This window comes from Aquimarina sp. EL_43, from assembly GCF_943422735.1.
GTDB lineage: Bacteria > Bacteroidota > Bacteroidia > Flavobacteriales > Flavobacteriaceae > Aquimarina > Aquimarina megaterium.
Map to the genome: position 1 here is coordinate 5,940,161 of NZ_CALSBR010000001.1, position 57,671 is coordinate 5,997,831.

At 33.3% G+C, this 57,671-nt stretch carries 54 protein-coding genes (2 of these 54 running past the window's edge); 15 read left to right on the forward strand and 39 right to left on the reverse strand.

Annotated elements, in window-relative coordinates:
• Window positions 1-1,525: the final stretch of a preprotein translocase subunit SecA gene (gene secA, locus NNL09_RS25340; RefSeq protein WP_025667501.1), read on the forward strand. Its footprint begins 1,832 nt before the window's first position; 1,525 of the gene's 3,357 nt are visible here — the last part of the coding sequence; its start codon lies beyond the left edge, outside the window; the stop codon is at window positions 1,523-1,525.
• Between the two features lie 73 nt (window positions 1,526-1,598).
• Here the strand turns inward: secA and NNL09_RS25345 are convergent, their stop codons facing one another.
• Complete coding sequence (locus tag NNL09_RS25345) at window positions 1,599-2,471, reverse strand: type IV pili methyl-accepting chemotaxis transducer N-terminal domain-containing protein (protein WP_196911244.1); 873 nt, start codon at window positions 2,469-2,471, stop codon at window positions 1,599-1,601.
• A 717-nt stretch (window positions 2,472-3,188) separates the two neighbouring features.
• Between NNL09_RS25345 and NNL09_RS25350 the strand changes: the two genes are divergently transcribed.
• The gene (locus NNL09_RS25350) at window positions 3,189-7,079 is read left to right on the forward strand and encodes a M43 family zinc metalloprotease (protein ID WP_196911245.1); all 3,891 of its coding nucleotides are present in this window, start codon (window positions 3,189-3,191) and stop codon (window positions 7,077-7,079) included.
• A gap of 133 nt (window positions 7,080-7,212) precedes the next feature.
• Here the strand turns inward: NNL09_RS25350 and NNL09_RS25355 are convergent, their stop codons facing one another.
• A complete protein-coding gene (locus NNL09_RS25355) occupies window positions 7,213-7,608 on the reverse strand; it encodes a hypothetical protein (RefSeq protein ID WP_025667744.1) in 396 nt (131 codons plus the stop codon).
• Window positions 7,592-8,179: an RNA polymerase sigma factor gene (locus NNL09_RS25360; protein ID WP_025667743.1), complete on the reverse strand. Its 588-nt coding sequence runs from the start codon at window positions 8,177-8,179 to the stop codon at window positions 7,592-7,594. Before NNL09_RS25360 ends, NNL09_RS25355 begins: the two co-directional genes overlap by 17 nt.
• A 151-nt stretch (window positions 8,180-8,330) precedes the next feature.
• Between NNL09_RS25360 and NNL09_RS25365 the strand changes: the two genes are divergently transcribed.
• A complete protein-coding gene (locus NNL09_RS25365; protein ID WP_025667742.1) occupies window positions 8,331-8,678 on the forward strand; it encodes a DUF6249 domain-containing protein in 348 nt (115 codons plus the stop codon).
• 302 nt (window positions 8,679-8,980) lie between these two features.
• Here NNL09_RS25365 and NNL09_RS25370 read toward each other — a convergent pair whose 3' ends face one another.
• The 4 genes from NNL09_RS25370 to NNL09_RS25385 all read right to left on the reverse strand — a co-directional run bounded on the left by NNL09_RS25370 (window position 8,981) and on the right by NNL09_RS25385 (window position 12,601).
• On the reverse strand, window positions 8,981-9,622 hold the full coding sequence (locus tag NNL09_RS25370; RefSeq protein WP_035096823.1) for a hypothetical protein: 642 nt from the start codon (window positions 9,620-9,622) through the stop codon (window positions 8,981-8,983).
• Between the two features lie 505 nt (window positions 9,623-10,127).
• Window positions 10,128-11,477, reverse strand: coding sequence for a hypothetical protein (locus NNL09_RS25375; RefSeq protein WP_196911246.1), 1,350 nt, complete (start codon window positions 11,475-11,477; stop codon window positions 10,128-10,130).
• Window positions 11,461-12,072: a hypothetical protein gene (locus NNL09_RS25380; RefSeq protein WP_025667739.1), complete on the reverse strand. Its 612-nt coding sequence runs from the start codon at window positions 12,070-12,072 to the stop codon at window positions 11,461-11,463. Before NNL09_RS25380 ends, NNL09_RS25375 begins: the two co-directional genes overlap by 17 nt.
• Window positions 12,056-12,601 (reverse strand): RNA polymerase sigma factor, encoded by a 546-nt coding sequence (locus tag NNL09_RS25385; RefSeq protein ID WP_025667738.1) that lies wholly within the window; start codon window positions 12,599-12,601, stop codon window positions 12,056-12,058. Before NNL09_RS25385 ends, NNL09_RS25380 begins: the two co-directional genes overlap by 17 nt.
• A gap of 318 nt (window positions 12,602-12,919) precedes the next feature.
• On the opposite strand from NNL09_RS25385, the gene NNL09_RS25390 reads away from it, so the two are divergent.
• Window positions 12,920-13,474 carry a DUF2911 domain-containing protein gene (locus NNL09_RS25390; RefSeq protein WP_025667737.1) on the forward strand — a complete coding sequence of 185 codons (555 nt, stop codon included), beginning with the start codon at window positions 12,920-12,922 and terminating at the stop codon, window positions 13,472-13,474.
• Between the two features lie 125 nt (window positions 13,475-13,599).
• On the forward strand, window positions 13,600-14,670 hold the full coding sequence (meaB, locus tag NNL09_RS25395; protein WP_025667736.1) for a methylmalonyl Co-A mutase-associated GTPase MeaB: 1,071 nt from the start codon (window positions 13,600-13,602) through the stop codon (window positions 14,668-14,670).
• 14 nt (window positions 14,671-14,684) lie between these two features.
• On the opposite strand, the gene NNL09_RS25400 is transcribed toward meaB, so the two are convergent.
• From NNL09_RS25400 to hpaH, 12 genes are all read right to left on the reverse strand, one after another.
• A complete protein-coding gene (locus NNL09_RS25400; protein WP_035096821.1) occupies window positions 14,685-15,953 on the reverse strand; it encodes an acyloxyacyl hydrolase in 1,269 nt (422 codons plus the stop codon).
• Window positions 15,954-16,195: 242 nt separating this feature from the next.
• A complete protein-coding gene (locus NNL09_RS25405; RefSeq protein WP_196911247.1) occupies window positions 16,196-17,065 on the reverse strand; it encodes a hypothetical protein in 870 nt (289 codons plus the stop codon).
• A gap of 12 nt (window positions 17,066-17,077) precedes the next feature.
• Window positions 17,078-18,172 (reverse strand): histidinol-phosphate transaminase, encoded by a 1,095-nt coding sequence (gene hisC / locus NNL09_RS25410; protein ID WP_196926500.1) that lies wholly within the window; start codon window positions 18,170-18,172, stop codon window positions 17,078-17,080.
• Window positions 18,173-18,269: 97 nt separating this feature from the next.
• On the reverse strand, window positions 18,270-18,863 hold the full coding sequence (locus NNL09_RS25415) for a metallophosphoesterase (RefSeq protein ID WP_025667732.1): 594 nt from the start codon (window positions 18,861-18,863) through the stop codon (window positions 18,270-18,272).
• 19 nt (window positions 18,864-18,882) lie between these two features.
• Window positions 18,883-20,517: a thiamine pyrophosphate-dependent enzyme gene (locus NNL09_RS25420; protein ID WP_196911249.1), complete on the reverse strand. Its 1,635-nt coding sequence runs from the start codon at window positions 20,515-20,517 to the stop codon at window positions 18,883-18,885.
• Window positions 20,518-20,520: 3 nt separating this feature from the next.
• The gene (locus tag NNL09_RS25425; RefSeq protein ID WP_196911250.1) at window positions 20,521-22,026 is read right to left on the reverse strand and encodes an aldehyde dehydrogenase family protein; all 1,506 of its coding nucleotides are present in this window, start codon (window positions 22,024-22,026) and stop codon (window positions 20,521-20,523) included.
• A complete protein-coding gene (locus tag NNL09_RS25430) occupies window positions 22,027-22,389 on the reverse strand; it encodes a 5-carboxymethyl-2-hydroxymuconate Delta-isomerase (RefSeq protein ID WP_196911251.1) in 363 nt (120 codons plus the stop codon). It abuts the gene before it with no gap.
• Between the two features lies 1 nt (window position 22,390).
• Window positions 22,391-23,371: a 3,4-dihydroxyphenylacetate 2,3-dioxygenase gene (gene hpaD / locus NNL09_RS25435; protein WP_196911252.1), complete on the reverse strand. Its 981-nt coding sequence runs from the start codon at window positions 23,369-23,371 to the stop codon at window positions 22,391-22,393.
• A 22-nt stretch (window positions 23,372-23,393) separates the two neighbouring features.
• On the reverse strand, window positions 23,394-24,908 hold the full coding sequence (gene hpaE / locus NNL09_RS25440; protein WP_196911253.1) for a 5-carboxymethyl-2-hydroxymuconate semialdehyde dehydrogenase: 1,515 nt from the start codon (window positions 24,906-24,908) through the stop codon (window positions 23,394-23,396).
• On the reverse strand, window positions 24,908-25,651 hold the full coding sequence (locus tag NNL09_RS25445; protein WP_025667726.1) for a fumarylacetoacetate hydrolase family protein: 744 nt from the start codon (window positions 25,649-25,651) through the stop codon (window positions 24,908-24,910). The genes hpaE and NNL09_RS25445 overlap by 1 nt, the downstream gene beginning before the upstream one ends.
• Window positions 25,652-25,720: 69 nt before the next feature.
• A complete protein-coding gene (locus NNL09_RS25450; RefSeq protein ID WP_196911254.1) occupies window positions 25,721-26,521 on the reverse strand; it encodes an aldolase/citrate lyase family protein in 801 nt (266 codons plus the stop codon).
• 4 nt (window positions 26,522-26,525) lie between these two features.
• Window positions 26,526-27,329 carry a 2-oxo-hept-4-ene-1,7-dioate hydratase gene (gene hpaH / locus NNL09_RS25455; protein WP_196911255.1) on the reverse strand — a complete coding sequence of 268 codons (804 nt, stop codon included), beginning with the start codon at window positions 27,327-27,329 and terminating at the stop codon, window positions 26,526-26,528.
• Between the two features lie 125 nt (window positions 27,330-27,454).
• On the opposite strand from hpaH, the gene NNL09_RS25460 reads away from it, so the two are divergent.
• The gene (locus NNL09_RS25460; RefSeq protein ID WP_025667723.1) at window positions 27,455-28,366 is read left to right on the forward strand and encodes an AraC family transcriptional regulator; all 912 of its coding nucleotides are present in this window, start codon (window positions 27,455-27,457) and stop codon (window positions 28,364-28,366) included.
• 52 nt (window positions 28,367-28,418) lie between these two features.
• Here the strand turns inward: NNL09_RS25460 and NNL09_RS25465 are convergent, their stop codons facing one another.
• On the reverse strand, window positions 28,419-28,715 hold the full coding sequence (locus NNL09_RS25465) for a hypothetical protein (RefSeq protein WP_025667722.1): 297 nt from the start codon (window positions 28,713-28,715) through the stop codon (window positions 28,419-28,421).
• Window positions 28,716-29,157: 442 nt separating this feature from the next.
• On the opposite strand from NNL09_RS25465, the gene NNL09_RS25470 reads away from it, so the two are divergent.
• A complete protein-coding gene (locus tag NNL09_RS25470) occupies window positions 29,158-31,392 on the forward strand; it encodes a transglycosylase domain-containing protein (protein ID WP_196911256.1) in 2,235 nt (744 codons plus the stop codon).
• A 28-nt stretch (window positions 31,393-31,420) separates the two neighbouring features.
• Here NNL09_RS25470 and NNL09_RS25475 read toward each other — a convergent pair whose 3' ends face one another.
• The 14 genes from NNL09_RS25475 to NNL09_RS25540 all read right to left on the reverse strand — a co-directional run bounded on the left by NNL09_RS25475 (window position 31,421) and on the right by NNL09_RS25540 (window position 45,387).
• Window positions 31,421-31,993, reverse strand: a complete 573-nt coding sequence (locus NNL09_RS25475) for a phosphatase PAP2 family protein (RefSeq protein ID WP_025667721.1) — start codon at window positions 31,991-31,993, stop codon at window positions 31,421-31,423.
• A 22-nt stretch (window positions 31,994-32,015) separates the two neighbouring features.
• Window positions 32,016-32,243 carry a hypothetical protein gene (locus NNL09_RS25480; RefSeq protein ID WP_025667720.1) on the reverse strand — a complete coding sequence of 76 codons (228 nt, stop codon included), beginning with the start codon at window positions 32,241-32,243 and terminating at the stop codon, window positions 32,016-32,018.
• Window positions 32,244-32,317: 74 nt separating this feature from the next.
• Window positions 32,318-33,403: an OmpA family protein gene (locus tag NNL09_RS25485; protein ID WP_196926498.1), complete on the reverse strand. Its 1,086-nt coding sequence runs from the start codon at window positions 33,401-33,403 to the stop codon at window positions 32,318-32,320.
• A gap of 150 nt (window positions 33,404-33,553) precedes the next feature.
• Window positions 33,554-34,924, reverse strand: coding sequence for an MATE family efflux transporter (locus NNL09_RS25490; protein WP_196911257.1), 1,371 nt, complete (start codon window positions 34,922-34,924; stop codon window positions 33,554-33,556).
• A 192-nt stretch (window positions 34,925-35,116) separates the two neighbouring features.
• The gene (locus NNL09_RS25495; protein ID WP_025667717.1) at window positions 35,117-36,505 is read right to left on the reverse strand and encodes a M20/M25/M40 family metallo-hydrolase; all 1,389 of its coding nucleotides are present in this window, start codon (window positions 36,503-36,505) and stop codon (window positions 35,117-35,119) included.
• Between the two features lie 19 nt (window positions 36,506-36,524).
• Entirely contained in the window at window positions 36,525-37,403 is an 879-nt protein-coding gene (locus tag NNL09_RS25500) for a PPK2 family polyphosphate kinase (protein ID WP_025667716.1), read from the reverse strand.
• A gap of 136 nt (window positions 37,404-37,539) precedes the next feature.
• Window positions 37,540-38,061, reverse strand: a complete 522-nt coding sequence (locus NNL09_RS25505; RefSeq protein ID WP_196911258.1) for a hypothetical protein — start codon at window positions 38,059-38,061, stop codon at window positions 37,540-37,542.
• A 116-nt stretch (window positions 38,062-38,177) separates the two neighbouring features.
• Window positions 38,178-39,341 (reverse strand): sigma-54 dependent transcriptional regulator, encoded by a 1,164-nt coding sequence (locus NNL09_RS25510; protein WP_025667714.1) that lies wholly within the window; start codon window positions 39,339-39,341, stop codon window positions 38,178-38,180.
• On the reverse strand, window positions 39,341-40,240 hold the full coding sequence (locus NNL09_RS25515; RefSeq protein ID WP_025667713.1) for a hypothetical protein: 900 nt from the start codon (window positions 40,238-40,240) through the stop codon (window positions 39,341-39,343). The genes NNL09_RS25510 and NNL09_RS25515 overlap by 1 nt, the downstream gene beginning before the upstream one ends.
• A 39-nt stretch (window positions 40,241-40,279) precedes the next feature.
• Window positions 40,280-41,182, reverse strand: a complete 903-nt coding sequence (locus NNL09_RS25520) for a mechanosensitive ion channel family protein (protein ID WP_370540762.1) — start codon at window positions 41,180-41,182, stop codon at window positions 40,280-40,282.
• 4 nt (window positions 41,183-41,186) lie between these two features.
• A complete protein-coding gene (locus tag NNL09_RS25525) occupies window positions 41,187-42,485 on the reverse strand; it encodes an ABC transporter permease (RefSeq protein WP_025667711.1) in 1,299 nt (432 codons plus the stop codon).
• Window positions 42,478-43,407 carry an ABC transporter ATP-binding protein gene (locus tag NNL09_RS25530; protein WP_025667710.1) on the reverse strand — a complete coding sequence of 310 codons (930 nt, stop codon included), beginning with the start codon at window positions 43,405-43,407 and terminating at the stop codon, window positions 42,478-42,480. Before NNL09_RS25530 ends, NNL09_RS25525 begins: the two co-directional genes overlap by 8 nt.
• A 318-nt stretch (window positions 43,408-43,725) precedes the next feature.
• A complete protein-coding gene (gene dnaJ, locus NNL09_RS25535; protein ID WP_025667709.1) occupies window positions 43,726-44,835 on the reverse strand; it encodes a molecular chaperone DnaJ in 1,110 nt (369 codons plus the stop codon).
• Between the two features lie 6 nt (window positions 44,836-44,841).
• On the reverse strand, window positions 44,842-45,387 hold the full coding sequence (locus tag NNL09_RS25540) for a nucleotide exchange factor GrpE (RefSeq protein WP_025667708.1): 546 nt from the start codon (window positions 45,385-45,387) through the stop codon (window positions 44,842-44,844).
• A 160-nt stretch (window positions 45,388-45,547) separates the two neighbouring features.
• On the opposite strand from NNL09_RS25540, the gene NNL09_RS25545 reads away from it, so the two are divergent.
• Window positions 45,548-46,219, forward strand: a complete 672-nt coding sequence (locus NNL09_RS25545) for a YceI family protein (RefSeq protein WP_196911259.1) — start codon at window positions 45,548-45,550, stop codon at window positions 46,217-46,219.
• A gap of 53 nt (window positions 46,220-46,272) precedes the next feature.
• On the opposite strand, the gene NNL09_RS25550 is transcribed toward NNL09_RS25545, so the two are convergent.
• The 3 genes from NNL09_RS25550 to NNL09_RS25560 all read right to left on the reverse strand — a co-directional run bounded on the left by NNL09_RS25550 (window position 46,273) and on the right by NNL09_RS25560 (window position 48,521).
• On the reverse strand, window positions 46,273-47,190 hold the full coding sequence (locus tag NNL09_RS25550) for a TIGR01777 family oxidoreductase (RefSeq protein WP_196911260.1): 918 nt from the start codon (window positions 47,188-47,190) through the stop codon (window positions 46,273-46,275).
• A gap of 132 nt (window positions 47,191-47,322) precedes the next feature.
• Window positions 47,323-48,003 (reverse strand): tRNA (5-methylaminomethyl-2-thiouridine)(34)-methyltransferase MnmD, encoded by a 681-nt coding sequence (gene mnmD, locus NNL09_RS25555; RefSeq protein WP_196911288.1) that lies wholly within the window; start codon window positions 48,001-48,003, stop codon window positions 47,323-47,325.
• A gap of 11 nt (window positions 48,004-48,014) precedes the next feature.
• Window positions 48,015-48,521 carry a DUF4920 domain-containing protein gene (locus NNL09_RS25560; protein ID WP_025667704.1) on the reverse strand — a complete coding sequence of 169 codons (507 nt, stop codon included), beginning with the start codon at window positions 48,519-48,521 and terminating at the stop codon, window positions 48,015-48,017.
• A gap of 322 nt (window positions 48,522-48,843) precedes the next feature.
• Between NNL09_RS25560 and NNL09_RS25565 the strand changes: the two genes are divergently transcribed.
• On the forward strand, window positions 48,844-49,911 hold the full coding sequence (locus NNL09_RS25565; RefSeq protein ID WP_025667703.1) for a branched-chain amino acid aminotransferase: 1,068 nt from the start codon (window positions 48,844-48,846) through the stop codon (window positions 49,909-49,911).
• A gap of 80 nt (window positions 49,912-49,991) precedes the next feature.
• On the opposite strand, the gene NNL09_RS25570 is transcribed toward NNL09_RS25565, so the two are convergent.
• Window positions 49,992-50,378, reverse strand: a complete 387-nt coding sequence (locus NNL09_RS25570) for a nucleoside triphosphate pyrophosphohydrolase family protein (RefSeq protein ID WP_025667702.1) — start codon at window positions 50,376-50,378, stop codon at window positions 49,992-49,994.
• 415 nt (window positions 50,379-50,793) lie between these two features.
• Here NNL09_RS25570 and NNL09_RS25580 point away from each other — a divergent pair, with 415 nt between their 5' ends.
• The 6 genes from NNL09_RS25580 (at window position 50,794) to NNL09_RS25605 (ending at window position 56,528) form a co-directional block, all read left to right on the forward strand.
• On the forward strand, window positions 50,794-51,414 hold the full coding sequence (locus NNL09_RS25580; protein WP_196911261.1) for a hypothetical protein: 621 nt from the start codon (window positions 50,794-50,796) through the stop codon (window positions 51,412-51,414).
• Window positions 51,415-51,534: 120 nt separating this feature from the next.
• Window positions 51,535-52,194, forward strand: coding sequence for a hypothetical protein (locus NNL09_RS25585; protein ID WP_196911262.1), 660 nt, complete (start codon window positions 51,535-51,537; stop codon window positions 52,192-52,194).
• A gap of 84 nt (window positions 52,195-52,278) precedes the next feature.
• Window positions 52,279-54,093 (forward strand): sensor histidine kinase, encoded by a 1,815-nt coding sequence (locus tag NNL09_RS25590; RefSeq protein WP_196911263.1) that lies wholly within the window; start codon window positions 52,279-52,281, stop codon window positions 54,091-54,093.
• Window positions 54,090-54,716, forward strand: a complete 627-nt coding sequence (locus tag NNL09_RS25595; RefSeq protein ID WP_196911264.1) for a response regulator transcription factor — start codon at window positions 54,090-54,092, stop codon at window positions 54,714-54,716. The genes NNL09_RS25590 and NNL09_RS25595 overlap by 4 nt, the downstream gene beginning before the upstream one ends.
• Before the next feature lie 86 nt (window positions 54,717-54,802).
• Window positions 54,803-55,969: a S8 family peptidase gene (locus NNL09_RS25600; protein WP_196911265.1), complete on the forward strand. Its 1,167-nt coding sequence runs from the start codon at window positions 54,803-54,805 to the stop codon at window positions 55,967-55,969.
• 124 nt (window positions 55,970-56,093) lie between these two features.
• Window positions 56,094-56,528, forward strand: a complete 435-nt coding sequence (locus NNL09_RS25605) for a hypothetical protein (RefSeq protein WP_196911266.1) — start codon at window positions 56,094-56,096, stop codon at window positions 56,526-56,528.
• Window positions 56,529-56,580: 52 nt separating this feature from the next.
• On the opposite strand, the gene NNL09_RS25610 is transcribed toward NNL09_RS25605, so the two are convergent.
• Window positions 56,581-57,671 carry the 3' portion of a dihydrofolate reductase gene (locus tag NNL09_RS25610; RefSeq protein WP_196911267.1) on the reverse strand. Its footprint extends 961 nt past the window's final position, so the window shows 1,091 of its 2,052 coding nt (coding positions 962-2,052); its start codon lies beyond the right edge, outside the window; the stop codon is at window positions 56,581-56,583.

Genomic DNA, 57,671 nt, shown 5'->3' on the forward strand with positions numbered 1-57,671 from the left:
ACGCGAAAAATACAATGCCGTTATCGAAGAAGTTACCGAACTATCTCGTGCAGGAAGACCTGTACTAATTGGTACTACTTCTGTAGAAATTTCGGAATTATTAGGGCGAATGCTTACGATTCGTAAAGTCCCACATAATGTATTGAATGCGAAACTTCATAAGAAAGAAGCCGATATTGTTGCTGAAGCTGGTAATGCAGGTGTAGTAACTATCGCGACCAATATGGCTGGTCGTGGTACAGATATTAAATTATCTGATGAAGTAAAGGCTGCAGGTGGACTTGCAATTGTTGGTACAGAGCGTCATGATTCTCGACGTGTAGACAGACAGTTGCGTGGTCGTGCCGGTCGACAAGGAGATCCAGGTAGTTCTCAGTTCTATGTATCGTTAGAAGACAACCTAATGCGTTTATTTGGTTCTGAGCGTATTGCCAAAATGATGGATAGAATGGGATTAAAAGAAGGTGAAGTAATTCAACATTCTATGATCTCTAAATCTATCGAAAGAGCTCAGAAAAAAGTAGAAGAAAATAACTTTGGTGTTCGTAAACGATTATTAGAATATGATGATGTAATGAATGCACAGCGTGAAGTTGTATATAAACGTCGTTATCATGCTTTGTTTGGAGAGCGTTTGCGTGTTGATATTGCCAATATGATCTATGATACTGTAGAAGTAATCACAGAAGGGAATAAAGCTGCCCAGGACTTTAAAAATTTCGAATTCGAATTGATCCGATATTTCTCTATGAGTAGTCCGATTTCTGCAGAAGAATTCGAAAAAATGGATGCTTTAAAGATTTCGGGAGAAATTTATAAAATTGCATATGAGCATTACCAAGATAAAATGAAACGTAATGCAGATGCCGCTTACCCCGTTATTAAACAAGTATATGAAGATCCTTCCAGTAAGTATGAAAGAATCTTAGTACCATTTACAGATGGAGTAAAAAGTATTAATGTTGCTACCGATTTGCAAAAAGCATATGAGTCTGAAGGAAAACAACTCATTACCGATTTCGAGAAAAATATTACACTTGCCATTATTGATGATGCCTGGAAAACACATCTTCGTAAAATGGATGAGTTAAAGCAAAGTGTACAGCTAGCTGTTCATGAGCAAAAAGATCCTTTATTAATATACAAGTTTGAAGCTTTTGAGTTGTTTAAAGCTATGATCGAAGAGGTAAATAAAGATGTGATTTCATTCTTATTTAAAGGAGAATTACCTACTGGTAATACTCAGGATATTTCTGAAGCTCGCCAGGTGCGAAGAAAAGAGAAGTTAGAAACTTCTAAAGAAGAAATCCCTAATATGGATGAACGTGCAGCACAAAATAGAGCTGCGGGACAAACACAAGGTAAACCTCAAGTCACTGAAACTATCGTGCGAGAACAACCAAAAATAGGACGTAATGATAGAGTAACTATCAAACATGTGATGAGTGGAGAAAATAAAACCGTAAAATACAAACAAGCTATCCCACTAATCGAAAAAGGAGAATGGGTACTTGTAAATGAATAAACCCTTTATTATGTAATACAAAAGCCGGAAGTTTATTCTTCCGGCTTTTGCGTTTATAACTTTAGATGCTCTATCATATTTTTATTTTCTCGTACAAATATGTCATGTCATTAAATAATCGAGTAAGCTCGTTACTCATTTTATAGATTTCTTCATCCGTAAATTCTTGATTATTTAATTTATTTCTATTTTTTTTGATCACGTTCCATTGAGAAAAAGTCAATCCTATTTTTTCATCAATTTCTGGAGTATTAAACTTGCAAATCAAAAATTTGTTAATCGCTCCATCTAGTTCATGAAAAGCATTATTAAGCATCTGATAAGAGTTCTTATTTTTCAATTCCATTTGATTTGCATAATAATAAAATGCTAATCGTTGAGAAAGCATTCGCTGTCTTCCTGATATATTTATGATGCCTTCTAACTCTAATCTATCTTCAATTAAATGAGAATCACTTATATTATCCTTAATGCTTTGAAGAGAGTTTTTAGATTCTAAAATAATAGAAGACACCACTGCATCTGCAGCTTTAAGAAGATCTGTATTTGTTTCTATTACTTTCTTTGCATTCTCATAACTTGGTTGTGCTTCAATAAGTACTTTAAATTCTTTCCATAATTCATTAACCTTGGTTAATTTTTCAATAGTTCCCTTAAACTGGGTATTTTGTAAAAGAACACGGTTTTGTTCTTCAAAAATAATCTTACTCGACAGTAAATCTCTCTTCACCTTCGCATCATTAGCATTATTAAGTAAGTATAAATACGCTTTAGACATTTTTTGAGTAAGCATACGTTGTTTACCCGAAACATTTATAGCATTGTTAAATGATAATGATCCGTATTTATCGTTTAATTGTGCATGAAGGCTTAATGAACTGGCATATACTAATCCTATCACAAATAAAATTAGTATTGATTTGGGGGCTTTTCTTTCGTTATTCATTTATATTGGCTTTATGGTTCTGTTATTTAGTTTATAATTCTCAAACAAATCATAAGAGATTAATTTATCTTCATATTTTTTGGGGTTTTCTTATTGATTTGCAGCGCAAAAATATTTCAGACTATGTTTCGTAAATATGATTTTTGTCAGTCTATAAGTGCCCTTAAATAGGTATGTCGATACTTATCTTACTGTTTACCAGTACTAATTTTGATTTTTATTATGATTTTTTATTGAAAAAAAATAAAATCCTTCGATAAGTAGTTTCAAAAACCTGTAAGCGTAAAGAAAATAGAGTGCAGATTTTTTTTGTTAAACCGAAATAAGTAACTACCCACCTATAGCAATATGAATATATCTGTTCTTCTTATGCTCAAAATTTACTAAAACAGTTTCTACCAATTCAAAAGAATCTCATATACTATATAAAGAAGTAAATACAAAAATTAAAATACAATTAATTGTATTCTAAATAAATTCTTCGTTACCTGTTAACCATGATTGATCTCACATAAACCTAGTACAATCATCTAAAAATCAATTGATTTTTTATTGAAGTCAAAAAACACAACATTCACAATCTTACTAGTGAACCGTAAAAAACATGCGTTTTTACCTTATAAAATACTGGTAGGTACTAGTTTGACAATCACCATCATAACTATACATTTAACCAAAATTTAATAATTTATTAACAAGCACAAATTTTAACTAATCATGAAAACACAAACTCATTTCAAAAGAAACTATCTAAGCATAAGACATTTGATCTTATGGTCTTTATTACTCTCCTGTTTACATATCAATGCTCAAAATACAGAGCCTAACATGTGTAAAATGGAAGAACAAATGCAAAAACTATATGAGGCCGATCCATATGCAAAAACAGAAATTAAAGCATTGAGGCAAAGTGCCTCACGAATGAAAAGTAGTCAAAACCCAAAATCATATGTAATACCTGTCGTATTTCATGTATTTGGTACCGAGTTTAATAGTGGAAGTACTGTTACCAAAGCGATTATTGAAGATGCTCTACAAAAAACCAATGAGGATTTTCAGGGACTTAATGCAGATTATAGCACTATTGATGCTCCTTTCGATGCTATCAAACAACCTCTGGATGTGACATTTAAACTCGCACAACTTGACCCTAACGGCAATCCTACCACAGGAGTTATATTCTATGATAAAGCTTCGGGAATGGGGAACTACAGCTCTCCTGTTGTAGCCAAAGTAGCCTGGGACAATTACAAATATTGTAACATATACATTACCAGAGATTTATACGACGATGGAGATTTCTACAATTCGGGGGTAGCATGGTATCCAAATACTACTATGTCTGCTGCTAATATTGCTCGGATAGTATACAATGGAAGCTATTTGGGAAATAATACTAATGAGAATTTCAGATCAGTATTAACGCACGAATTTGGGCATTATTTTGATTTACCTCATACTTTTGATAAAGGAGTATGTAATAACGATCCTAATGATGGAGATGGTGTTGCCGATACTCCTTCTCACAAAAAAAGTTCTTCAAGAACCAATTGTACAGTGCTAAAAAATTGTCTGAATCAGGAAATCAATAGTGAGAATTTCATGGACTATACAGATTGTTACAAAATGTTTACACAAGGACAAGTTTCCCGAATGGTCAATGCTTTGGACAATTCATCGACTAGGAATACATTATGGACAAACACCAATCTAACCGCTACTGGATTGGCTTCTGATTTAGGTGCTCGTATCGCTACCTCTGGAGCAATATTTGAAGAACGTTATCTTAATGATGGGATTATAGAAAGTACTATTGATATCACTTGTGAGGACTGTACGTTTACAAAGAACTCTGGAAATATGGTGCTTAATACCGATTATACAGTAGCCAATCTACCCGCAGGTTTAACCCCCAGAATTGTAATAAACAGTAACACTTCTGCGACTATACACCTGGATAATACAGCTTCTAATCATAATCTAGCCAACTCTGTAACGAATCTTTCTTTTACTTTCTTAGATCCTATAGTAACTGGTGGAGTAACTCAATTATATAAAAAGAGTTTAGATAACTTAAAAGTAAACTTTAATGATGTATATACAGAATACTGTAATGTAAATATATCATACGCAGTCTATACCCACATTACTAATGTCGAATTTGATGGTAGAACAAATCCATCTGGATACGACGGAATCTCTAATTATACAAAAAGCCTTAAATACCCAGCTAAACAAGGAAAAACTTACCCTCTAACGATTACAACTAACAAAGGTAATGGTGGTGCTGGCGATAATTTAAGAATACAAGGGTGGTTCGACTGGAATAATAATTTTATTTATGAGGATAATGAACTAATAATATCTCACGCATATGCCAATAGTAGTGTTGATGCTAATGGAGATTACAAATATACTACCAATATCACTATTCCCGCAGATGCTGTTTTAGGAAATACAGCTTTTAGAATTCTGGCGCACTATGTACAAAATAATGCTGGTGATACAGCATGTAGTCGAATTGATAGTGGTGAATCTGAAGATTATGGGTTAAATATCATAGATCAAAATGCTACTTTTTCTATGGAATTTTCGGGAACTCCTACCACTGTTAATTTCTCACAAGGTGTGGCATTTTCTGATCTTACTATAACCGATAACGGAGATTCTATTACCTCGTGGTTATGGTCATTTGAAGGAGGGCAACCTGCTACTTCTACCAATAAAAGTCCTTCTAATATCATATTTCCTGAAGGAGGAACTTATGATGTTACTCTAAAAGTGACAACAGCCAATGGAATAAATAAAACGCTTACAAAAACAGACTACATTACTTCGGCATTAAACTACTGTGATAGTGAACCAAAATTCGGAGGTTATTTTAATGTAAATCATGTTACCTTAAGCACAATAGACCATGCTCCTCTTAAAAGTAGAGCGGGTGATTACTATGATACCGTATTTACAACTCTAGAGACCGGAAAATCCTATCCTATTACCATTAAAACAGAACGTGGCAATGGCGGGACTAGTGATGTAAATAGAGTGCGTGTATGGGCAGATTGGAACTTTGATAGTGTGTTTTCTGATAATGAACTGGTAGCTACCCAAGTTGTAAATTATGCTGATTACACAAACGATGAATATTCTTTTACAGCCAATATTACAGTACCCGATAATGCTGCTGTAGGTAAAAAAGTAGGATTAAGGGTTATTGGTCACTTTGTAGATGGAACCGATGGAGATGCTGCTTGCGGTTCATATGATAGCGGAAATACAGCCGATTATGGGATTATAATTTCTGGAACAATATCGACCTGTAATGATGGTATCCAAAATGGAGATGAAACAGGCGTAGATTGCGGTGGTTCATGTGCGCCTTGTAATACTAATGATACGTATTGTGCAGCATCAAATCAAGATGATCGAGTTCATATCACTCGAGTTGCTTTTGGTGATATAAATAATAACTCTACACATAGTCCATATTCTGATTACACAAATTTATCAGCTAATTTTACCGTGGGAGATCAATTATCATTAACTATAAATACCGTTAATGAGCATTGGACATATAATGCATTAGGAGCCTGGGTAGATTGGAATAATGATAAAGATTTTGATGATCCCGGAGAGAAGATTCTTCACATTTACAAAGCTGGCCCTTACAACAGTACGGTTACTGTTCCTGCATCTGCAGTAACGGGAACTGCCTTAAGAATGCGTGTGCGAATGGGATATGGATCAGAATCTAAAATAACACCCTGCGGAGATGATACCTATTTTGGGGAGGTAGAAGATTACACCATAGTTATAAAAGCAGCACCAACCTGTACAGATGGTATTCAGAACGGAGATGAAACCGGAGTAGACTGTGGTGGATCGTGTACTCCTTGTGCTAGCAATGATGGAGTTGTCTATGTAAATAATGAAGATATCACAGTAAGTTCTTCAAGTACCTGGGATTTCTTTAGAATAGAAGTTGGAGACAACAGCGATTATGGAGCATGGTACACCAATAATTCGGTACGATTGGTTACTTATAATAAAGATGTTGTATGCGAAGGTAGTAGCAAAAATGTAACCATACTTGGTGAAGGAGTAGAAGTTGGAGCTTCTAGTAATTTTGTTGCAGAATCTCATAGTTACATAGTAAGTTCTTCTTCATATACGAATTGGAATGGTAAATCTGGTTATATAGGATTTACCTTTAAAATTAGTGGTAATACACATTACGGATGGTTTTATGCTACTGTAGCAAACGATGGATTATCGTATACTATATTGGATTATGCATATAACACTAATGCAGGTCAGGGATTGTTGACCAAAAGACCAGCAGCAGCAGGTCCAGAAAAAGCAGAGAATCTGGTTAAAGTATATCCTAACTCATTTACCGAAATGACCAATATTGACCTAACCAAATTAGGAAAAGAAAGGTTTACTATGAGTGTATATGATCTGTTAGGAAGACGTATTTATCACAAAAACTATAATAGAAACCCTGGAGTACTTCCTTTCGGAAGAACAATAACCGAAAAAGGAAACTATTTCGTGAAAATAACATCCAAAGGAGCTTCAGAAATACATACCATTGTAAAGAAATAACCTAATAAACCTGGTTATTTTATACCAACTACCTAAAAAATGTATTATAGAGCACGTCTTGCTTTAGTTCATTTTTTAGGTAGTTTTTTGTATTTAAAATTTTATTCTTCGAGAGTAAAATCTACTCAAACAATTATAGGGAGAATCGCCTATCGATCCTTCGTTTTAAAATAGTTATTTGTATAAGAAACAAAAGAGCAAGAAATAATATACCGTATATGGTAGTTTTATGAAATGTAAATTCAGAAAATGGATTTTTAAAACTTATTTTATTAAAAAAAGAAAAGTCAATAGTACTTAAAATCGATTCTTTACTCTCTGATAAAAAAGGTATGGTGCACAGCAACACAGCAACAGCAACTCCAACGACAAACCAAACTTTCTTAGAAATCAAAGGTTTGTATACCGGTGACACCTCAATAGCCGAAAGCTCTACCTGGTCCATAACATTCTTCAAAAAGTTTACTGAAGGAGTCTCTAATCCAGCTTCTTTGACTAAGCCCTTAATGTCTTTATATTGCTCTTCCATTTTTACTACTAATTTCTGGAGAAATGTGATACTTCAATATCGAGTATAGTTTTTTTCTACTGCGATATAACTTTATTTTCACATTATCTGCTGTTAAATTTACAATTTCTACAATTTCTTTTACACTTTTTTCCTCAAAATAGTATAGTGTAACAATCGCAGCCTCATCTTCAGGAAGCTTCATGATACTATCTGATATAATTTTTTTTCTTTCTTTTGTTTGCAAATAGTTTAATGCATCACCAACCAGTTCCATTTCTCCTTCACTTACCTCTTCTATAAGTTCAGAAGTAATCATTCTTTTACTTGCTTTAATTGCATCTAAGCTTTTTCGATAGGCAATAGTGTATAACCAAGTAGAAAACTTGGCATCACCTCTATAGTTACTTAAGGATTTATATGCCTTGATAAAAGAATCCTGAGCAACTTCTTCTGCCTGTTCTTTATTCTTAATCATACGATACACTACTGTGTATACTAAACCCTGGTAACGTTCTACCAGAACCGAAAAAGCATTCACCTGCCCTTCTAGCACTTGATTAATATAATATTGATCTGATTGATGGTTCATTTTCTCATATGACGACACTATATAATTATTGGTTACATAATTTCTATTAAAAAGTACAAAATATTTTTTTTATCTTTTTTGTAACCGCTTCGAGTTACTCTTCGTCTTAATTAGAAAACGAACAGTATTAATCTTTTAAACTAAAAACATGATGGGATCAGAAGTAATTATAATGCCCGCAATCTTAGGAGTATTTTTTGGAATTATTTATTTATTTATTTCAGCTAGAAATAAAGAGCGTATGGCGCTTATAGAAAAAGGAGCAGATGCTTCTATATTTTATAGTAGTAAAGAAAAAAGAGTGACTCCTATATGGAAAGTACTTATTCTAAATTTATCTTTATTATTAATGGGTATTGGAGTTGGAATTTTCATAGCTGGAATTCTACATTTATCTGTAGGTGTAGATGAAGATATTGCATATCCTGGTACGATTTTCTTAATGGCAGGAATTGGTTTATTCACTGGCTTCACTATGACGAAGAACCTCGATAAATAAACAAGAATATTACTTAACAAAAAAATATCCTGATGTGATCATCAGGATATTTTTTTGTTTACGTCTTTGACTATCCTACTAAAGGATAGAGAACCTTATCCTGAATTTACAGAAGTATATAATCAAATTTAGGCATGGTATCCTATTAACATTAGGTCATATATGAGGATTATATAAACAGATCTATAAAACGCTCTAAGAGTTTCTTAAATCCTTTTCTAATTACCTTAAGGTTTTATATGGGTTAAATAAAAAAAGCCCTCCAAGTTTGGAAGGCTCTTATATAGTATAAAAATTCTTTATTACATATCTGCTACAAGAACGTCGTTATCTACATATTTTTCAACAACAACAGATTCTCCTCTATTATTCTCCAAAACATAAACTCCAACCGGTAATTGACTAAGGTCTACAAAGTTTGTCGTTTTTGATAAAATATGTACTGTGTTTTTTACTTCAAATAATTTGATTTTATCTCCTTCTTCAAAATTAACTACAGTAACAAAATTTCCTTCTCTAGTTATTTCTAAAAGATTTGTTTCAGAATTTTCGTAATAATGTACAAACTCTTCTTCAACATTAACTTCTGAAGGCATGTCTACTCTTTCGCTATCATATTCTACTACAAAATTACTTTCTACATTTTCTATTGCACCTTCAATATTAATATCTTCCTCCATGCGAACAATAACAACAGATTCTCCTTGATTGTTTTCAAGTAAATAAGATCCCATTGGCAATTGACTCAAATCAATTTCTCCATGAGTTTTAGATAAAATATGATCTCCGCTTTCTACTTCGAATAATTTGATTTTATCTCCATCCTGAAAATCTACAACTACCACAACAAGACCTTCCTTCTCTACCTGCAAGGTTTGGTCTAAGTCATTTGCATAACTAGTCAAGAATAAAAATAAGCTAAAAAAACACGCTATTGATTTCATCTTTATAAACTTTATAGTGGGGGTTGTTATTATTTTATTACGGTTTTACCATACAATGATATTACTTAATTATAGTTAAACAAATTAAAAACCAGACTTTTAGATCAAATGTTTTCGATATTCGACAAATGACACAAAAAATGTTAAATTAAGCTTTATTTAATGTTAAAATGCTGATAGTCAAGTATTTATTTTTTAAACATTGTTAAAAAATCAGATTAAAAGCAAAAATTAACAGATTAAAAGACTTATTCTGTAATATACTTACGTTTTTCCCCTTTATCTAATAGAAAAAAATATGGTATGTTAAGCTAAGGTTGATCTAAGGTGAATTTAAAAATCTAATCAATTAGTAAGTGCTATTCTCTTAAAAACTCTTCTTTCTTTTAGGGTAAAGAATTGAATGTATTTAAATTAGGTATAGGATTGTACTACTAAAAAAGCCCTACCAGTCTAAACCGATAGAGCTTTTCTATAATTAACACTACATTACTATGAAAAAACTTTATTTATTATTTAATACAACTTCGCTATATTTAGCATTAATTGTAATTATTTTATCTGTACTACGCGTATTCTGAAACCCATTAACAAACACATTACCAAAATTCTTTCTTGTATTTATTTCTAAAGTCTTAGGTAAAGAAATTATACTTTGCGCCCCGCTATATGACAGATTAAATGCTGTTTTGGGTAAATTTAATTTAAAATCACTGTTTTGAACTGCCAGATCTAAGGTAGAAAAAGATTCTCCAAGATTGGCAATGGTAATTACACCAAAACTTCCCGAGATCGCTCCATTTTCATCAAGCTGTTGGATAAAAACATTACTAGAATCTGCATTAACAAGAAGGTTTTTAGCATTTTGTATTCTACAATTCTTTACATAATTGATCACCAATCTACCATTGTTCCATTGTCGAACAAAAACGGGTGAATAAGAAGCTTTAATAAATGTTTGTTTACCATCTACAACATTAGCAGATAATTTAGTATGAGATAGAGAAGCTTTAATATTATTAGATTTTTCTGCTAATTGCACATCTCCATGGCGAATATTAAGTCTTAGTTTAGCCTCTTTAGGGATACGTACCTTAATGATTTTACTTGTACTATTAGTATTAACTCTACTTGTACTATATCTATAGACTGTAACATTAGCTGTCCCGTTCTGCTGATTACCAATATCTTGTATTAATTGAGATGCCCATGCATCCATTTTTCTTCCATATTGCTCATCCCAGGTTTCTAATTTTATCTTGCTTTTAGGGTCAGCTTCAAATTGTTTAGCCCATTTTTGCTTTTGTTCATCAATAAACTTTTCGCGTATCTGGCTCTCCCACTGCTTAATATATTTTTCATCATTTTCTTTAAAGGTTCCGTTATTATAATTAACGTTAGCTTGGTTTTGAGAAAGCGTACTCGGCATAGGGTTTTTAGCTATGTTTTCCATAAGAGGTCCTAACATATCAGTAATCATAGGACTTAACATCCTTAATTCCTGTAAACTTTTTCTATCCATTGTGATACTAGAAGCAGTGACATTTCTACTCCATAAATTTCCTGCCGTAGAATTAATAGTTACTTTCTGGCTATCTCCTAATACATCTACTTGCCAACTATCAAGAATATGTTTGCTGTTTTCATCAGAAAGATTACCTTCTAAGTAAGCTTCTACCTCGATTGTATTTTTATTCCAGGTTTCAAAAACAATATTAGTATGACTCGTATTAAGAACAACAGTAACATCCTCATTTACTGATAGCTTTTCATTTAATTTGTCTTGTCTGTCTTGTGCAAATAAGCCTGCACAACACAATAAGCCAAGAGTCGCTACATTAAGCCTGTACTTCATTGTAATTTTCGTTTTCAATTCTCTCTAATTCTTTTAGTTTATCTTTTAGTCTATTTAAAAGTGATAACCGTATCGTTAAATTCTCCATCATAGCCTCTACACTTTGAACATTGGGTCCAACTTCTATCAATTCTTTATTAAGTTTCTGATATTCTTTATCAAGATTATCTAATCTGGCCATAAAACTTTCTACCAACTCTCTATTTGTATCATCAATTGTAATCTGTGATAATTGAAATTTTATACTGGTAAGTATACTATTTTCGACTTCTTGATACTCAGGAGATATTTCTGCCAGAGGAGAAGATTGTTTTGCTAATATTACAGAGGAATTTTTTACAGGAGTAGTATTCATATCTACTATATCAGGTCCTTCGGCACTACTATTACCAAGTTGATTATATGTAAGTAAAGAAACTGAAAAGATAACAACAATACTAGCAGCAATATTAAGCCATTTATAGTCAAACCTTCTGGTTTCTTTAGGGAGCTCATTCTCTAACCTGGACATAAACCTTTGTTGGTGTCCTTTTCTTAATTGCTCGGCAGGAATCTGTTTATCCTGCTTTAAAAGTTCTCTAATATCCTGTGCCATGTCTCAAATGTTTTAATTCTTCCTGTAGCTGCTTTTTTCCTCTATGTACCAATGTTCTTGAAGAAACTGGTGTAATATCCAGTACCTCACTAATTTCATTATGATCATACCCTTCTATTAAAAATAGCATGACGGCATATTTATATTTTTCCGGTAATTTTTCAATTGCTTTTTTTACCTCATCTACAGTAACAGAATCAGACACCGACCAATCATTTTGCTCTTCTACGGTAGTCATAACCTGCTCATTAATCGCAACCATATTCATTTTCTTAGCTTTTAGCATATCTATGCTTTTATTTATAACAATTCGTTTAAGCCAAGCTCCAAAAGTGACATCTCCAGTAAATTGATGAAGTCGCGTAAAAGCCTTGATGAAAGATTCTTGCATAGCTTCTTCCGCCTCAAATGGATCTTTAAGGAAACGCAACGCTACATAATACATACCATCACAGTATTTATTATAGAGTTTCATTTGCGCTCTACGATCGTTATTCCTACATTGTTCTATTAGCTCGCTTTGTAACAAACTTTCTTAACTTTATGGTTAGTGATTATTCTTTAAAACTGTTTTAAATCGTACTCATCTATATAGACGAAAACATATATTCTATGTTGCAAAATTATGCATAAAAATCATAGTACACCAACAATATACTGTATATCAAATAATTAAAAAACACAATATATATTTATGATCTCTGTACCTGTTATGACATTTGTAGTATAAATGATGTAAATATTACCCTTTTATTTAGTTACTTACTAAAGCTTTCTTACTTTTATGAATATTTAAACACAGACATAAGTTGTAAAAGAAGTATATTTAGGGTTAAAAAAAATTGTTATGCCAAAACTTTTAAAACGAGCAATACTTATTTTATTAGGATTAGTATTGATTGGATTTGTAGGAATGTACTTCATGAAACAAAGTACCAAAAAACATAGTCCTGAAGAAATCGTTACTCACACAGCAAAAGATGCTACTTTCACTGTTTTTTATAACAGACCATACAAAAAGGGTAGAGAAATTTTTGGTAATCTGGTTCCGTTTAATGAAGTATGGAGAACTGGTGCCAATGAAGCCACTACATTTACAACAGACAAAGATCTTCTCGTTGATGGTACCGTACTTAAGGCAGGGACCTATACCCTATGGACTATCCCAAATCCAAAATCCTGGAAAGTAATTTTTAATAGTAAAGAATATGATTGGGGAGTAGGCATGGATGGTACTGCCAAACGAGATGCCTCGTACGATGTGCTCACTGTAGAAGTCCCCGTACAACCTCTATTAAATATAGTAGAACAATTTTCTATTTATTTTGAAAATGCAAATGATTTTACCATACTATATCTTGCGTGGGATAGAACTGCAATTGCAGTCCCTATAAAAGTATAAATACGTTCTCTTTGATAAACTTGTATCATTTTAAGTACATAGGCAAATACTTAAAATATCAGAAGGTCTATGCATTAATTACAAGTTTCTAAAAGGAATTTATAACTTTGCCATAAAGTCATTCTGTGTCTAAAGATTCTACCAAACATACTAGTCCTCTCTCTAAAACACCTTCTAGCACTAGTAGTCAAGCAATTGATCGATTTAAAAAGTTACAGCAAAAGGAAGTTGTAATTGACCCTATTTTTAAAGCAATCATTGCCCAGGATACTGCTGCTTTAAGTAAAGGAATTACATTAATCGAGAGTACCCAACAAAACCATATTGAAAAAGCACAGCAACTTATCGAGATGTGCCTTCCTTATGCCAATAACTCTATAAGAATAGGTATAACAGGAGTCCCCGGAGTAGGCAAAAGTACCTTTATAGAAGCTTTAGGTAATTTGTTATTACAAAAAGGGAAAAAAGTTGCGGTTTTGGCAGTAGATCCTAGTAGCACAATTTCGCATGGCAGTATTCTGGGAGATAAAACCCGAATGGAATCATTGGTAAGATCCTCTAAAGCTTTTATACGCCCTTCTCCATCAGGAAACTCATTAGGCGGAGTAGCACAAAAAACACGAGAGTCTATTATCCTATGTGAAGCTGCAGGGTATGATGTTATTATTATTGAAACTGTAGGTGTAGGACAAAGTGAAACTGCTGTGCATAGCATGGTAGATTTCTTTTTATTATTAAAATTGGCAGGTGCAGGAGACGAATTACAAGGCATCAAACGAGGGATTATAGAAATGGCAGATGCTCTTGTGATTAATAAGGCAGATGGTGATAACCTAACACGTGCCCGTAAAGCCAAAAATCAATTTAGAAAAGCACTGCACTTATATCCTCTTACCCAAAACAGTTGGTCACCAGAAGTATTAACGTGTAGTGCTATAGAAGGTACTGGTATCGATGATATTTGGAAAATGATCTTAAAATATCTTAAAATCACTTCTGAAAATGGATTTTTTGAGAAAAACCGAATCCAACAAAATAAATTCTGGCTATTACAAACTATTGAAGAACAATTAAAGAACTCTTTTTATAACAACCCTAAAGTTAAAGCTGCTCTAGATTCAAAAATTGAAGCCGTGCAACAACACAAAATTACTCCCTTTGCTGCTGCTAGGTATTTGTTAGGATTAAATAAATAGCACAAAAAAATGTATTAGTTTGAATATGCTTTTTTTCTTTCTTTAAAATTAAAACGATACACATACCCTAAACTAAGTTCAGAAAAGTCAGCCTGTCCTAAATTTGCATTAATATTTGCTCCAAAAAAAATATTATTTTTGGGTGAGTCATGTGTATTAAACAAATAGCATTTCACTCCTAACCTACTAGAAATTGTTCGCTTTATTTCATAATACCAATCCAACTCTCCCAGAGTATATTGATCTCCTCGTGTTTCTCCTTGACTAAGCTGCCATTCAATTTTATAAAATGGCTTATATATATTAAGTCCAAGTTCAAATTCTACACCAATATGTCCTATAAAAACTTCTGTACTAGAAAAAAAACCATAATTGCTTGCATATGCAACAGGTTTTTCTTTAAAAAAAGGAACTTGTTCCTGTATTAGCATTTCATCATTTTTGATATAATCATAATAGTGCTCATAGAATCTACCATAAAAACCGATTCCAATCTTAAAAATCTTGTTAACAACTTTACCCATAGATAATGCAACAGAATACACTTCTTTTTTATCATTAAATTCTTCAGAGAGTACATTTTGACCTATACCACTGCGAAATGAAAAATAGTTCTGTGAGGATTTGACTCGTTCTTTTCTCAACACTGTAACATCTTCCTCAAGAATAGTTTGAGGTTCTCCAAAAGATGAAGAAGCACTTACCAAAAAAGAGTTAAGCCCTTGATTGGGTAATCTCGTGTGTCCATTAGAATAATGACCATATCCAAGTCCTAAACGCCATTGCGTTGATTTACCTACTAAAACATCATAATACAAAAAAGTTTTGTACGACCAATTAAGACTTGTTGTTACCGCCTTATTAAAAGGGTTTATTTCTGGGTCATACTTTGTATCAATATAGGATGCACCAAACCCCATATTAAGATGCCATCTATTTGTTTTTTTTTGAAATAATCCAATTTCGACAAAAGGCATTACGATATAGGCTTTACCTACTTTTTCAATATTTCCGAAATCGGTAATTCCTAATGCTAGCCCGGTTTTTGGATACCCCAGTCTAGAGCTCCATTGTGCATCTACCTTTTTGTTGTAACTTCCTACACTAACAAAAATAGATTTAAGGATTTTAGTCTTAGGAAAACCAGTATTAGGTTCTGTCGTTTTTCCTAATATTACTTCTGGCGAAATAAAAAATGAATTTTTGTTTTCGTTATTCAATGTTTGCCCCCTTAATTGTGTTCCAATAAGAAATAGAAGCAGATAATATTCTGTTTTCCTCATTTACATCTTTTTTCAAGTATTTGGATGATTTTCCCATTCATCCACATGATGCAAAATAGGGTTTTTAAAATAAAAAAACATAATCTATATACTTCTCTAGTTGTTCAAAACAACCATATACTCACTATATTTAATGCTAAACAGAGCTTTATGATCAGTTTTTTCTTTTACTAAACTCCATATAAGAATCCAAACAAATCTCCATGGTTACTTAAAGAAGATAAGAATTTCTGTACTTAAGTCTATTTCAATACATACCAATTATTTACTGCTATTTCTAATTGTTCATCTGTTGGATACTTTTCCTGTACCAGTGATATAAAATAAGAGACTTCTTCTGTTGAGGGTGCCATTTTAGAGAATTTTTGTCGAATATCATATGCCGAATTCACCTCAAAAACTTCATTTACAAATAGTGTTTTTACGTGCCTTGCTCGAAGTACTTTTCTATAAAGCGATTCATAAAAAGATGCATCATATTCATTGTTTTCATTTAATTGCTCTTTCATCCCCAACTCTTTACCTACTTCGCATATTTCGCGATATAATGCCATAAGGACATGTGGTTGCGCATCTGCTTTCTCCATTTCATGATTAGGGTTCTTTGCAGTTTTTACTCGTTTACTTATTATTAATTTTCTAAGTTCATCTGAAGGCACAGGTAGTATAAATTGAGTACTATTACTTGATAATATAGGTTCTAATTCATCTTTTGTTTTTTTTCCTAATTCTATTAACCTGTTTCCTACCAAAGGAGCTTCAAGGATTAACACTTCATTATCGTTTTTGTGTAATTGATACCAGTTATAAACCGCTTTTCTAGACCATAGTCCGCAAGATTTTCTGATACCTGCATGAGTAACTCCATCGATTTCAGGGTAAATCTTCAACACCTGTTCGGTTTCAAAACCCTGGCGTGCACCATCCCATTGTAATATAGAGATCTTTCTATTCTTTTCTAATGCCATATAGGCAAATTGCTGTACATATAGACTTTTTCCTACTCCGGGTAACCCTGTAAAACATACAATTTTAGCCTCTGAAGCGACTGTATCCAGTATAGAATATATTTTTCCTTCTTTGGGTAAAACAATATGTGATGAATAATCCATATTACAATTCGTTTAAATTGATAGTAATGTCTTTAACACTTCAAAAAACATGGTATTTACAGCGGGGGTTGCTACTGTTACTCTAATATGGTCTTTCACTCCAAATTTACTACATGGTCTTACCATAATACCAGCTTTCAGAAATGAGCTTGTTATTTTTTCTTCAGCAATTGGGGATTTAAACAAAATAAAATTAGCTTCGCTTTTCCAATATGTAATACCCAGCTCCTCAAATTGTGTGTACATCCACTTTTTTTGTTCGCTAATTAATTTTTGAGTGTTTTCTATATGCTCATCATCTGTTAAGGCTCCAACCGCAGCTGCAGTACTTAACACATTAATCATAAAAGGTCTACCAATTTTTTGCAGATACGAAGCAATTTTAGGGGTCGAAAATGCATAACCAATACGCATACCAGCTAATCCATATGCTTTTGAAAAACTATGAATAGCAATTACATTTTCATTTTTCTTAATGTAATATGCAGCATTACAAAAATCTGGATCTTCAACAAAATGGAAATATACTTCATCATAAACTACAATAACGGTATCTGGGATATTATCTAATAAATAATCAACATCTTTTTTAGAAACTATAGTTCCCGTGGGATTATTTGGTGTAGTTAAAAATATCAATCGTGTATTTTTATTAATCGCATCAATAATCCCCTCTACATTTAAACTAAAATCAGGTGTTTTTAAAGGGACATCGATAACTGTAGCATTTTCTATAGCCGCAAAATTGCCATAAGCTTTAAATGTTGGAGACGAAACGATTACTTCACTATCAGCATCTAAAAACCCTCTACAAATAATATCAATAATCTCTACACCACTATTAGCTGTTATGTACTGATTTGCTTCAATACCATTATCATAGTGATCAACTAAGGCTTTTTTCAACACAGAATCATCCCTATGGTGATATTCAGACAATTCATTTAATGATTCTTGTATTGCTTCTAACGCTTTTGGCGAAGGCCCCAAAAAATTCTCATTAGAAGAAAGCTTATATATTTTTTGGTTTTCATTTTTGTTTTTACTTTCAGCTTTTGTCGCGCCTACTTTATAAGGTATAGTGTCTAATATATGCTTTTTATACATCATTTGATTATTTTGGTAAAGGCTCTAGAAAAGTAAAAATTTGTTTTTGAAACATAATACATTAAAGTGCTACTATTACAGCACTTTTTGTTGTCTCTCACACATTAAACGCTTTTTCAGAGCGAAGCTTCAATACTTCTTTATTTTTCTTAAAAAAATCGGTTACTAATTCTGTTTTTAATGTTTTGCTATTCTCAAGTTCTAAGATGTATACATCATTAGCATCTGTATCATAAATGGCTAAAGAGGCTATTCCTGTTTTGTGAGCAGAAATCTCTCCGGGATTTACAACCCATGTCTTATTTTCTTTTTGAAGTGAAGATATATGAGTATGCCCAAAAAAAACAGCGTCATACAATCCCGAGTTCGCCATAGGAATAGCAAGGTCGTCGTAATGAGAAATAAAAATTTTGCGATTATCTATTTCTAAAAAATCATATGTATTTAGGCTCACGCTAAGATTACCTCCCTGATAATGTGCCACTTTAGTAATCTCTACTTTTTCGCCATCATTATTTCCCCAAATCATGAACACAGGAATCGTAGAGCACGATAATACTTTTGCAATGCCAGCATTCATTAAATCTCCTAAGCAAAGTATTTGTTTGCAATTCTGCCTTTCGATTTCCTCTAATGCAAGAATAAGATTATGGAAATTCTCATGAATATCTGATATAATAGCTATTTTCATCTGTATACATCTTTATAGATTATTTTACACCTCTCAGCTTTGGCATCGATTTAAATTGATCTGTAGAAGGCATATCAATACTTACTCCTATTTCTATTAGTGTTGGTAATTCTTGTTCTTTTGCTTTTTGTATTGCTCGTCTAAAACTATCAAAGTCTGATACTTTTTCTGCATGAGCACCGTATGATTTTGCCATTGCAATAAAGTCTGGGTTTGTTAAATCACTAGCGATCACTTTATCTCCATAATTATTGATCTGCATATTCTGCACATTACCATAGGCATTATTATTAAACAGGCAAATAATTACACCTATCTTGTGTTGTACAGCTGTAGCTAACTCTTGTACAGCAAACATAAACCCTCCGTCGCCGCAAACTGTAACTACAGGCAATTCTGGTCTTGCCACTTTTGCTCCAAGTGCTGTAGGAAACCCCCATCCCAAAGTCCCCATATACCCAGTAGACAAATAGGTTCTGGGAGCATAAGCTTCCCATAACATTCTGCTGGCAAACCCAACCTGTGTTAACTCATCTACAAAAATCCCGTCGTCGGGTAATTCTTCTCTTATAATCCTTAAATACGTTGCCTGAGGCTCTAAATATGCTGTCTTTTCTTTCCAGCCAGCTTTTAATGCCAGCATTTCTTTTTCTCTACTCGCTCTTTGAGGAATCTTGTTTTTAAGTGTCTCTAAGATTGCTTTTGATGCTTGCACTGTATTAGCTGTTAATGCTATATCGGGTATTGTAATTTTATCATGATCATTAGGATCTATATTAACACTAATAAATGACAAGTGTTCATCGATCCCCCATTTCAATATTGGCATACGCACATGACTTCCTATCCCTACAACTACATCTGCTTTTTTCCATAATTCATACGCAGCCGGAACAGGATGACTTAGGTAATTTCTAGAAGAGACAATACCTTTTCCGGTTCGATATGCAAATACCGGAATTTGCATATAATTGGCCAGTGCTGTTATTTCTTCACTAGCGTCCATAGCTCCACTTCCTACAAAAATCAATGGATTTTTTGCATGTATCAAAGCCTCTACTATCTTGTTAATTATAGATGTATCTATTTCGTTTTCTTGTTTTGCTTTCGCGAAAGCCGGAAACGCTATTTCATCAGAACTCATTAATAAATCCATAGAAATTTCTAGCCCCACAGGCTGCGGCCTTCCTGTTTCGATTTCCTGAAAGGATTTCTGTAGTTTATTTGGTATTTCTTTAATATCACTCACCTTATCCGAGTATTTGGTAAGGCGTTTCATTATCCCTAATTGATCGTTAGATTCATGCAATACTCCCCAGCCTTTTCCCTGAGTTTTTAAAGGAGTTTGACCAACTAATGCCAGTACCTTTGCATTCAATCCATAGGCTGTTAACAAAGCTGCCGAGCTATTAAGGAATCCTGGCCCAGGAACCACATTATAGACTGCTGTTTTACCAGATGCCAGGTGATATCCTAATGCCATATACCCGACTCCCTGCTCATGGCGTGTATGTATTACCTTTATTTCATCCTGATAGTCATAAAATGCATTGTACAACCAGTCGTTTTGCACTCCTGGCAAACCAAAAACAATTTTAATACCTTGTTTTATTAATGATCGCACTACGATCTGTCCCCCCGTTAATTTTGTCATAGTTTAGTATACTATATTTACTGCTTTTGTTTTTGTAAAAGCATATAACCCTTCTTTTCCCAATTCTTTTCCTATCCCCGATTGTTTAAATCCACCTAAAGGGAAATGAGGATCTGACCTAGCATTAGAATTTACCCATACCCAGCCGGCTTCCAGTTCATCTACCATTCTCATAGCCTTAGAAACATCTTTAGTAAAAACAGTAGAAGAGAGACCATAATTAGTCTGATTAGCCAATTGAATTGCTTCTTCAATAGTTTTAAAAGGTACACCAACCAATACAGGGCCAAAAATCTCTTCTTGTAATACCCTCAGGTTGTTATCTGTAGCAGAAAAAATAGCAGGCTCTAAAAAATATCCTTTATCTTTTATCTTTTTTCCGCCAGAAATTAAAGTAGCTCCCTCTTCGTTACCTAATTTTATATAATTGGTAACAGTATCTAAATGTGATTTACACACCAAAGGCCCTAAAGCCACATTATCCTCAAATCCATGTCCAATTTTCATTTTTTGAGCGCTGTGCATAATATCAGTCATGACTTTATCATAAACTTTTTCCTGTATATATACTCTAGAACCCGAAACACAAATTTGTCCCATGTTTCTAAAAATACCTTGAGATACACATTGGGATGCCCAATCTAAATCTGCATCTTCAAAAACAACTGCAGGGGATTTCCCTCCCAGTTCTAATGATATTGCTGTAATAGAATCTATTGCAGCTTTTCCTATCGCTTTTCCAGTAGTAGTAGATCCTGTAAAAGTTACTTTATCGATATCAGGATGTGATACTAAAGCATTTCCTGTAGTTTTTCCATTACCCAATATAATATTGACTACACCTGCCGGAAAACCAGCTTCTGCAATAAGTTCTGCTAACACCAAGGCGTTTAGTGGTGTTTCTCCCGATGGTTTTAATACCACCGTGCAACCTGTTGCCAAGGCCGGTGCCAATTTCCAAGCTGCAATAGAGAATGGGGTATTCCAAGGGATAACTGCAGCTACTACTCCTATAGGCTCTCTACATGTAAAAGCAAAATTTTGTTTATTATGGGGTTGCGGAATAGAAATATTAAAGGTTTCTCCCTCGATTTTACTACACCATCCGGCATAGTATCGAAACGTTTTGGCCGCACCTAATACTTCAGATTTTCTGGCTTCTACAAAGGGTTTTCCATTTTCTAAAGTGATCACTTCGGCGATATGATCTGCATTTTCTTCAATTAAATCACTTAGTTTATAGAGTAACCGCTCTCGGTCTGCAGGAAGCATTTTTCGCCATTCATAAGTATACAAAGCTTTCTTAGCTGCCCCCACCGCTTTGTTTACATCTTCTCGTGAAGAAATAGGAATAGTAGCAATCACCTCTTCATTAGCAGGATTAATTACTTGGCTAACTTCATCGCAATCTGCTAAAACCCACTCATTATTTATAAAATTCTTCTTAGACAGGTCACTAAAAAAAGATGTAGTCTTTGGGTGTAACGAAAGTTCTTGTATTGATTTCATTTATCTTACAGCATTTTTGGTTAAGTCTAGTCCCATTATCAATTCTTTTATCTCTGTAGAAAGGATAATTTCTTTAGCATTAATCTCTTTTTGAAAATATTTCTGCAACACTTTCATTCCGATTTCTGATAATTCTTTTCGAACTTCGAGAGAACGACCTTCGCGTAAACGAATCAATAGATTCATCATTTTATAATCTGGATTACCATCAATAATAAAATGATCACTAGATTGTACAACTCTACACTTTACTCCTAATCGAGGAATATGTCCCGTGGCTACGAGTTCATCGGTTAAGGTTTGAAAAACAGTTCTAAAATCTGCTTCTATATTACCTGAGCATTCTAATGTTATATGTGGCATACTAATCTGCTATTATTGGACGTGCTTCCATGGTTGCTTTTTTTACTTTGGTATTTATAAATGTACTTCCGTTTTCAAACCAACTTCTTGGTGCCGGCGCTCCCCATAGTGTTTGCCTTTGTGGATCACTTAAATTCCAACCCAACGGTTCTAAATCGGGATCAACAGTTAAATAATCACAGGTATAAATTTCTATTCTATGACCATCTGGATCTAGAATATATAAGAAAAAAGCATTGGACACGCCATGCCTTCCTGGGCCTCGCTCGATATTATTCACATATCCGGTGGTAGACATCACATCTAGTAGATGAATAATATTAAGTGCGGTAGGTACCCAAATAGCCGAATGATGTAATCTAGGTCCATCACCATTGGTTAGTGCCATATCATGAACATTTCCTTTTCGATGCATCCAGGCAGCCCACATTTCTCCTTTTTCTGTAGTAGAATACTCGGTAAGTCTAAATCCTAGTTGACTTACAAAAAATTCATATGTTTCTTGCGCATTGGGTGTAAAAACATTAAAGTGGTCAAACCGCTGCGGATGCATTCCTCGATAAGCTTTATATTCTCTGAGCTTTTGAGGTACTTTTTTCATACGTGCATAAAACTCTAAAATAAAACCTTGTGGCGATACGACTCGTAGTGTTCGGTCCTCGGCATATTTTGAAACCCACTCAGTATCAACATCAATGCTGTCTAAATGTGTTTTTAACGCATCTAAATCTTTTTCAAAAGCTACTTTAAATCCAACTGCCAGTACAGAAGGTTCTTTTGCTTTTTTTAAAATATAAGAGTGATGCTGTTGTTCTTCTAAACCACGCAAGTAAATGGTATCTTCAGTTCTTTCGGTCTCAATTAAACCTAATATATCTACATAAAATTTATGGGATTCTTCTAAATCGGTTACAGCATATTCTACATGGCTACAACGAATAATATTAAAAGGTAAATCGAAGTTATGAGGTACTAGTGCCATACTTATTTTTTTATCATTACTACTATTCAATCCCCAATTTTGGGATATCATGATCTCCTAGTGCTATAGAGATATTTTTGGTTTCCATATAAAAGTTAAAACTATACTCTCCGCCATCTCTTCCTATACCACTGTATTTAACACCTCCAAAAGGTGTAGGCAGATGTCTTACATTTTGAGAATTTATCCAAACCATTCCTGCTTCTACTTGGTGTGCTATTCGATGCGCACGGCTTACATCTTTTGTCCAGATATACGCTGTTAATCCATATTTTACAGCATTGGCTATTTTAATTGCCTCCTCTTCAGTTTCAAATGGAATTACAGTTAAGAATGGTCCAAAGACTTCTTCCTGGGCAATACGCATATCTTTTGATGCATCAATAAAAAGTGTTGGATTTACATAACATCCCTTTTCTAACCCATCTGGTTTACCACCACCTACTGCCAGAGTTGCGCCTTCATTTTTTCCTATTTCTCCATAATTCAATACTTTTTCCTGATGTGTAGGATGAATCATAGGACCAATTTCTGTTACTGGGTCTAATGGGTGCCCTACTTTTATAGCAGCGACTCTCTTTTTTAGTTTTTCAACGAAATCAGAATAGATATCTTTTTGTAATAGTAATCTACTACTTGATGTACATCGTTCTCCGTTAAGACTGTATTTCATAAAAATTGCAGCATCTAAAGCCCGCTCTACATCAGCATCATTAAAAACAATAATAGGATTTTGCCCTCCTAATTCTAAATGCACTCTTTTTAATGTTGGTGCTCCTTGTTTCATGATATGGCTACCGGTTGTAGTCTCCCCAATAAACGCTACTGCCTTTATGTATTCGTGTTCTGTTAATGATTTCCCTGCTTTTTCTCCAAAGCCGTGCACAACATTCCATACTCCTCTTGGCAATCCTGCCTCATGTGCTAATTCTGCAAGTCTGTTTGCTGTTACAGGGCTAAATTCTGCAGGTTTATGAACAACAGTACACCCTGCTGCCAGAGCTGGTGCTATTTTCCATGTACTTAGCATAAACGGAGTATTCCAGGGAGTAATGATCCCAACCGGACCTATGGGTTGACGAATGGTATAATTTGCATGATGAGTATCTGGTGTAGATAACCCATTTTGTGCATCAATAACCTTATCAGCAAAATACTTAAAGTTTGCAGCACCTCTAATCGCTGCTTTTTTCATAAAGCGGATAGGTTGTCCTGTATCATAACTTTCTAACACTGCAATTTCGTCTGCATGTTCTTCTATTTTTTCTGCTATGGCATATAAAATATCTCGTCTGTTTTTATGAGACATCGCTTTCCATTCTGCAAAAGCATCCATTGCCGCCTGCGCTGCATTATCGATATCTTCTTTATCACTTTCGGCCACGTGGGTTATAAAGTTTCCATCTATAGGTGTCGTATTCTCAAATGTTTTTCCTGAAATTGCTTCAACAGTGTTTCCATTGATAAGATTCTTGATACCTCTTTCTTTTAATTGAGGTAAAAACCGTTGTAATAATTCTAAATTCTTGTCTAACATTATTCTGCTATTAAGTAATTTTCTAATTTTCCGATACCTGCTACTTCACATACTACTGTATCTCCGGGATAAATATGTGATACTCCTTCTGGAGTTCCTGACCATATCATATCACCGGGATTAAGTGTCATAAAACCTGACATATATTCTATTAATTCTGCAATGCTATGTCTAATATTTTTGGTATTCCCTTCTTGCCTTAATTCTCCATTAACCCAGGTTTTAAGGGAAACATTATTAGGGTCTATATCTTTGGCATCGACCATCCAAGGGCCACAAGGCCCCCAGGTATCAAATCCTTTTGCTTTAAGTGGTGGTCTGTAATAATTAACCACAAAATCACGAACTGTGATTTCATTGCCCACCATATAATATCCAACATAATCTAATGCATCTGCAGCTTTAACTTTTCTGCAAGAACGACCAATTACTGCCACAAGTTCACATTCGTAATGCATATAATCTATCCCCGCCGGAACAATAATATTAGATGTATGCCCAATCATTGTGTGGGGCATTTTATGAAACAATATGGGATATTCTGGAATCTCTAATTTTAATTCCTTGGCATGATCTGCATAAGCTAAAGCCACACCTATCGCTTTACCAACTCCCTGTGGATCGACAGGTGGAAGAAACATAACATCATCAGGATTAAATTCTTGTGTACCTTTTAGTATTGTATTATTTTCATAAATTCCCTGATGGATTCCTCCATTATATGCAAATCTTACGTGTTTCATACCTATATATTTATTGTTTTTATCGCTGAATCAAATTCTCACTATCACAATCATTGTACTTTTCACAAATTAGTAGTGCGTATTTGACGTATTATTCTTTTGTTCTGGTTTATAATCTTCTGCTAATCCTTTTGCTGCTTTTGCTAATAAAAGAGTATCAATCCCAACTCCAATCATATTAGCACCATGCTCACTATAATAGTTAACAATTTCTTTTGAGACAGACAGGAAACCTGCTGTTTTTCCTTTAGTCTTAATACACTGAATAGCTTTTACTATTACCTCTTTTACTTTTGGGTGGTTGGGTTGTCCCAAATACCCCATAGATCCAGCTAAATCTGCTGGTCCAATAAATACTCCATCTACTCCATTTACTGCTAAGATTTCTTCCAAATTATTAATTCCTTGAACAGATTCTACCTGGCAGATCAAACACATTTCATTATTAGCATCTAGAAAGTAATCATTAGTTCTATTCCATTTTGATGCTCTTGCCAATGCTGTACCTATACCTCTACATCCTTCTGGGGGATAACGCATTGCCTTTACAAGTTCTTCTGCCTGAGATGCACTTTCTACCATAGGAATTAACAAACTTTGCACTCCAATATCCATAAGTTGTTTTATAAGTACCGAATCCCCAACAGGTGGACGAACAATAACCTGCACATCATATGCAGCCATTACTTGTAGTTGAGTCTGAATAGTTCGTAAATCAAATGGAGCATGCTCTCCATCAATTACAATCCAATCAAATCCAGAACCAGCCAAAATCTCTGCTGTAATGGTATCTACAATACCGTTCCATATACCATAAATGGTTTCACGATTGCATACTGCTTCTTTGAATGTGTTTTTAGAAATTTTCATGGTATTACATAAAATTACAAGTTATTTTTCCCAATGAATTATAATCAGCGGTAATAGTATCTCCAGCTTTTACAATAACTGGACGTGTAAAAGAGCCTGCCAAAATGATTTGCCCTGCATCTAATGTTATATTATGTTTTGCGTATTTTTTTGCTAACCAAATGACCCCTTTGGCAGGATGATCGAGTACCGCTGCAGCAACACCAGACTCCTCTATAGTTCCATTTTTGTATAATAATGCGCCTACCCATCTTAGATCTATATCTCGAGGATTAATTCTGGTATTGCCCAAAATAATCCCTGCATTCGCTGCATTATCCGAAATCGTATCTTTAACAGTTCTAACGTAATTGGTCTTGGGGTCTACTCGATAAGTACGTGCTGCAATAAGTTCTAGTACAGGCACTACATAATCTGTTGCATCCAATACATCTTCTATTGTAAGAGTATCGCCAAAAAGTGGTTTTTTTAGCACAAAAGCTAGCTCTACTTCTATCCTAGGGTCTAAAAAATCAGAAGTCTTTATCTCACAACCATTTTCATAAACCATATCGTCTAGTAGTGTTCCATAGTCAGGTTCATTGATATTCATAGCGACTTGCATAACCTTTGAAGTAAGCCCAATTTTATACCCGACTACTTTTCTACCTTCTTTTTTTTTGATATTAACCCACTCTTCCTGAATTTGATAGGCATCATTGATATCCATCTCGGGAAAATAATTTGTTGTGGCTACTACCTGTTTTTTATTTTTTTCTGAATCATGTAACCGATTTGCTTCCTCTTTTATTTGTAATGAAGTTAACATAGTATAATTTATTAGTTGCAATCTCGTTTATTTAAAAACAAAGTAGATTCATAAAAGTGCTATAATTGTTGCACTTTTTGTTTTTTCATTATTATTAGTGTAGCATAATGAGTTATTTTTGATGTATGAAAGATAAAGATTTGATTCGATTAGATAAATTCTCGGATAAAAAAGATTTACCCTTTTTTATGCGTCCCTTACTTCATGAAAAAAACAGAAATAGAAAAGACAGAGATCCACATCGTCATACATATCATGAGATTATTTATTTTAAATCTGGTGAAGCACTTCAGAACATAGACGATGAGCTTGTGAATCTAAAAACTCCAAACACTTTTTATTTAATAGAGCGAGGGCAGGTACACGATTTTATTAAAGGAAAAAACATGCAAGGTTTTCTAATTCGTTTTGACAGTGAACTTATTCCTTTTCAAACAACAATCGATAACATCTCTTTTTTATCAATAATTCATAATATATCCAAGGTAAATACAATTGTTTTAGACAAAGATGATGTATCACATTTTGAAGCAATTTTGGATCAACTTCATTATGAGTACTTATCTCCATTATATTCTTATGGAAGAAGGAATACAATCGTTTTTTTATTACTTACTTTATTAGTAAAATTACAACGAAAATGCAATGAAATCAATAGCGGTAACCAAAATTTAAATCAATCTTATGAAAAAAAGATGTATTATAAATTTCTAGAATTATTAGAACTTAATTTCTCTAGTTATCACGAGTGTGATTTTTATGCTCAGGAGTTAGGTTTATCAAATAGAAAACTAACCGAAATCACAATGCTTGTTAATGGGTCTTCGAGCAAGAAAATAATTATTGATCGCATAATTATTGAAGCAAAACGATTACTTCTTTATAGCCAAATCAGCTCGAAAGAAATCTCTTTTATACTAGGATTCGAAAGCCCTTCATATTTTAGTAGGCTTTTTAAAAATAAAACAGGAGAATCTCCTAATTCATATAAAAAAAACATAAAAAGTAAAGAGAATGTATACTTCGAAAAAAAATGATCTTTATTTATGTCGCTATCTTATCTGAAATAATAACATAATAGTCATAAGGTTACTTATCATCAATACCTGCTACCTGATCTTTATTCACTTCTTCAGGTATATTATTGCTAGCACTTACACTTTCTTCTTCCTCTTCAAAACTTTCCATAGTATCTGCCAGACGTTTGCTAATTTTAACCAAATAGATTGTCTCTTCTGTTCTTACTTCTACAGCTTCTATTGCTTCATTATGTTGGTTTCTAAAATGAACTATATCTCTATCATTATAACCATCGGGAAACTTTTCTACTAGTAGGTTTAAAATGTCTTTGTTAAGTTTTTTGTAGTCAACAATTACTCTTTTCATAGGACTCACAGGTTTAAGAATTAATTCTATACTTTACATATTTAAAACAACATTTTTTTTGCTAAATGCTATTTTCTCGATTATAAATCTTGGTGTATTTTTTATTCACTTACTCCAAGTAATTTTCAATTGAGTGTATATTATTTCACTGAGTAATTTGTTACTACAAGTCTAAATAAAAAAAATGAAACTTTTAAGAAATCAACTTTAAAAATCAATTATTTTTTTAAAATTTTTACTTGTTAAAAATTTTAAATTTTTATCTAATCATAACTTATTTCCGAAAGTTTTCAGAAAATTTATGTGTATTGCTTCACTACCTTTTTCAGTACTCATAATAATAATCGATTGTATTATTCATTAGAGATTTTATAAAAAGTAAGAAACTCATATCCCCTAATAATATGGCATTTTCGACGTTATGTATGTCGGTATTATGATTATGATAAAGACAATATTTAAAAAAAAATGGATAAAATGGCTATTCTATGCTATTGGTGGGTTCATTTTCTTCAGCATTTGCTTTTATGCTAGTATATATTTTGGTTTCTGGGGTAAATTACCTAATAAAGAAGAATTAGGTTCTTTAAAACAGGCCGAGGCAACTCAAGTATTGGATAAAGATGGCCATATGATAGGTAAGTACTACATCTATGACAGACAACCTATATCGTACGAAGATTTACCTCAGCATCTTATAGATGCACTAGTAGCTACAGAGGATGTACGTTTCTATGAGCATGATGGTGTAGATAACACAAGTTTGCTACGCGTATTTTTTAAGACCATTTTACTTCGGGATAAATCTTCAGGAGGCGGAAGTACCATAACTTTACAGTTGGCAAAAAATCTCTATGGAAGAAGAAAATATAAGTTATTTAGTACCGTAATCAATAAATTGAAAGAATCTTTTGTTGCCAAAAGAATAGAAGATATATATTCTAAAAAAGAGATTCTCACACTATATTTTAATACTGTTCCGTTTCCGGATAACACTTACGGAATTGAAAGTGCTTCCCAGAAATTCTTTAACAAATCTACTCATCAATTAACACTCTCTGAAGCTGCCACACTTGTTGGAACACTTAAAGCCAATCATAGTTATAATCCAAGACTGTTTCCCGAAAGAAGCCAGTTAAGAAGAGATGTTGTACTTCAACAAATGGTTAAATATGGGTACCTAAGCGCTCATCGATCAAATCAAACCATGAGTCAGCCTATCATCATGGATTATCAATATTTTAATCACGACCTTGGGTTGGCGCCTTATTTCAGAGAAGAAGTAAAAAAAGAATTGATCAACATCTTAGAAAAGCATAAAAAACCAGACAGTAGTACTTATGACATCTATAATGATGGTTTGATTGTACACACTACTCTCGACTACAAAATGCAGATTTTGGCAGAAGAAGCTATGAAAGAGCATATGCAAGTATTACAAAACGATTATGAAAAATCTTTTGGTAGTGCTGCTCCCTGGAAGACCGATAAAGACCTTGTTAAGAATGCAATCAAAAACCTTAAAATCTATGCTATATACAAGGAACAAGGGTTGACAGAAGCGCAAATTGAAGATTCTCTTTCTGCAAAGAAAGACATAGAACTATTCGAGTGGAGTGGTAACATTACCAAAAAAATATCTTCTCTGGATAGTATACAACATTATTTAAAATTTCTGAATACCGGAATGATTGCTATCGAACCAACAACAGGTGCAGTACAAGCATATCTGGGAGGGATTGATTATCGCTATTTTAAATATGACCATGTTTCGCAAAGCGAAAGACAGGTTGGTTCTACTTTTAAACCTTTTGTGTATACCACTGCTATAGAAAATGGTATGAAGCCTTGTTCTTATTTCTCGACAAAAGAGATCACCTATACAAATTTAGACAACTGGACACCTAAAAATGCATCAGAACAAAATGATCCATATCTTAATTTTACACTAGAAAAAGCGCTTAGTAACTCTGTTAATACTATTGCAGTAAAGGTGCTCAATAAAGTGGGTATTCCTAAAGTTGTAGATCAGGTAAAAAAACTAGGAGTCACTGCTATACTTTCTGAAGAACCTGCAATGGCGCTGGGTACAGATGGTATCAAATTAAAAGAATTAGCAGGAGCTTATGCAAGTTATGTAAATGAAGGTAAAAGTGTGAAGCCTTATTATATTTCGAGAATTGAAGATAAAAATGGTCGTTTAATTGCTTCTTTCGAACCCGAAATAGCTGAGACTCCTGCCTATAATGATTATACCAGGCAAGTGCTTTTAGAAATGATGAAATCTACTGTAGAGCAAGGTACTGCAACCAGACTTAGAACCACCTATAACCTCAAAAATGATATTGCAGGTAAAACAGGAACCACTCAAGACAATAAAGATGGTTGGTTTGTTGGGATTACTCCAAATCTAGTAACGATCACCTGGGTAGGAAATGATAATTACAATATTGGTTTTAAAACTACTGCTTTGGGGCAAGGAGCCAATACTGCACTACCAATTTTTGCCAAATTGTATCAAAAGATGAACCTGGATAGTACATTTGATCCTATTACAAAAAGTAAATTCGAAGAAAGTGCAAAGGAAGTTTTAAAGGATTTGGATTGTAAACCCGAAAAAAGAGATAATTTCTTTAAGCGTCTTTTTGGCAAAAAGAAAAAAAAGAAGAGGTTTTAAGCTAAAATATATATCAGCCTACTTCTTATCATCTGACTTCTCCGTATTTCTTTACCAGAAATGTATGTAGCCTAAACGCTCCCACTCCTAATAAAATACCTATTGCCATACCAGTAACGATATCGCCTGGATAATGTACTCCTATATAAATTCTGCTATAACTAACAACAATAGACCATACCACCATAAATGGAAAGATATACTTTAGGTGTTTTCGTAAGGCTAATCCTGTAAAAAAAGCTAATGCCATAGAGCTAGCTGCATGACCAGAAAAATATCCATGTCGCCCACATCGTTCTGCAATAAAACGTGTAAACTCTGCTACACCATCTGCCCTACATGGCCGTGGTCGCATAAACAACACATTTTTAAACAAATTTGATAGTTGATCGGTAGCAGTAATTAATAATGCAACAACCACCAGTGTGATGATCGTACCTCTAACTCCAAAATATTTATAGAAAAAAATCAATAATACTAAATACAGAGGGATTTGGTATAATTTCTCTGTCATAAATAACCAAAATCCATCCCATACAGATGTACCCAGATTATTGAGGTATAAAAAAAGTTCTTTATCTAATTGTATGAGGTCTTCCATTGTTATGGTCGTTTATCTATTTTTATTCGTCGTAACGTTCTATTTCACGATCATAAAAATCATTAGCAGTTTTAAAAAGATTTTCTGCTTCCTCTAACAATTCTTTTTCATCATTTTTATCAAACTCTTCAAGCCATTCTATTTCATCATTTTCCAGATTGATAATACATCTCGGAAACTCGGTATGAATTACAAAAATGGCATCTGGATAATCAGTATTATCGCCTAATAAGAATTTTGGGAAGTCCATAATGAATACTTAAAATTACAAAGTTTCAAAGGTACTATCTTTTTTAAGGAAATCAGAAAATTATTAGGGAACTACTATTCAATTTTAATTTCTACTCTATTGTTTGATTCTGGATCCAAATTAGAATCTGCAGTAACAACGGGCATAGTATCTCCAGCCGCTACTATTTCGATTAAAGATTCGTCTATACCTTGTTCTACAAAATATTTTTTTACATTACTTGCTCTCATTGCAGACATGATTTCGTTTTCAAAAGATGAACCGGCATCATCTGCATGGCCAATAATTTTAACTTTGCTTACTTTAAATATCGTTACATACTGAATATAAGAATCTAATGCTTCTTTAATTTCTTTGTATGCTTCACTTTCGCCCACCAAGAATTCTACAGGTGAAAAATCAAGAGCCATATCACACACCTGGCTAGATGTAAGGTTTTTGGTATTTCTCATTTCCATTAGTAAGACATCATCTACAAAATAGTAGGCCGTATCAAACCCTCCTCCTTTTACAGATTTTCCTTTTGGGCTATCCGAGAAATATCCCAAAGAAATATATTTTTCTGTTCCTTTTGCTCTATATACTCCACAAACTTTAGTCCATCCCTTGGTATTACATACCATTTTGGAAGATTCTATATTTAAAGGAAATCTAGAGGTAGTCGTTATTTTTGGCCTTCTGGCAGTAAAATATGATCCAATAGATGAAGTACAGGAATTCGAGATGCCTTCTCCTAAAGAAACATACATATGAAAATAGTAATATTTCCCCTTGGATAATGGTTGTTTTAATTTGGCTGTTACTCCTTCTTTATAAGGACCACCGGCAATATACATTCCTACTTTACCTTCTCCTGTTCTGGGCTCCTGTTCCCCAAACTGTTTTAAAAAATTAGGTGATTTATGAATAAATCTAATATCAGCCAATCTAGGGTGATAAGCATCTGGAGAATTAATTGTAGCTTTCCAATCCTTAACAATTCCAAAGTTTTGCATCTCCATATCCAGTCGTGAAATAGCTGCATTTGTAGCTTCGAAACTAGGGTTAGGAATAAGGTTTTGATTTTTACTATGAACAAAGTTTTGACTTATACTACTCTGTGTAACCAATATCATAAACGTTACAAGCAGTAGACAAAATCTAGAATTTGGGACTCTCATATTTTGTATTCTCTTTTTTTGGAAAGATAGTTAATTATTCGTTAATACCAAATAAACGTAATAAGTATGAAAATGGTATTTGGTCTTTATTTTTATTTAAAAAATTACTTCTAAAGCCTAGATTTTACAGGTAAAAAAGACGTTATGATTTTAATTCTTATGAATTAAACCTTTGGTCAAAGCATTAAATCTAAGATATAGAAGCAATGCAGAAACAGAAAGGCCTGCCAGCAATCCAATCCAAATTCCTGAACTTTTATATTCTGTATATAATCCTAAATAATAGCTAATAGGAAATCCTACTACCCAATAGGCTATAAATGTAATTAAAGTAGGGATTTTAACATCCTGAAGACCTCTCAAGGCTCCTAATACTGTAACTTGTATCCCATCGGAAATTTGAAATAATGCAGCAATAACTAATAGTTTTGCTGCAATGGCAATCACCTCGGTATTATCTGCCATATTTTCGGTATCTTCTATATCAAGATATATTCGAGGAAGTAAATCGTTAAACAGAACAAATACTAAAGCAAACACAACTGCTAATAAAAAAGTGAGCAGAAATATTGAAATTGCAATTCTTCTTAGGTCTATAAAATGCTGAAGCCCTTTTTGGTTACCTACACGCACCATTGCAGCCACACTTAATCCCATAGCTATCATAAACGTCATAGAAGATAGGTTTAATGCTATTTGATTAGCTGCCTGTGAGTTTTTACCTAAAATACCTGATAACCATATCGCAGCAGTAAAAATTGCCACTTCAAAAAACATTTGTAATGCAGAAGGAAATCCTAAGGCTATTATTCTATTTATCATTTTTCTCTCTAGCGAGAAAAACTTGATATGAGTCACATATGAGGTAGATTTTTCTTTATTTTTTAGGAAAACCCATAAAAAGATAACCATTACAAACCTTGAAGCTAATGTTCCGACGGCTGCTCCTACTATTCCCATTTGCGGAAAACCAAATTTTCCAAAAATCAATACATAATTGAGGGCTATATTTACCAAATTAGCAACCAAAGTTGCATACATAGGATACTTGGTCATAGACAATCCATCTGAAAATTGCTTTAATGCCTGAAAACTTACTAGCGGAATCAAAGAAAAAGCGACCAGATCCAGATATGGTATTGCCAGTTCGACCACCTCTGGAGGTTGTTTCATTAAATACATCAATGGTTTCGCTACGAGTATCAACAAAAATAATGCAATTCCTAATGTAGTACATAGAAATAACCCATGCTTAAATGCTGATTTACCACTAGCAAAATTGTTTTCTCCATCGGCCTCTGCCACCAATGGTGTTATTGCAGTAGAAAACCCTATCCCCAAAGACATCGCTATAAACATAAAACTATTACCCAGAGATACAGCTGCCAACTCTGCGGTACCTAACTGTCCCACCATAATATTATCGACTAAGCCAACAAAAGTATGTCCCAACATACCCAACATTACTGGTGTAGCCAACTTTAGATTATATCGAAATTCTTTAGTGTATTGTTGTAGCATTTTACAATTTTGAAGACGCAAAGGTATTAGAACTCGAAATAAACTAAATGATTCTTATCGTATATTTAACGTTATTTTTTTAATGGTTAAATATTCTGGAAATTACTAGTTCTAAAAAAGTCAAGGTAAAATGAGTTGATAGTTTATCATAACCGCCAGTTATTTCATTATTGACAAGAACCCACGAAAATATTATTTCGTTCCATACTTATCAAAAAGATACATCAAACTGGTCATTGTAGCAGCACCTAGTTCGAGTTCTCGTTTATTAACGGCATCAAAAGTATCATTTTTTGCATGATGATAATCAAAATAACGTTGTGAATCTGGTCGTAATCCCGCGAGTACAATTCCATCTTTTTTAAGTGGCCCGATATCGGCACCGCTTCCGCCTTGAGTGAAAGAATGTATCAAATAGGGTTCGAAAAGAGGTTTCCAGTCTTGTACCTGGGCGAAATTAGCATCATCACAATCAAACGAGAAGCCTCTGGGGGTAAATCCTCCCGAATCACTTTCTAAAGCAAAAACGTGATTCTCTCCTTTATCTTTAGCAATTTTTGCATATTTTTTACCACCCCGTAATCCATTCTCTTCATTCATAAATAATACTACGCGAATAGACCGCTTAGGCGTATATCCTATTTCTTTAAATAGTCTTAATACTTCCATAGATTGTACTACTCCTGCCCCATCATCATGAGAACCATCTCCCAAATCCCAAGAATCTAAATGCCCACCAACTACCATATATTCTTTAGGAAATTCACTTCCTGTAATCTCGCCAATCACATTGTATGATTGTACATCTTTCCAGGTACGGCAGTTCATATTAATATGAAATTTAATTTTAGGATTTAATGTTAACATAGAGCTTAACAAATCTGCTCCATTAGTACTTATTGCTGCGGCAGGAATTTTATCTATATCTTTCAGGTCACCATAACTCATTGATCCTGTATGAGGGAAATCATCTAGTCTAAGGTTCATAGAACGAACAAGTACTCCTACAGCACCAAACTTAGCTGCTTCTGCTGCTCCAGAATATCGTTGATCTACACACCCTCCGTAAGCTCTAAATGTTTCGATAAGATCTGCTTGCATAGGTCTGTTAAAAAACACTATTTTCCCTTCAATCTGAGCAGTGCCTAGTTTTTTGAGTTCTTCTAATCCTTTAACTTCTACAATAGGAGCTTTAATACCTCCTATTGGTGTTGGCACAGAGCCTCCTAATGCGCAAATTGGCACATTGGTCGTTATGCCTGGTTCTGTTTCGATATAGGCAAATTCTGTTACACCACGAGTCCATTTTGGTACCATTACCGGTTGTAACCATACTTTATCCAAGCCTAGCTTTTTTAACTCTCTTTCTCCCCATTCTACAGCTAGTTGAGCATTGACAGAACCAGAAAGTCTCCCCCCGATTTGATTAGAGAGATAATCCAGCCATGCATAACTTTTACCATCAAGTAGTGAGGTATCATATATTTTTTTTAATGTAACAGCATCTTCTTTTACTTCATTCTGTGCAAAGCTATTAAGTGATAAAATTGCAAAAATGATGGGGATTATAGTTCTTACCATAGTATTTTCTTAAACTTTTTTATTCGTTCTCTAATTCTTGTTTATACAAATCCAGATTAGCTTTTGTTTTGTTATCTAATTCTGGTTCTTGTATATCATCATATTCTTTTAGTGTTGTATATAACGTTTTTGCTACAATATATCGTGCTACGGGTTTATTATCGGCAGGAATCACATACCATGGGGCATGTGGTAAAGAAGTTCTATTTATGGCATCCTGATAACAATCCTGATATTGATCCCAAAGTTTACGTTCTTTTAGATCTCCTGCAGAAAACTTCCAGTTTTTTTCTTTCTTCTCTAGTCTTCGAAGTAACCTGTTCTTCTGTTCTTCTTTTGATAAATGCAAATAAAATTTATAAATCAAAGTACCGTTTTCGGCAATATGTTTTTCAAAATTTCGAATTTGTTCAAAACGTTGCTCCCAAAATGCATCATTAATATCTTCGACTGTATTGATATGAGGTATATTTTCTCCCATTATATATTCTGGATGTACTCGTGTTACCAAAACATTTTCGTAATGTGTTCTATTGAAGACTCCAAACTTTCCTCGTTGTGGCAAAGCGATATAGTGTCTCCATAAATAGTCATGACCTAGTTCTAACGCTGTAGGCACCTTAAAACTGTGAACAATAATACCACGAGTATTGAAATCTTTAAATACTTCTCTAATCAAACTGTCCTTACCAGCGGTATCCATACCCTGAAGACAAACCAGCACAGCATACTTGCCATGGGCGTATAAAGTATCCTGAAGCTTTCCTAATTTCTCACGTGTTTCTTCGAGTTCTTTCTCAATTTTTTTCTCGCTCTCATTAAGGTCAAAGGTGGTTGGGATTTTGGATAATTCTACGGTATTAGATACCATAAAATCTTTATGATTTATCTTCTTCATACTATGATTTGTGTTATCACCCGAAAGATACTAAAGTTTTGGGTTTGTAGGAAAATAGTTTATCAATACCCATTTTTAATATATTTTTTTAACAAAATCTAAGATCTAATAAGAAACATTTGAAAAATAAGCAGGCTTACCTAGCATAAAAATCATAGCTAAATCCAACCATAAACGTATCATATCTACGTCCTAAACTCTTAACATTAAGTTCTGCAAAAATATGTACAGGTATAGAAATCTGATGTAATGCTCTTATTTTTATTTGCGCTCCATGGTTAAAACTTCCTGTTCTAAACCCCAGAAAAGCATCCTCTTCAATTGCTTCAAATTCATCTGAATCATTACCTACATATCCTATTCCGGCAGTTATTGTAGTAGGATACCAATTAAATAAAATTAAATTTACTCCAATTGCCAGTTCATTATACCCTTCATACTCTTGATCTGCACCTATAGCAAATGAACGATTGTATTCTCCTAAAAAAGTGGTGTAACAATTAAAAGCATATTCTATCCTGGCTCCTAATGCTAATTCATTTTCGAGTCCAAAACTTTTTGCCGCTGCAAATCCATAATTAGTTGCTCCCGGATCATATTGAGCAGAGGACATATGGGGTATACACAACAACGAAGTCAACAATAAAATTCTTCTCATTATTTTGGGCATATACTAGAATTGGTCGTAATATAAGACGTATTAATTACAACAATTGTTTTCATCAAAAAATATAATTGATCGTTATGATCATATAAAAGGATGAAGATTAATAATTACTTAGCCGCAAATAGTTTTACATCTTCTTCACTTACTTCGTTACCGCCAAGAATAATTAAACGTTCGACTACATTGCGTAGTTCTCTTATATTACCTGTCCAATCATATTGCTGTAATTGTTTTACAGCTTTGGGAGAAAACGTTTTAATAGGTGATCCTTGTTCTCCTGATATTTTTTTAGCAAAATACTCTATCAATAAAGGAATATCATCTCTTCTATCATTTAATGCCGGAACTTTTACCAAAATCACTGCCAATCTGTGATAGAGATCCTCTCTAAATTTATTTTCTGCTATTTCTTTCTTTAAATCTTTATTTGTTGCAGCAACTACACGTACATCTACTTTGATATCTTTATCACTACCTACTCTTTGTATTTTATTTTCCTGTAGTGCTCTAAGTACTTTTGCTTGTGCAGAAAGGCTCATATCTCCTATTTCATCAAGAAATATGGTTCCTCCATTAGCAGCTTCAAACTTACCGGCACGGTCTTTATTGGCCGATGTAAAAGCTCCTTTTACATGTCCAAAAAGTTCACTTTCTATTAATTCCCCAGGTATTGCTGCACAGTTTACTTCTATCATTGGTCCTTTTGAGCGATCGCTTTTTTGATGAATCCAGTGCGCAACTAATTCTTTACCTGTACCATTAGGACCGGTAATTAAAACTCTTGCATCTGTTGCAGCAACCTTTTCGATGATACTCTTGATATCAGAAATAGCTTTTGATTCTCCAATCATCTCATAATTTTTGGAGACTTTTTTCTTAAGCATTTTATTCTCTACAACGAGTTCCTTACGATCTAAGGCATTACGTACTGTATTGAGTAAACGGTTAAGATCTGGTGGTTTAGAAATATAATCAAAAGCACCTAACCTCATTGTATTTACGGCAGTATCCAGATCCCCATGACCAGAAATCATGACAATAGGAATCTCGGGTTTTATCTTTTTAATAGCCTCTAATACTTCTACCCCATCCATTTTTGGCATTTTGATATCACAAAGCACAAGATCGTAATCTTCTGCTTTGATTTTTTCTATACCAGAAAGCCCATCTTCGGCTTCAAAGACTTCATATTTACTATTTTCTTCAGATAAAATTTTTACCAGAACCCTACGGATTGCTGCTTCGTCCTCGATTACTAATATTTTTGCCATTATATTTTTAATTTTATTCCGCTACGAAAATAGAATGTATTTTTATCATTGATTGCTAATACATTTTCTTGATTACCATCTCGCAAACGAATTTCATTACTTAATGTATATCCTGCATATGTGTAAAACAATAAGTGTTCCGTAAAATAATATTCATACCCCAATGCTCCCATAACATTAAACATCGATACATTTTCTATTACTTTTGTTTCTCCGTTTTCATTTACATATGCTCTGTTATTTTGCAAATTACCATAAAAACGATCCAGTCCGACAAAAGCCTGAAGTGTACTTTTCTCATTAAAAAAATATTTAAGATTTGTTTTAGGAGTTCCTATAGCATAGGACCAACTTTGATGAAATCTTTTATAATAATTAATGATAGGAAGCGGAAAATTAAGGCTTGCAGGGTTAGTATACTGCACTCCTACAATTAAACGAGCCGTTTTTGGTTCTTGTATATTTTTATAGGTCTTTACAAAATATAAAGATCCTCTGTATCTAAAATCATCGCTCTCTAAACCTGATCCTTCAAAATTAGATGAAATTCCAACTCCGAATTTAGTCCCAAATCGCCAATTGTTTTTCATCTTAAAAGTATACCCTAACTCTACAGCTGCTGTATGAAAACTATTTAGTTCTCCCCGATCATCAAATCCCAACTCATCATCTATCTGAAGATTATTAAATCTATATTGTGCACCGATTACCAGGTAAGTTCCTTTATCATCCATTTTAATAGGATAATTAGCAGAAACTCTAATACGGCTATAGACATTATCACTATCGGCTTGTGGGATATATGTATATTCGATTCTTGCTAAATCAGTACTCTGACAACGTACGCCATTAAAGCTATATAATAATATGCATATCAAAATCAGGTTCTTCTTTCTCATTTTTTGGGGCGTATGTTATACTTTTCTATCTCTTTTTTTTCATTCTTTTATAATGGTAACTTCTCGTTGTGGGAAAGGAATATTAATGTTATGCTCTCTAAACAAACGATCTATTTCAAATCTAATCTCACTTTTAGGAACTCCTGATTGAAAACTATCATCAATAGTAAAAATTATTTTGAAATTTAATGAGCTATCTGCAAAATCTGTAAATAAAACCATTGGAGGTGGGTCTTTTAGCACATTTGAATTAGAAGATGCTGCCTTAATCAATAACTCTTTCACTAATTGTGTGTCGCTACCATAAGCAACGCCCACAGAAACAGATTCTCTGGTTACTGTCCCGTTTTGAGTCCAGTTATATAAGGACGAGGACATATATTTATGATTAGGGATAATTAAAACTTTATTATCTATGGTTACTGCTCTAGTCGTTCTTAATTTTATTTCTTCTACTCGTCCTACTTTACCATCTAATTCTATAATATCGCCTACATGTACCGTTTGATCTATAAAAATAAATATCCCGGATAAAATATCCTGAATAAAAGTTTGCAATGCAAGACCTACACCAACTAATAATGCAGCAGAAGCAGCAAATATAGCTGTGATATTAAATCCAATACTATCTAATGCAAAAAAGATAACAATGAGATAAATGAAATATTTTGAAAATGAGAATACCGATTCAAACTTAAGTTTATCCTGACTCTGCATTTTACGGGTAAAAACTCTCTTTGTAAGTTTTAAGATAACCGAAGTAATAACAAAAACCAGTAATACAAAAAATAATAAACCTACAGTAAGTACAAAGGGATGTTCGTCTGTTCCGAAATGAAAAATTTCATAACTAAAAAATTCTTGCAGGGTATCCCAAATATTTTTAGGAATAACTTCTTTAACCTGCTCCTTTACTTGTTCTGTAATTTCTTCCTGCATCATAGCGTTAATATTTCATCCACTTAAATAACTCTTTATAGCTTGGTTTTTTACCATACATAAGTATCCCTACCCGGTATATTTTTCCTGCCAGCCATGTGATAAAGATAATACTTCCTACTAATAGAAGCATAGAAATCAATACTTCCCACCAGGGTACCCCAAAAGGTATACGCATTAACATCACTATTGGAGAAGTTAAAGGAATCATAGAAAACACTGTAGATACTGTGCCATGAGGATTTTCTATTACAGAAAAGAACCCTACATAAATCCCCAGCATTAGTGGCAAGATAATAGGTAACATAAATTGTTGCGAATCGGTTTCACTATCAACAGCTGCACCTATAGCAGCATAAATCGAACTGTACAAAAAGTATCCTCCTATAAAATAAATAAAAAAAGACAACACTAAAGTCCCTAATGGAAGCTTCATGATATCTTGAAGTATTAGTTGTATTTCTTGCTGACTATCTCCTTGCATAGCCATCGATTGATCTATACCCACAGGTTGTGGATTTATCCCAAAAACCGAAGATACTACAGCAAGTAACACTCCACCCAAAATCACCCATATGAGAAACTGAAGAATCCCTGCAAAAGAAGTTCCCAGAATTTTACCCATCATAAGTTGTAATGGTTTTACAGAAGAAATGATAATTTCTATGATTCGATTAGATTTTTCTTCGATAACAGATCGCATTACCATATTACCATAAATGATAATAAACATCATTAAGAAATACCCCGCTACACCACCAAAAATCATTTTTATATAACTAGACATCTTTGATGTTTTCTCTCCAGAAAAGTTTTCTATTAGAATATTTACTTTGGCTTTTGAGTTTTCTATGGCATCCAGATCCAGTCCTTTTTCTTCAAAATTTTGATTGGTTAACTTATTAGCTATAATTTTTTCAATTCTATTAAGTATTGAAATACTTGGTGCTTCATCTGCATAAAACTGTATTGATTTGGCAAGTTCACTATTAGAGTTTTTCTTTGGCACATACAATAGTCCATCAAGTTTTTTGATAACTACAGAATCTTTTGCATCGTTTAAAGTTAGATGACTATAATCTATATAGTCGACATCCCCAGAATCTTTAAAATCAGTACTAAACAATCCTGTTTCATCATAGAATGCTACTTTACGAATTTCATCATTGTTTAAGGTCGCGAGCCAGGCAATTAAAGAAATCATACCTACCATGATCAAAGGACTTAAAAAGGTCATCATTACAAAGGTCTTGTTCCGAACTCGAGCTATAAATTCTCTTTTGATAATTAATTTTAGATTACTCATTCTCTGTAATGGTTTTAATAAATATCTCGTTAACTCCTGGGATCACTTCATTAAATCTCATTATTTGGCCCTTATCTGATAAATACTGTAATAATTCATTCGAGGATGTATTATTATCTAAAGTTATTTTCATTTTCAATTGATCATCAATTGTTTTAAAATCTGCGGGGGTTACATCAAACTTACCTTGTAATGTGGTATATAAATCGGTGTTATTTTCGGTTAAAATACCTACTTCGAATGTATTAGATTTATAGGCTCTCTTTATATCGGTTACCTTCCCTTCTAGTATTTTTTTAGACTTATTTATTAGGGCAATATGATCACATAATTCTTCAACACTTTCCATACGGTGAGTAGAAAATATGACTGTTGCTCCTTCATCTCGTAGTTGTAGAATTTCATCTTTAATAACATTGGCATTTATGGGATCAAAACCACTAAATGGTTCATCAAAAATTAGTAGCTTAGGTTTATGAAGTACAGTTACAATAAACTGTACCTTTTGTGCCATTCCTTTAGAGAGCTCTTGTATTTTTTTGTTCCACCAATGTGAAATATCAAATTTATCAAACCAATATGTCAAACGTTCTTTGGCTTCGGCTTTACTAAGACCTTTAAGTTGAGCCAAATACAATGCTTGTTCACCTACTTTCATAGATTTATACAGACCTCTTTCTTCTGGTAGATAACCAATATCTCTAATATGCTGTGGTTTTAACGGTTCATTATCCAGATATACACTTCCTCTATCAGGCAAAGTGATTTGATTAATGATTCTAATTAGTGTTGTTTTGCCAGCTCCATTAGGACCAAGTAATCCAAATATACTTCCTTTAGGTACCTGGATTGATACATCTTGCAATGCTGTAAAATTTCCAAATTGTTTAGTGGCTTGTTGTACCTCTAAAAGATTAGCCATAGATATAAAATATGATTGTAGTTTAATATGAAACCCGAATGATACGAAAACTTAAAAACTTATGCTAATTATGTTAATGATTAATAAGATAAAACAGCAATAAATTTGGTCTCTCTTTTTTAGCCTGAATTACGTAAGTACATAATTCTAAAAACAAAACCCACCCTGAATACAAGTATTAAGGATGGGAAAAAAATTGCTATGAAAAAGAAAAATTATCACTAAATGCGCTAGTGATGTCTCAAATATACGAATTTTTCTTAATCAAACGTTAATAGAATTATAATGATTAAAAGTAGGTCTAATCACATAATTTTATTAAGAAAACATATCTTTTACTTTTTCAAAAAATGACTTATCTCCACTATCGGGGCTAGGTCTAAAATGATCATCTTTAGCCATTTTTTCAAAAAATTCTCGTTGTTCTTTGCTTAGGGCTTTTGGTGTCCATACATTAACATGTACCAAAAGATCTCCTTTTCCGTAACCGTTAAGACTTGGAATTCCTTTTCCTCTCAATCTCAAAATCTTACCGCTTTGTACTCCATCTTCTATCTTAATTCTCACTTTACCCGATACCGTATCAATTTCTCTGGACGCTCCTAAAACAGCTTCAGAAAAACTAATGTATAAATCATAGTGTAAATTATTTCCTTCTCTCTGCAATTCGGGATGTTCCTGTTCTTCTATAGCGACCAAAAGATCTCCTGCGATTCCATTACCAGAAGCTTCATTACCTTTTCCAGCAACTTTAAGCTGCATCCCATCTTCTACTCCTGCTGGTATTTTTATGCTTACTGTTTCTTCTATAGCTTTTAAACCTTGAGCATCTGCATCGGCAGGCCTATGATCTATTGTCTGACCAGCTCCTCCACAGGCAGGGCACGGAGAAGATGTTTGCATTCTCCCTAATATAGTATTAGTAATTCTGGTTACTTGTCCTGCTCCATTACATGTACTACATGTCTTATAGGTGGTACCTGGTGCTTGAATTTTTCGTTTTACCTTAATCTTCTTTTCAACACCATTTGCGATTTCCTCTAATGTAAGCTTAACACGAATACGAAGGTTACTTCCTTTAGCTCTTCGTTGTCTTCCGCCTCCGCCGCCAAAACCGCTAAAACCACCAAATCCACCACCAAAAATATCACCAAACTGACTAAATATGTCATCCATATTCATTCCACCGCCGCCAAAGCCGCCGCCTTCAAAAGCCTGGTGTCCATACTGATCATAACGTGCCTTTTTATCAGGATCACTCAAAATTTCATATGCCTCTGCAGCTTTTTTAAACTTTTCTTCGGCAGTCTTATCCCCCGGGTTTTTATCGGGGTGGTATTCTATAGCTTTCTTACGATACGCTTTTTTTATTTCAGCTCCTGTAGCATTTTTGCTAACACCTAATATGTCATAAAAATCTTCCTTCATAATTTCTTATTGACCAGTCACAACTTTTGGAAAACGAATTACTTTCTCTCCCAACTTATATCCTTTTTCTATAACGTCTACAATCTTTCCTTTTAGATCATCATTTGGAGCAGGTATTTGGGTAATTGCCTCATGATCATCAGCATTAAAAACATCTCCCGCAGATACTTCTACTTCAGATAAACCTTTACTTTTTAAAGTTTCCTTCAGTTTGTTATGGATTAGCTCTACGCCTTCAATAAGCGCTGTATCTTCTGATTTTTCAATTTCTTTTAATGCACGATCAAAATCATCTAACACAGGTAACATTGACTGTATAACGTCCTGGCTTGCAGTTTTAAACAATTCTAAACGCTCTTTAGAGGTTCTTTTTTTATAATTTTCAAACTCGGCAAAAAGTCTTAAAAACTTGTCTTTTTCCTTTTCAAGTTCTTCTTTTAGTAGTGTTTCTGCATCTACTACCTCTTCTTTCTCTGTCTCTTCAACAGGAGCATCAAGTACTTCTTCTACTTGATCTTTTACATCTTCAGTGTTTTTATTTTTCTTACTCATGTAACTCGTACCTTTTATACGTTTTCATTTTGAATAAGCAAAAGTACTGCCATTTTTGAATTAATGTCATAATGTCACAGGATTTTTTTAGTATATATTTAAGAGTATTCCTTCTATAAAAAAATAATTTTGACATCATTTTTAACTAAAACTAATATTTATGAAAATTAAATTTGTTAGCACACTTGTTATCACTGTGCTTCTAATAACTGTTTATTCTTGTAAAGGAGAAAAACAAAACGAAACAAAAGCTAATACTCCAGAGGAGGTAAAAGAAGCTCCGGTAGAAGCTATTACGTATAATGTCGATGTTGCATCAAGTTCTATAGACTGGGTTGGATCTAAGCCTTTAGAAAAGCATACAGGAACCTTAAAGCTAGCTAGTGGTACATTTGAAACTAAAGAAGGAGCAATCACAAGTGGATCTTTTACCATTGATATGACCTCTATAAATGTCACTGATCTTGAAGGAGATGATAAAGCCTATCTGGAAGGACACCTTAAAGGAGAAGGAGAAGGAAAAGAAGATCATTTCTTTAATGTTGCTAAATTTCCGAAAGCTGTTTTTGAAGTGACCGGAATTACTGAAAAAGAAGGAAAAACTTTTATTGATGGAAATTTAACTATAAAAGGTACTAAGAAAAACATCTCATTTCCTGCCACAACTTCTGTTGAAGGTGATGTAATAACATTAAACACTGAAGTGTTTACTATTAATCGTACAGAATGGGGCGTAAATTATGGATCTAAATCGGTTTTTGAGAACCTGGGAGATAAATTCATTAATGACGATATCGAAATAAAGCTTAGCCTTAAAGCTAATAAAGCTTAATCCTGTTTTCTTTATAAAAACTATAACCGGTACTCATAAGAGTATCGGTTTTTTTATCTAGCCTCTTTATCGATAAGCACATCTACTGCTGAAGCAATATTATCAAAATTAAAATCAAATCCTGTAGTAGAAATCTTACTACTACTAACCCGCTGACTAGAAAACAAAAGGCTATGCATTTCTCCTAAAAACAATTTCATTGTTAGCCTTGGTACATTAGGCAAAATTATTTTTTTATCTAATTTCTCTGCTATAGTATTCATTAGTTTTTTGTTAGAAACAGGATTAGGAGCCACCGCATTAAAAACTCCTGTTAACTCTTCTTCTATAACAAACATAAACATGCGGGCCAGATCATTAACATGAATCCAACTTTGCCATTGTTTACCATTTCCAAAGAAAGCTCCCATTCCAAATCGAATAGGTTTTGCCATTTTGGGAAAAGCTCCTCCTTTCTCAGATAAAACCAATCCAATACGAAGTAGACTAACTTCGATATCTAACGTTTTAAACTGCAAGACAGCATTCTCCCATTGGGTAACTACTTCTCCTAAAAATCCAGTGTCACGCTCTGGAGCATCTTCTGTATAATAATTCTGAAAAGAATCTGGATATATACCAATAGCACTTGCAGAAACAATATGACGAACCGAATGTTTTATATTTTTTAATGATTCTAAAATAAGAGAAGCAGTATGTGTTCTGCTTTCTAATATTTCTTTTTTATAAGAAGATGTCCACCGTTTTGCTACCGTTGCTCCAACTAGATTAACAATCACTTCGACATCATTAAAACAATCGGTATCGATTTCCCCTTTTTTTGGATCCCAAAAATAACCTGTATAGTTCGTTTTAGAACTTAGCTTATCTTTACTAGTGGTAAGGTAGTTTACTTCGATTCCAGATTGATGGCACAGATTAACTATTTCCTGGCCTACCAAACCTGTTGCACCAGTAATTAAAACTTTCACATGTCTAAATTTTAGTGATTATTAGATAATTAATTTACTGCAAAATACTACCGACTTACAATAAAACCTATCTCTTTATTATAGGTTTAACATACGTTTAGTATTCTTCTAACTTCCTAATAAATAGTATATTTATGATTCTACTTTTGTAGTTCTAAGCATTTCTCGTTTTCCTGGTGGCCCGGGAAGTCTTTCTACTACAAAACCTACCTCTTGCATTGCACGTCTTACGCTGCCTTTTGCCGCATAAGTAACCAAAACTCCTCTCGAACGAAGTGCTTCATACATCTTCCTAAAAATCTCTATTGTCCAAAGTTCGGGTTGTACCCTAGCTCCAAAAGCATCAAAATAGATTAAATCAAAACTGTTTTTATCTATTATATCTGCAAAAAACTGCTTACGCTTAACGAGTTTAAAGTTTGAAGTGATATCTACTGGCAATTCCCATAATGATTGGTGCATTGTATCAAAAACCTGTTGTTTCTCTTTTACAGCAAGTACTTCGGGATAATTCAATAGTTTGGCCTCTGGTAGTGCTACTGGATATCCTTCTACTCCAACATAATAAATTGGTAGATTATTTTTTTCTGCTTCAAGAAATGTTATAAAAGCATTTAGACCTGTTCCGAAACCTATCTCCATAATATCCAGCGAACCCGACTTATTTTTACTCAGAATATGATCGAATCCACTTTTAATAAACACATGCTTTGCTTCATTAATTGCACCATGTTTAGAATGGTAATGCTCATTTAACTCTGGCAAATGAATGGTTTTTGAACCATCGGCAGTGGTAATAATTTTACGTTGTATCTCTTCTTGCATTATTCTTTTATCAAAACACCTTCTGCTACAAAAGAATACGTTTTCTTAGGAGTTGTAATACTGGCAATTTCTTCTTCGGTTTTTCCTGCATCACTGGCAAAATGGCGTTGTTCATCTACAGACATCTCAGTCACAAATGCTTTACCCTGAACAATGATAGTATCATTTTCTATGTTCTTTGGCACAAAAAAACCATAATCTTTAAACTTCACCATAGTTTCTTTATCACCATCCAAAGCTACTTTCATCCAACAACCTTTAGCCTTACAAACAGCATTTACCGTACTCGAAAAAGCAACTGCTACTGTATCGCCTTCTTTTAAGTTTTCATATTTTTCTGCTATTGCATCTCTATTGTAAATATGATCTGAAGATACTTTATCACCAAAACTTTTATAATTTTCACTTGAAATATCGTTAACAGAAAAAAAGTTTTCTGTCTTAGTCGATGAATTACAACCTATTAGTACTAACAATCCTACAAAAAACAGTGCATTTTTTTTCATAATCCTTTATTATCTTTATGTTTTGCAAAATTAAACATTTTTAAAATTCTTATTTTATAAGAAAAGGGTATTTTTGTAGTGAATTAAAAGGATGTTAGTATTCCTTTGGTTTTGAGACAAAGAATATGATAACAAGCTGTAAAAAAGCCTAATGCTATCATTAACTTTTAAAAGATAACCAAGTAAAACGAGCATTAAGAAATTTAGATATTCTTTTCTTCAAAGTAGCTATTTTAAATCTCTTACCATAGTATGTAGTGACTACACTCATTCTTAACCTTTTAACCAATGTAATGTAAAATAATTAAAACGACTGAAACAAATGAAAAACACAATTTCTCAAGCCTTGAAAATTAGTGAAGTAAGTGAGTCCAAAATCGGACAAGTAGATTTTGAAAATCTTAATTTCGGGAAAATTTTTACAGATCATATGTTTGTCTGTGATTATGTGAATGGAGAATGGCAAAATCCAGAAATTGTTCCTTACGGTCCGCTCACTATGGAACCTTCTGCTCGTGTTTTTCATTATGGCCAAGCAGTTTTTGAAGGGATGAAAGCGTATAAAGATGATAATGGAGATACTTTTTTATTCAGACCCGATGAAAACTTTAAACGTATCAATATATCTGCAGAGCGTTTGGCTATACCAGAATTTCCTGAAGATTACTTTTTTGAAGGACTAAATGCCTTGTTAAAATTGGATAATGAATGGATTAAGCCTGGTTATGGAAATTCATTATACATACGTCCTTTTGTGATTGCAACCCAGGCAAGTGTTTCTGCTTCTGAAGCAGATGAATATAAGTTTATGATCATATGCTCACCTGCTCAATCCTATTATAGTGGTGATGTAAGTGTATTGGTTGCAGAAAAATTTAGTCGTTCTGCTAACGGAGGTTTTGGATATGCAAAAGCTGCCGGAAACTATGCAGGGCAATTCTATCCAACAAAACTAGCACAAGAACAAGGATACCAACAAGTGATCTGGACCGATGCTAGTACTCATGAATATATGGAAGAGGCAGGAACAATGAATGTATTCTTTAGAGTTAATGACACCTTACTTACAGCTCCTGTTAGTGATAGAATTCTTGATGGGGTCACTCGTAAAAGCTTGATTACTATTGCCGAAAAAGAAGGTATTAAAGTAGATGTACGACCTGTTAAGGTTAGCGAAATTGTTGAAGCTGCAAAAAACGGAAGTTTAAAAGAAGTTTTTGGCGCAGGAACTGCTGCTGTGGTGAGCCCTGTAAAAGCATTTGGTTATAAAGGAGAGCATTACGAAATCGAAAAGCAAGAAAATTCTTATGCTTCTTATTTCAAAAAAGCACTAATGGATATTCAATACAATAAAGCCGAAGATACTTTTGGCTGGAGATATAAAGTGTAGTTTGGAGGTATGAAAATTATACCGACTATATTATGAAAACAAAACTCCCGAAAAAATATTTTTTCGGGAGTTTTAGTTATTTATCGATCTAAGATTTCTTTAATATTGGGTTTAAAATAATTAGGACCTTTAAGCACTTTACCATCCTCTCTGTAAATAGGCTGCCCATCTTCACCCAGTTTACTCATATTACTACGCTGGATTTCATTAAACACTTCTTCTATCTTGTGTTGCATACCATGCTCGATAATAGTACCACACAAAATATATAACATATCACCCAAAGCATCAGCAACTTCTACCAAATCATTGTTTTGAGCAGCCTCAAAATATTCTTCATTCTCCTCTTTCATCAAGTTAAATCGAAGTGTATTTTTAGCTTCTCCCAAATCTGCTATGGGTTCGTTTTTATATCCTAGTTTAAATGAGGTATGAAATTCTTGTACCGCAGCAATTTTATCTTTCATCAGTATATTTTTATAGATTATCTTTGCCGTAAAAATAACAATTTATGTTTAGTCAGGGCCAGTTAATATTTGCAGGATTTTTTGTCGTAGCATTTATCATCTTAATGATATTTAGCTATCGAAAAGACATCAAACTACATCGCAAATATTATAAGGGTAGTCTTTTTATTCTCATTGGTTTTATTATCTTTATTTTGTTGCTTTTTGCGTTAAAAACGTATTTACAACCCGAGTAAACCATAAACACCCCTAGAATTTCAGTCAAAATAGTTGCATTTTGGTTACTACCGTATTGGTACGTAATCTGCCTATCTTTTTGGTTTTTCTTAAACCATTAGGATAAAATACCTTGTATTGGGTATGGATTTACCCCAGTTCTTTTAGAGTATTGAAGTACATAATTAAATACAATGTCATGAAAAAAATCTTAATTAAAACTATTCCTTGGGCTACAATAATCGCTTTAATTGTATTCTTAGCTGAAACTTGTAATCGCGTCAAGACTTGTTGTGAAATCTGTTATGAATATTCTGATCAACACATAAAACACAAAGACAATAACGAAGATTATATGTTAAAATTCAATTGTTCAGAAAAAACAAATTTTCAACCTATTCATTTAGATCTAGTACATAGTTTTGGATTACTTGGTTTAATGGAAATTGACAATAATTCAACCTTAAAAAAAATGCATATACGTCTAAAAGAAATAGGAAAATGTGAAAAATATAGCATTGTACAAGGTTCTATTAAATACTTAAATCATACAGTAGATTCAATAACTAAAAACAAAACGCATCATATTACTGTAAAACTTCGAATGAATAATAGTGATAGAGTAAAAGAGGATATTGTAAAATTACCCAAAAGTATTATCAGCATAAAAAATGAAGATCTGATAGATATTCACCTAGATGCAAAGGATTTAAATATCCCAACATTTGAAGAAATAATTAATGGTATTGTTATTCACAAGCCACTCACTCACTTTGGGGATCAACAATGTAATAGTAGAATAATCGGAGGAGCAAATTAAAACAAGTTAAGTTATTTTATAAAAAATACTTAGAAAAAAAGAAAATACCATGTATTGGGTATAGATTGATGTTCTCTTTTTTGAGAGTTTTGGATAACTAAATAACTAAAACTAAATATCATGTTGAAAAAAATAATTAAGAGAATCAAATGCTCTTTTATAGCTGCTTCAGTTTTTATACTGATAATATCTTGTGTTAATTCAAATGAATCCAAAAATCTTGGAGAAATTTATGACATGAAAACGACTGAATTAAAAAAAACAACTGAATTAAAAAAATTGCTAAACAAAAATAGTGATGAAGATCTTACGCTGACTTTTAATTTTTCTAAAAAAAATAAATTTCAGCAAGTTCATTTAGACTTGATCAATGATTTTGGGTTACTTGCAATGATAGAATTAGAAAATGATACAATACTAAAGAAAATCCACATGAGGCTTAAAGAAATAAAGGATAACAAAAAATATAGCCTTGGAGAAGTAAAATATCTAGAATCTAATATGGTTGATTCTAATACCCAAAAAAAAGTACATCATATAACAGTGGAGCTCACTCATAATATAGGAGAAAGGAAAAAGCAAAGTATTGTTAAACTACCTAGTATTAATCCCGTTTTTAAGAACGGTGAAATAATTGATATTCATATAAATGCCGAAAATCTAGGCATCCCAAAAACCAAATTAGTGTTTAAAGACAGTATCTTAACAGGAACTTACAAAGAGGCAACTCATTTTGAGGATCAACAATGTAAAAGTCAAGTAATAGGCATATTAAACTAAACATAACAATTGAAATACAGAAACTTATCAATATTATTATTTCTTTTTCAAACACTAATTAGCTTTTCTCAAAACAATCTTATTTTGAGAAAAGCTTTGGAAGATTTAAAAAGATACGACATAGAAAGCGCAGAAAATAAGCTAAACTCTATTACATCCTCTCCGGAGAGAGAGTTACTATTATGGAATGTTAACATGCTTAAGTATGGAATTAAAGATACTATTGTTACAGACAATAAAACTATGTTTAGCTCTAAACTAGAAGAAGTTCTGGAAACTATAAAAAATGGCGATATTTATAAAAACCTTAAAGTACCTAATGATTCGTTAAGTTTCAGTTACTATCAAAAAGCTTTTTTGATTTCAAAATCAATAAATGACACGCTTTTGATTCAGTTTTCGAGTAATAAGTTGATAAGTCATATGTATTTTAGATATACTCAAACACTAAAAACAATCCCTTCATATATTGAAGAATACAGAAAATATATAAATAACAAAAGTGATTTGGCAACATTGCTCTTTTATGATATTAGTGTTGATGCTGCTATTAATAGAGAACCTCAAATTTCAAGACTCAAAAAAGCCAGTGAAATAGCAAAAAAGAGTGGGAATCAATTTATCACCGGAAAGCTATATCAAATGACTGGTATTCAATATAATTATTTTTTAAAAGAAAGAGATAGTGCTTTTCTCTATTATTCAAAAGCAGCAAAAATATTTCAACCATCACCATATATTTTTGCAGAATATGAAATGTTCAACCTTAATAGCAATTTTGGATTAATAAGAAAAGATGAAGGGAAATATAAAGAAGCTATTCAATTTTTGAATCTAGCTCAAAATAACAAATTACCTAATAACAGTTATCTTAGGAGAAAAAAATTATATTCCAGTTTATCTAAGACCTATAGGGCTATGAAAAATTATGATAGCGCCTTTTATTATAATGATCTTGAAAAAACACAAGCAGATTCATTAAATGGCTATAAAAATGCTCTTGTAATACGAGAAATTAATACCAAATACCAAACTGCAGAGAAAGAAAAAGAAATAGTTCAACTATTAAACACTAATCTTAAAACCGAAGCCAGTCGAGTACAAAACAGAAACCTACTAATAGGATCTCTTTCTCTTATCCTTGTGGGTTCAATATTTGTATTTCTTGTATACAAAAACACCAAACGCAAACAACGTATCGCAGAGCAAGAACGAGAGATCGAAATCCAAAAAACAGAAAAACTACTTAAAGAACAAGAGCTTACTGCTATTGATGCTATGATCTCTGGGCAAGAGAAAGAACGACAACGTTTGGCTAACGAATTACATGACAACCTGGGAAGCACACTAGCAACTGTTAAACTTCATTTTCAACATTTGCAAAACAATAAAGACAATCCCAAAGTTGAACATGTAGAAGAATTATATACAAAAACGAATGCACTGTTAGATGAAGCTTATCAAAAAGTACGTACTATCGCTCATGAGAAAAATAGTGGAGTGATGGCCAATCAAGGATTATTACCCGCAGTTAAAAAACTTGCTAAAAAAGTGTCTAATAGAGATGGATTACATATCGAAGTACAGGATTATGGACTTGAGGAGCGATTGGATAACACATTAGAAATATCAATCTTTAGGATGATACAGGAGTTAATCACCAATACTATTAAACATGCCCAAGCTTCAGAAATACATATCTCTTTAACCAATCATGATTCTCTTTTAAATATCATCATAGAAGATAATGGTAAAGGCTTTGATGCCAAAATATTACCCAAAAAAGAAGGAATGGGGTTAAGAAATATCGAAAAACGAGTAGAACATCTAGAAGGTACATTCGAGATTGATTCTACTATCGGAAAAGGAACTAACATCATTATAAATATACCTATATGATCACAGTAGCTATTGCAGAAGATCACCAATCTCTTATTGATGGTGTAGAACTTCTTCTTCGGTATGAAGAAGAAATTAGTATTGTTGGTATGGCTAATGATGGAGAAGAACTCCTCAATATCGTAAGAAGAAAACAACCTAAAGTTGTACTTACCGATATCAGAATGCCAAAAATTGATGGTATTGCAGCTACCAAAATCATAAAAAAAGAATTTCCTCACGCCAAAGTTATTGCCTTCTCTATGTTTGATCAGGAAGATGCTGTTCGGCAAATGATCGAAGCAGGTGCATCTGGATATTTGCTTAAAAACTCACCCCTGGAAGAAGTGTTAACAGCAATACAACAGGTTGCAAAAGGAGAGACTTATTTTGATGCCGCTATTGATCCAACACTCTTCTCTAAAGATGCTAAACAAGCTCCTAAAAAACAACTGTTATCAAAAAGTGAACGGGAAATCCTAGCGCTCATTGGGCAAGGAAAGACCTCATCAGAGATCGCTGCTATTCGTTTCAATTCTGTATCCACAGTAGAAACACATCGTAAAAATATAATTCGCAAATTAGGCCTACATGGCAAAGGAGAATTATTGCGCTATGCCATCGAAAAAAAGTATGATTTTTAGATAACCATTGCTAATATACCCACTATTGGGGATTCTTCTCTGTTTCATTTCAAGTTAAATTTAACAAACGTTAAATTCAAATAAAAATGGAACTAAAAAGAACAATTACTGTATGTTTTAAAGAGCCTACAAATCTAGAAAGTGGATTTGCACTTTCTGAATTAAAAGAAAAATCAAGCTTTCCTTTAGAATTCAAACCACTTTTTGACTTACCAAAGAACGACTCTGATGATGATGGAGATCTTCTTGTTGCACCGTATAGTGAAATGTCTAAAGAAGAACAAAAACTTTATCGAATGCATGAGCTTGAATGTAATATCGATGATATTAGTCAAATAGAAGATATGCTTAGAAATGACCCCAATATTTCTTTTGTCGAAGTAAACCAGCTCTATGAGACAAAATTTATTCCAAACGACCCTGCATTTCCGCAATTATATGGGGTTCAGAGAATAAATTGTCCTGCGGCATGGAATAAAACCTTAGGGGATGGCGTCACAGTAGCAGTAATTGATAGTGGAGTAGATTATAATCATGAAGACATTAAAAGTAATATGTGGACCAAAAATGGGAAGTATGGTTATAATTTTTCAGAAAACAATGATGACCCATATGACAATACTGAAAAAGGTCATGGAACTCATGTTGCAGGTACAATTGCAGCAATAGCTAATAATAATACAGGTATTATTGGAGTAGCTCCAAAAGCAAAAATCATGGCTATTAAAATATTCCCAAATGCTTATACAAATGTGATTGCAAAAGCTTTAAAATTTGCTGTTGACAATGGTGCTAAAATTTTAAACAATAGTTGGGGACCTACACAAAGAACTCCCTCTTCACCTACACTAGAAGCTGCAATAGATTATGTACATAGTAAAGGAGGTATTTGTGTATTTGCTGCAGGAAATTCAGGCGATGACACTAAATACTATTCTCCTGCCAATTACAATAAAACTATCGCCGTTGGCGCTACTAATAGCAATAATAAAAGACCTACTTTTTCTAATCATGGAAAAAGTGTGGATATCTACGCTCCAGGCCATAATATTTTATCACTACAAAACAAAAGCAATAGTTATAGTTATAAAAGTGGTACTTCTATGTCTGCTCCACATGTTTCGGGAGCATTAGCACTATTACTATCTACAAACCCGCATTTAACATTTAATCAAATATTATCAAAATTATCTAGCAGTTCTACTCAAATTAGCTCAGAAATTAAGCTTTTAAACTGTAAAACATTAGTGTAATTACTCGCAAAAAACAGAACATTCGTTACTGCTCTTAATATTCAAAACAATACATATTTCTATGATAAATACCTAAGAGCAGTTTCTTTTAAATTTATTTACAAATTAATAAAATCAATGTGCAATGAAAACAAAAACACTATTACCTCGCGTATTTACAGAAAAAGACACACTAATCGAACCTACTATAAATGCAGATAGTTATTTTCAAAAAGTTATAAAATACATTCCTGGAGAAATTATTGCCTTTTATTTAGTATTCAACAAATTTGCTATTGAAGAAGGAAAAACCGGTTTTTTAGTTTTATTTTTTATTGGATTAATACTCACCCCTTTTTATAAATACTTTGGGCTTAAAGATCAATCCAAAACATTAAACACACCGTGGTTTCAAATTATTATATCCATTATAGCATTTACTATTTGGGTATTTGCGTTAGGAGATTTCAATGAAATACAGATAATCAATTACAATCCATTTTATGCTTCACTAATCTTAGCTACATTTACTTTAACAACTCCAATTTTAGAGCAAATTTTTGAATTCAAAAAGAAATAAAAAAGAGCCTCAAAATAAAGAGGCTCTTCTATAGAATTTTTATACCATTTGATTAATTCACCTCTGGTAAGAAGTTATAATTCTTACTGTACCATAACATTTGTTCTTCGAAGGTTTTAGGTTGGAATACTTCAAAACCTGTAATCTCATCTGCCTCATCGGTTTGAGGTACTAAAACAGGGTTTACAAAACCACTATATGGTGCAGATGTAAATTGCTTATTACGCTCTAACACTTCTGCATGTACTGCCTGATCGACTTTTACACCATATCCTTCTACCAAAGCTTCTGCTGCTTTATAATCTCCTTCAGATTTGATACGTTGTGTCTCTCTTAATAAACGTCCAAAAATTTCGCGTAACTTAGCATAATCATTAATATTATAGTAGGTTTTTCCTTCTCTGGTTACCTTTTCTATTACATTATCTTTCTTTCCTTGCTCAAAAGCCCAGCCACTTACCCACTGGCGATTACGCATATGTGCTTCTTCTACATCATCTCCTAAGTTTAAACGAATCAATTGTGTCATTAATCCATTTCTAATATACCCATCATAAGCAGCTTTACCTGTCTTTTCCCAATCTTCAACCAATCCTAGCTCTTGTAATTTTGGATCCATTAAATAGTATAATCCAACTAAATCAGCACGACCTTCTTCCATAGTAGAAGCATAGTTCTTTAATGTTTCTTTAGTTTCACCTACTCCAGGATTTAATTTTCCAGATGCATGACCAACTACTTCGTGTAATGCCGTATGTAATTTATCTGCTAATTGTCCATATTTTTCTTCTAGTTCGAACTCTTCATCATCATGTACAAATTCTTTTAAACGTCCCGAACCGCCAGCATTATTATAAGCTCCGATAATATTTCCTAAGGATACAGATTTAGAACCAACAGCAGCTCTAATCCAATTTGCATTAGGAAGGTTTACTCCTATAGGTGTACTTGGTGATGCATCTCCTGCTTCTCCTGCAACAGCTACTACCTTATATGAAACTCCTACCACACTATCTTTTTTATGAGCATCCATTAATGGAGAATTATCTTCAAACCACTGTGCATTTTCTGATAGTACAGACATTTTTTTAGACATATCAAAATCCTTGATCTGTACAATAGTTTCATAAGAACCTCTATATC

Excerpts from the sequence above, each read along its gene's own strand:
- NNL09_RS25345 (WP_196911244.1), bottom strand. The coding sequence starts at position 2,471 with ATGAATAACGAAAGAAAAGCCCCCAAATCAATACTAATTTTATTTGTG.
- NNL09_RS25350 (WP_196911245.1), top strand. The coding sequence starts at position 3,189 with ATGAAAACACAAACTCATTTCAAAAGAAACTATCTAAGCATAAGACAT.
- NNL09_RS25355 (WP_025667744.1), bottom strand. The coding sequence starts at position 7,608 with ATGGAAGAGCAATATAAAGACATTAAGGGCTTAGTCAAAGAAGCTGGA.
- NNL09_RS25360 (WP_025667743.1), bottom strand. The coding sequence starts at position 8,179 with ATGAACCATCAATCAGATCAATATTATATTAATCAAGTGCTAGAAGGG.
- NNL09_RS25365 (WP_025667742.1), top strand. The coding sequence starts at position 8,331 with ATGGGATCAGAAGTAATTATAATGCCCGCAATCTTAGGAGTATTTTTT.
- NNL09_RS25370 (WP_035096823.1), bottom strand. The coding sequence starts at position 9,622 with ATGAAATCAATAGCGTGTTTTTTTAGCTTATTTTTATTCTTGACTAGT.
- NNL09_RS25375 (WP_196911246.1), bottom strand. The coding sequence starts at position 11,477 with ATGAAGTACAGGCTTAATGTAGCGACTCTTGGCTTATTGTGTTGTGCA.
- NNL09_RS25380 (WP_025667739.1), bottom strand. The coding sequence starts at position 12,072 with ATGGCACAGGATATTAGAGAACTTTTAAAGCAGGATAAACAGATTCCT.
- NNL09_RS25390 (WP_025667737.1), top strand. The coding sequence starts at position 12,920 with ATGCCAAAACTTTTAAAACGAGCAATACTTATTTTATTAGGATTAGTA.
- NNL09_RS25400 (WP_035096821.1), bottom strand. The coding sequence starts at position 15,953 with ATGAGGAAAACAGAATATTATCTGCTTCTATTTCTTATTGGAACACAA.
- NNL09_RS25405 (WP_196911247.1), bottom strand. The coding sequence starts at position 17,065 with ATGGATTATTCATCACATATTGTTTTACCCAAAGAAGGAAAAATATAT.
- hisC (WP_196926500.1), bottom strand. The coding sequence starts at position 18,172 with ATGTATAAAAAGCATATATTAGACACTATACCTTATAAAGTAGGCGCG.
- NNL09_RS25415 (WP_025667732.1), bottom strand. The coding sequence starts at position 18,863 with ATGAAAATAGCTATTATATCAGATATTCATGAGAATTTCCATAATCTT.
- NNL09_RS25420 (WP_196911249.1), bottom strand. The coding sequence starts at position 20,517 with ATGACAAAATTAACGGGGGGACAGATCGTAGTGCGATCATTAATAAAA.
- NNL09_RS25425 (WP_196911250.1), bottom strand. The coding sequence starts at position 22,026 with ATGAAATCAATACAAGAACTTTCGTTACACCCAAAGACTACATCTTTT.
- NNL09_RS25430 (WP_196911251.1), bottom strand. The coding sequence starts at position 22,389 with ATGCCACATATAACATTAGAATGCTCAGGTAATATAGAAGCAGATTTT.
- hpaD (WP_196911252.1), bottom strand. The coding sequence starts at position 23,371 with ATGGCACTAGTACCTCATAACTTCGATTTACCTTTTAATATTATTCGT.
- hpaE (WP_196911253.1), bottom strand. The coding sequence starts at position 24,908 with ATGTTAGACAAGAATTTAGAATTATTACAACGGTTTTTACCTCAATTA.
- NNL09_RS25445 (WP_025667726.1), bottom strand. The coding sequence starts at position 25,651 with ATGAAACACGTAAGATTTGCATATAATGGAGGAATCCATCAGGGAATT.
- NNL09_RS25450 (WP_196911254.1), bottom strand. The coding sequence starts at position 26,521 with ATGAAAATTTCTAAAAACACATTCAAAGAAGCAGTATGCAATCGTGAA.
- hpaH (WP_196911255.1), bottom strand. The coding sequence starts at position 27,329 with ATGTTAACTTCATTACAAATAAAAGAGGAAGCAAATCGGTTACATGAT.
- NNL09_RS25460 (WP_025667723.1), top strand. The coding sequence starts at position 27,455 with ATGAAAGATAAAGATTTGATTCGATTAGATAAATTCTCGGATAAAAAA.
- NNL09_RS25465 (WP_025667722.1), bottom strand. The coding sequence starts at position 28,715 with ATGAAAAGAGTAATTGTTGACTACAAAAAACTTAACAAAGACATTTTA.
- NNL09_RS25470 (WP_196911256.1), top strand. The coding sequence starts at position 29,158 with ATGATAAAGACAATATTTAAAAAAAAATGGATAAAATGGCTATTCTAT.
- NNL09_RS25475 (WP_025667721.1), bottom strand. The coding sequence starts at position 31,993 with ATGGAAGACCTCATACAATTAGATAAAGAACTTTTTTTATACCTCAAT.
- NNL09_RS25480 (WP_025667720.1), bottom strand. The coding sequence starts at position 32,243 with ATGGACTTCCCAAAATTCTTATTAGGCGATAATACTGATTATCCAGAT.
- NNL09_RS25485 (WP_196926498.1), bottom strand. The coding sequence starts at position 33,403 with ATGAGAGTCCCAAATTCTAGATTTTGTCTACTGCTTGTAACGTTTATG.
- NNL09_RS25490 (WP_196911257.1), bottom strand. The coding sequence starts at position 34,924 with ATGCTACAACAATACACTAAAGAATTTCGATATAATCTAAAGTTGGCT.
- NNL09_RS25495 (WP_025667717.1), bottom strand. The coding sequence starts at position 36,505 with ATGGTAAGAACTATAATCCCCATCATTTTTGCAATTTTATCACTTAAT.
- NNL09_RS25500 (WP_025667716.1), bottom strand. The coding sequence starts at position 37,403 with ATGAAGAAGATAAATCATAAAGATTTTATGGTATCTAATACCGTAGAA.
- NNL09_RS25505 (WP_196911258.1), bottom strand. The coding sequence starts at position 38,061 with ATGAGAAGAATTTTATTGTTGACTTCGTTGTTGTGTATACCCCATATG.
- NNL09_RS25510 (WP_025667714.1), bottom strand. The coding sequence starts at position 39,341 with ATGGCAAAAATATTAGTAATCGAGGACGAAGCAGCAATCCGTAGGGTT.
- NNL09_RS25515 (WP_025667713.1), bottom strand. The coding sequence starts at position 40,240 with ATGAGAAAGAAGAACCTGATTTTGATATGCATATTATTATATAGCTTT.
- NNL09_RS25520 (WP_370540762.1), bottom strand. The coding sequence starts at position 41,182 with ATGATGCAGGAAGAAATTACAGAACAAGTAAAGGAGCAGGTTAAAGAA.
- NNL09_RS25525 (WP_025667711.1), bottom strand. The coding sequence starts at position 42,485 with ATGAGTAATCTAAAATTAATTATCAAAAGAGAATTTATAGCTCGAGTT.
- NNL09_RS25530 (WP_025667710.1), bottom strand. The coding sequence starts at position 43,407 with ATGGCTAATCTTTTAGAGGTACAACAAGCCACTAAACAATTTGGAAAT.
- dnaJ (WP_025667709.1), bottom strand. The coding sequence starts at position 44,835 with ATGAAGGAAGATTTTTATGACATATTAGGTGTTAGCAAAAATGCTACA.
- NNL09_RS25540 (WP_025667708.1), bottom strand. The coding sequence starts at position 45,387 with ATGAGTAAGAAAAATAAAAACACTGAAGATGTAAAAGATCAAGTAGAA.
- NNL09_RS25545 (WP_196911259.1), top strand. The coding sequence starts at position 45,548 with ATGAAAATTAAATTTGTTAGCACACTTGTTATCACTGTGCTTCTAATA.
- NNL09_RS25560 (WP_025667704.1), bottom strand. The coding sequence starts at position 48,521 with ATGAAAAAAAATGCACTGTTTTTTGTAGGATTGTTAGTACTAATAGGT.
- NNL09_RS25565 (WP_025667703.1), top strand. The coding sequence starts at position 48,844 with ATGAAAAACACAATTTCTCAAGCCTTGAAAATTAGTGAAGTAAGTGAG.
- NNL09_RS25570 (WP_025667702.1), bottom strand. The coding sequence starts at position 50,378 with ATGAAAGATAAAATTGCTGCGGTACAAGAATTTCATACCTCATTTAAA.
- NNL09_RS25580 (WP_196911261.1), top strand. The coding sequence starts at position 50,794 with ATGAAAAAAATCTTAATTAAAACTATTCCTTGGGCTACAATAATCGCT.
- NNL09_RS25585 (WP_196911262.1), top strand. The coding sequence starts at position 51,535 with ATGTTGAAAAAAATAATTAAGAGAATCAAATGCTCTTTTATAGCTGCT.
- NNL09_RS25595 (WP_196911264.1), top strand. The coding sequence starts at position 54,090 with ATGATCACAGTAGCTATTGCAGAAGATCACCAATCTCTTATTGATGGT.
- NNL09_RS25600 (WP_196911265.1), top strand. The coding sequence starts at position 54,803 with ATGGAACTAAAAAGAACAATTACTGTATGTTTTAAAGAGCCTACAAAT.
- NNL09_RS25605 (WP_196911266.1), top strand. The coding sequence starts at position 56,094 with ATGAAAACAAAAACACTATTACCTCGCGTATTTACAGAAAAAGACACA.